At 63.5% G+C, this 56,521-nt stretch carries 56 protein-coding genes and 3 tRNA genes (2 of these 59 running past the window's edge); 27 read left to right on the top strand and 32 right to left on the bottom strand.

The window, feature by feature from the left end; translation table 11 throughout:
- Positions 1-450 carry the beginning of an HNH endonuclease gene (locus JOE60_RS02230; protein WP_239528934.1) on the bottom strand. The gene continues 840 nt to the left of window position 1, outside the view, so the window shows 450 of its 1,290 coding nt (coding positions 1-450); it begins with the start codon at positions 448-450; its stop codon lies beyond the left edge, outside the window.
- A 246-nt stretch (positions 451-696) separates the two neighbouring features.
- On the opposite strand from JOE60_RS02230, the gene JOE60_RS02225 reads away from it, so the two are divergent.
- Positions 697-1,350, top strand: a complete 654-nt coding sequence (locus tag JOE60_RS02225) for a TenA family protein (protein ID WP_167265326.1) — start codon at positions 697-699, stop codon at positions 1,348-1,350.
- A 19-nt stretch (positions 1,351-1,369) separates the two neighbouring features.
- Here JOE60_RS02225 and JOE60_RS02220 read toward each other — a convergent pair whose 3' ends face one another.
- From JOE60_RS02220 to JOE60_RS02175, 10 genes are all read right to left on the bottom strand, one after another.
- Positions 1,370-1,684, bottom strand: a complete 315-nt coding sequence (locus JOE60_RS02220; RefSeq protein WP_167265328.1) for a DUF4190 domain-containing protein — start codon at positions 1,682-1,684, stop codon at positions 1,370-1,372.
- 151 nt (positions 1,685-1,835) lie between these two features.
- Positions 1,836-2,609 (bottom strand): enoyl-CoA hydratase, encoded by a 774-nt coding sequence (locus tag JOE60_RS02215; protein ID WP_167265330.1) that lies wholly within the window; start codon positions 2,607-2,609, stop codon positions 1,836-1,838.
- A 39-nt stretch (positions 2,610-2,648) separates the two neighbouring features.
- Positions 2,649-3,569, bottom strand: a complete 921-nt coding sequence (gene mmsB / locus JOE60_RS02210; protein WP_167265332.1) for a 3-hydroxyisobutyrate dehydrogenase — start codon at positions 3,567-3,569, stop codon at positions 2,649-2,651.
- On the bottom strand, positions 3,566-4,657 hold the full coding sequence (locus JOE60_RS02205; protein WP_167265334.1) for an enoyl-CoA hydratase/isomerase family protein: 1,092 nt from the start codon (positions 4,655-4,657) through the stop codon (positions 3,566-3,568). Before JOE60_RS02205 ends, mmsB begins: the two co-directional genes overlap by 4 nt.
- Positions 4,657-6,156 (bottom strand): CoA-acylating methylmalonate-semialdehyde dehydrogenase, encoded by a 1,500-nt coding sequence (locus JOE60_RS02200; protein ID WP_167265336.1) that lies wholly within the window; start codon positions 6,154-6,156, stop codon positions 4,657-4,659. The genes JOE60_RS02205 and JOE60_RS02200 overlap by 1 nt, the downstream gene beginning before the upstream one ends.
- A 122-nt stretch (positions 6,157-6,278) precedes the next feature.
- Positions 6,279-6,851, bottom strand: a complete 573-nt coding sequence (locus tag JOE60_RS02195; protein WP_239528792.1) for a hypothetical protein — start codon at positions 6,849-6,851, stop codon at positions 6,279-6,281.
- 34 nt (positions 6,852-6,885) lie between these two features.
- Positions 6,886-8,277: an FAD-binding domain-containing protein gene (locus JOE60_RS02190; RefSeq protein ID WP_167265338.1), complete on the bottom strand. Its 1,392-nt coding sequence runs from the start codon at positions 8,275-8,277 to the stop codon at positions 6,886-6,888.
- Positions 8,278-8,370: 93 nt separating this feature from the next.
- A complete protein-coding gene (locus JOE60_RS02185; protein ID WP_167265340.1) occupies positions 8,371-8,718 on the bottom strand; it encodes a hypothetical protein in 348 nt (115 codons plus the stop codon).
- Positions 8,719-8,864: 146 nt separating this feature from the next.
- Entirely contained in the window at positions 8,865-10,277 is a 1,413-nt protein-coding gene (locus JOE60_RS02180; RefSeq protein ID WP_167265341.1) for a ferredoxin reductase, read from the bottom strand.
- Positions 10,274-11,578 carry an aromatic ring-hydroxylating oxygenase subunit alpha gene (locus tag JOE60_RS02175; protein ID WP_167265343.1) on the bottom strand — a complete coding sequence of 435 codons (1,305 nt, stop codon included), beginning with the start codon at positions 11,576-11,578 and terminating at the stop codon, positions 10,274-10,276. Before JOE60_RS02175 ends, JOE60_RS02180 begins: the two co-directional genes overlap by 4 nt.
- Positions 11,579-11,748: 170 nt before the next feature.
- Here JOE60_RS02175 and JOE60_RS02170 point away from each other — a divergent pair, with 170 nt between their 5' ends.
- Entirely contained in the window at positions 11,749-12,705 is a 957-nt protein-coding gene (locus JOE60_RS02170) for a LysR family transcriptional regulator (RefSeq protein ID WP_167265345.1), read from the top strand.
- A 40-nt stretch (positions 12,706-12,745) separates the two neighbouring features.
- On the opposite strand, the gene JOE60_RS02165 is transcribed toward JOE60_RS02170, so the two are convergent.
- Entirely contained in the window at positions 12,746-13,426 is a 681-nt protein-coding gene (locus JOE60_RS02165) for a GntR family transcriptional regulator (protein WP_167265738.1), read from the bottom strand.
- Positions 13,427-13,554: 128 nt separating this feature from the next.
- Here JOE60_RS02165 and purU point away from each other — a divergent pair, with 128 nt between their 5' ends.
- The 8 genes from purU (at position 13,555) to JOE60_RS02125 (ending at position 25,223) form a co-directional block, all read left to right on the top strand.
- Positions 13,555-14,475: a formyltetrahydrofolate deformylase gene (purU, locus tag JOE60_RS02160; protein WP_208381418.1), complete on the top strand. Its 921-nt coding sequence runs from the start codon at positions 13,555-13,557 to the stop codon at positions 14,473-14,475.
- 48 nt (positions 14,476-14,523) lie between these two features.
- Complete coding sequence (locus tag JOE60_RS02155; RefSeq protein ID WP_167265350.1) at positions 14,524-17,016, top strand: GcvT family protein; 2,493 nt, start codon at positions 14,524-14,526, stop codon at positions 17,014-17,016.
- A gap of 36 nt (positions 17,017-17,052) precedes the next feature.
- The gene (locus tag JOE60_RS02150) at positions 17,053-17,679 is read left to right on the top strand and encodes a cyclodeaminase/cyclohydrolase family protein (protein ID WP_167265352.1); all 627 of its coding nucleotides are present in this window, start codon (positions 17,053-17,055) and stop codon (positions 17,677-17,679) included.
- 5 nt (positions 17,680-17,684) lie between these two features.
- Positions 17,685-18,599 carry a bifunctional 5,10-methylenetetrahydrofolate dehydrogenase/5,10-methenyltetrahydrofolate cyclohydrolase gene (locus JOE60_RS02145; protein WP_338112558.1) on the top strand — a complete coding sequence of 305 codons (915 nt, stop codon included), beginning with the start codon at positions 17,685-17,687 and terminating at the stop codon, positions 18,597-18,599.
- Between the two features lie 10 nt (positions 18,600-18,609).
- Entirely contained in the window at positions 18,610-20,928 is a 2,319-nt protein-coding gene (locus JOE60_RS02140; protein WP_167265354.1) for an FdhF/YdeP family oxidoreductase, read from the top strand.
- A 45-nt stretch (positions 20,929-20,973) separates the two neighbouring features.
- Complete coding sequence (gene fdhA / locus JOE60_RS02135) at positions 20,974-22,191, top strand: formaldehyde dehydrogenase, glutathione-independent (protein WP_167265357.1); 1,218 nt, start codon at positions 20,974-20,976, stop codon at positions 22,189-22,191.
- A gap of 36 nt (positions 22,192-22,227) precedes the next feature.
- Positions 22,228-23,034 (top strand): IclR family transcriptional regulator, encoded by an 807-nt coding sequence (locus tag JOE60_RS02130; RefSeq protein ID WP_167265359.1) that lies wholly within the window; start codon positions 22,228-22,230, stop codon positions 23,032-23,034.
- Between the two features lie 272 nt (positions 23,035-23,306).
- Positions 23,307-25,223 (top strand): BCCT family transporter, encoded by a 1,917-nt coding sequence (locus JOE60_RS02125; protein ID WP_167265361.1) that lies wholly within the window; start codon positions 23,307-23,309, stop codon positions 25,221-25,223.
- 93 nt (positions 25,224-25,316) lie between these two features.
- On the opposite strand, the gene JOE60_RS02120 is transcribed toward JOE60_RS02125, so the two are convergent.
- Positions 25,317-26,009, bottom strand: a complete 693-nt coding sequence (locus tag JOE60_RS02120; protein WP_167265363.1) for a fasciclin domain-containing protein — start codon at positions 26,007-26,009, stop codon at positions 25,317-25,319.
- Between the two features lie 240 nt (positions 26,010-26,249).
- Here JOE60_RS02120 and JOE60_RS02115 point away from each other — a divergent pair, with 240 nt between their 5' ends.
- Positions 26,250-26,840, top strand: a complete 591-nt coding sequence (locus JOE60_RS02115; protein ID WP_167265365.1) for a GNAT family N-acetyltransferase — start codon at positions 26,250-26,252, stop codon at positions 26,838-26,840.
- A 10-nt stretch (positions 26,841-26,850) separates the two neighbouring features.
- On the opposite strand, the gene JOE60_RS02110 is transcribed toward JOE60_RS02115, so the two are convergent.
- Positions 26,851-27,642 carry an IclR family transcriptional regulator gene (locus JOE60_RS02110; RefSeq protein WP_239528791.1) on the bottom strand — a complete coding sequence of 264 codons (792 nt, stop codon included), beginning with the start codon at positions 27,640-27,642 and terminating at the stop codon, positions 26,851-26,853.
- A gap of 151 nt (positions 27,643-27,793) precedes the next feature.
- On the opposite strand from JOE60_RS02110, the gene JOE60_RS02105 reads away from it, so the two are divergent.
- Genes JOE60_RS02105 through JOE60_RS02095 form a run of 3 tightly spaced genes read left to right on the top strand, consistent with a single transcriptional unit; the run spans position 27,794 to position 30,446 of the window.
- The gene (locus JOE60_RS02105; RefSeq protein ID WP_167265367.1) at positions 27,794-28,504 is read left to right on the top strand and encodes a CoA transferase subunit A; all 711 of its coding nucleotides are present in this window, start codon (positions 27,794-27,796) and stop codon (positions 28,502-28,504) included.
- 32 nt (positions 28,505-28,536) lie between these two features.
- Positions 28,537-29,235: a CoA transferase subunit B gene (locus JOE60_RS02100; protein WP_167265375.1), complete on the top strand. Its 699-nt coding sequence runs from the start codon at positions 28,537-28,539 to the stop codon at positions 29,233-29,235.
- Positions 29,232-30,446: an acetyl-CoA acetyltransferase gene (locus tag JOE60_RS02095; RefSeq protein WP_167265377.1), complete on the top strand. Its 1,215-nt coding sequence runs from the start codon at positions 29,232-29,234 to the stop codon at positions 30,444-30,446. Before JOE60_RS02100 ends, JOE60_RS02095 begins: the two co-directional genes overlap by 4 nt.
- A 10-nt stretch (positions 30,447-30,456) precedes the next feature.
- Here the strand turns inward: JOE60_RS02095 and JOE60_RS02090 are convergent, their stop codons facing one another.
- Complete coding sequence (locus tag JOE60_RS02090) at positions 30,457-31,170, bottom strand: ankyrin repeat domain-containing protein (protein WP_167265379.1); 714 nt, start codon at positions 31,168-31,170, stop codon at positions 30,457-30,459.
- A 10-nt stretch (positions 31,171-31,180) separates the two neighbouring features.
- Entirely contained in the window at positions 31,181-31,753 is a 573-nt protein-coding gene (locus JOE60_RS02085; RefSeq protein ID WP_204814811.1) for a heme-binding protein, read from the bottom strand.
- 212 nt (positions 31,754-31,965) lie between these two features.
- Between JOE60_RS02085 and JOE60_RS02080 the strand changes: the two genes are divergently transcribed.
- From JOE60_RS02080 to JOE60_RS02060, 5 genes are all read left to right on the top strand, one after another.
- Positions 31,966-33,168: a sensor histidine kinase gene (locus tag JOE60_RS02080; RefSeq protein WP_167265381.1), complete on the top strand. Its 1,203-nt coding sequence runs from the start codon at positions 31,966-31,968 to the stop codon at positions 33,166-33,168.
- A complete protein-coding gene (locus JOE60_RS02075) occupies positions 33,165-33,791 on the top strand; it encodes a response regulator (RefSeq protein WP_167265383.1) in 627 nt (208 codons plus the stop codon). The genes JOE60_RS02080 and JOE60_RS02075 overlap by 4 nt, the downstream gene beginning before the upstream one ends.
- 26 nt (positions 33,792-33,817) lie before the next feature.
- Positions 33,818-34,384, top strand: coding sequence for an HdeD family acid-resistance protein (locus JOE60_RS02070; protein WP_167265385.1), 567 nt, complete (start codon positions 33,818-33,820; stop codon positions 34,382-34,384).
- A gap of 61 nt (positions 34,385-34,445) precedes the next feature.
- Entirely contained in the window at positions 34,446-35,252 is an 807-nt protein-coding gene (locus tag JOE60_RS02065; protein ID WP_167265387.1) for an exodeoxyribonuclease III, read from the top strand.
- A 21-nt stretch (positions 35,253-35,273) separates the two neighbouring features.
- The gene (locus JOE60_RS02060) at positions 35,274-36,158 is read left to right on the top strand and encodes a DUF8083 family protein (RefSeq protein WP_167265389.1); all 885 of its coding nucleotides are present in this window, start codon (positions 35,274-35,276) and stop codon (positions 36,156-36,158) included.
- Here the strand turns inward: JOE60_RS02060 and JOE60_RS02055 are convergent.
- From JOE60_RS02055 to JOE60_RS02040, 4 genes are all read right to left on the bottom strand, one after another.
- A complete protein-coding gene (locus tag JOE60_RS02055; protein WP_167265391.1) occupies positions 36,155-37,222 on the bottom strand; it encodes a LacI family DNA-binding transcriptional regulator in 1,068 nt (355 codons plus the stop codon). The two genes, JOE60_RS02060 and JOE60_RS02055, sit on opposite strands and share 4 nt — an antisense overlap.
- A 116-nt stretch (positions 37,223-37,338) precedes the next feature.
- Positions 37,339-38,304 (bottom strand): carbohydrate ABC transporter permease, encoded by a 966-nt coding sequence (locus JOE60_RS02050; RefSeq protein ID WP_167265393.1) that lies wholly within the window; start codon positions 38,302-38,304, stop codon positions 37,339-37,341.
- A complete protein-coding gene (locus tag JOE60_RS02045; protein WP_167265395.1) occupies positions 38,301-39,266 on the bottom strand; it encodes a carbohydrate ABC transporter permease in 966 nt (321 codons plus the stop codon). Before JOE60_RS02045 ends, JOE60_RS02050 begins: the two co-directional genes overlap by 4 nt.
- A gap of 98 nt (positions 39,267-39,364) precedes the next feature.
- Positions 39,365-40,708 (bottom strand): ABC transporter substrate-binding protein, encoded by a 1,344-nt coding sequence (locus tag JOE60_RS02040; protein ID WP_167265398.1) that lies wholly within the window; start codon positions 40,706-40,708, stop codon positions 39,365-39,367.
- 241 nt (positions 40,709-40,949) lie between these two features.
- Between JOE60_RS02040 and JOE60_RS02035 the strand changes: the two genes are divergently transcribed.
- On the top strand, positions 40,950-41,360 hold the full coding sequence (locus JOE60_RS02035; protein WP_208381420.1) for a helix-turn-helix domain-containing protein: 411 nt from the start codon (positions 40,950-40,952) through the stop codon (positions 41,358-41,360).
- On the opposite strand, the gene JOE60_RS02030 is transcribed toward JOE60_RS02035, so the two are convergent.
- The 7 genes from JOE60_RS02030 to JOE60_RS02000 form a co-directional block, all read right to left on the bottom strand.
- Positions 41,357-42,001: a DNA alkylation repair protein gene (locus JOE60_RS02030; RefSeq protein ID WP_167265746.1), complete on the bottom strand. Its 645-nt coding sequence runs from the start codon at positions 41,999-42,001 to the stop codon at positions 41,357-41,359. The genes JOE60_RS02035 and JOE60_RS02030 overlap by 4 nt on opposite strands.
- A 47-nt stretch (positions 42,002-42,048) precedes the next feature.
- Positions 42,049-42,660, bottom strand: coding sequence for a hypothetical protein (locus JOE60_RS02025; protein ID WP_167265402.1), 612 nt, complete (start codon positions 42,658-42,660; stop codon positions 42,049-42,051).
- Positions 42,657-43,301 (bottom strand): DUF6286 domain-containing protein, encoded by a 645-nt coding sequence (locus JOE60_RS02020; protein WP_167265404.1) that lies wholly within the window; start codon positions 43,299-43,301, stop codon positions 42,657-42,659. The genes JOE60_RS02025 and JOE60_RS02020 overlap by 4 nt, the downstream gene beginning before the upstream one ends.
- Positions 43,298-43,678, bottom strand: coding sequence for a hypothetical protein (locus JOE60_RS02015; protein ID WP_167265406.1), 381 nt, complete (start codon positions 43,676-43,678; stop codon positions 43,298-43,300). The genes JOE60_RS02020 and JOE60_RS02015 overlap by 4 nt, the downstream gene beginning before the upstream one ends.
- Positions 43,675-43,866 carry a hypothetical protein gene (locus JOE60_RS02010; RefSeq protein ID WP_167265408.1) on the bottom strand — a complete coding sequence of 64 codons (192 nt, stop codon included), beginning with the start codon at positions 43,864-43,866 and terminating at the stop codon, positions 43,675-43,677. The genes JOE60_RS02015 and JOE60_RS02010 overlap by 4 nt, the downstream gene beginning before the upstream one ends.
- A complete protein-coding gene (locus tag JOE60_RS02005; RefSeq protein WP_167265410.1) occupies positions 43,863-44,309 on the bottom strand; it encodes an Asp23/Gls24 family envelope stress response protein in 447 nt (148 codons plus the stop codon). The genes JOE60_RS02010 and JOE60_RS02005 overlap by 4 nt, the downstream gene beginning before the upstream one ends.
- A 79-nt stretch (positions 44,310-44,388) precedes the next feature.
- On the bottom strand, positions 44,389-44,886 hold the full coding sequence (locus JOE60_RS02000) for a hypothetical protein (protein ID WP_239528790.1): 498 nt from the start codon (positions 44,884-44,886) through the stop codon (positions 44,389-44,391).
- Between the two features lie 173 nt (positions 44,887-45,059).
- Between JOE60_RS02000 and JOE60_RS18450 the strand changes: the two genes are divergently transcribed.
- Both JOE60_RS18450 and JOE60_RS01990 read left to right on the top strand, forming a co-directional pair.
- On the top strand, positions 45,060-45,731 hold the full coding sequence (locus tag JOE60_RS18450) for a DUF6318 family protein (RefSeq protein WP_275588120.1): 672 nt from the start codon (positions 45,060-45,062) through the stop codon (positions 45,729-45,731).
- A 298-nt stretch (positions 45,732-46,029) separates the two neighbouring features.
- Entirely contained in the window at positions 46,030-46,695 is a 666-nt protein-coding gene (locus JOE60_RS01990) for a hypothetical protein (protein ID WP_239528789.1), read from the top strand.
- A gap of 68 nt (positions 46,696-46,763) precedes the next feature.
- Here the strand turns inward: JOE60_RS01990 and JOE60_RS01985 are convergent, their stop codons facing one another.
- The 4 genes from JOE60_RS01985 to JOE60_RS01970 all read right to left on the bottom strand — a co-directional run bounded on the left by JOE60_RS01985 (position 46,764) and on the right by JOE60_RS01970 (position 48,132).
- Positions 46,764-47,696 (bottom strand): DUF1444 domain-containing protein, encoded by a 933-nt coding sequence (locus tag JOE60_RS01985; RefSeq protein ID WP_167265414.1) that lies wholly within the window; start codon positions 47,694-47,696, stop codon positions 46,764-46,766.
- Positions 47,697-47,780: 84 nt separating this feature from the next.
- Positions 47,781-47,856 (bottom strand) — tRNA-Phe (locus tag JOE60_RS01980).
- A gap of 46 nt (positions 47,857-47,902) precedes the next feature.
- A tRNA-Asp gene (locus tag JOE60_RS01975) sits at positions 47,903-47,976 on the bottom strand.
- A gap of 83 nt (positions 47,977-48,059) precedes the next feature.
- Positions 48,060-48,132: transfer RNA gene (locus tag JOE60_RS01970), tRNA-Glu, on the bottom strand.
- Positions 48,133-48,375: 243 nt separating this feature from the next.
- Between JOE60_RS01970 and JOE60_RS01965 the strand changes: the two genes are divergently transcribed.
- On the top strand, positions 48,376-49,317 hold the full coding sequence (locus JOE60_RS01965) for a DMT family transporter (RefSeq protein ID WP_167265417.1): 942 nt from the start codon (positions 48,376-48,378) through the stop codon (positions 49,315-49,317).
- Positions 49,318-49,331: 14 nt separating this feature from the next.
- Here JOE60_RS01965 and JOE60_RS01960 read toward each other — a convergent pair whose 3' ends face one another.
- Positions 49,332-50,255 (bottom strand): carbohydrate kinase family protein, encoded by a 924-nt coding sequence (locus JOE60_RS01960; protein WP_167265419.1) that lies wholly within the window; start codon positions 50,253-50,255, stop codon positions 49,332-49,334.
- A gap of 88 nt (positions 50,256-50,343) precedes the next feature.
- Here JOE60_RS01960 and JOE60_RS01955 point away from each other — a divergent pair, with 88 nt between their 5' ends.
- From JOE60_RS01955 to JOE60_RS01940, 4 genes are all read left to right on the top strand, one after another.
- Positions 50,344-50,799, top strand: coding sequence for a metallopeptidase family protein (locus JOE60_RS01955; protein ID WP_167265421.1), 456 nt, complete (start codon positions 50,344-50,346; stop codon positions 50,797-50,799).
- A 10-nt stretch (positions 50,800-50,809) separates the two neighbouring features.
- The gene (locus tag JOE60_RS01950; RefSeq protein WP_167265423.1) at positions 50,810-51,730 is read left to right on the top strand and encodes a cation diffusion facilitator family transporter; all 921 of its coding nucleotides are present in this window, start codon (positions 50,810-50,812) and stop codon (positions 51,728-51,730) included.
- Between the two features lie 156 nt (positions 51,731-51,886).
- On the top strand, positions 51,887-52,180 hold the full coding sequence (locus JOE60_RS01945; protein ID WP_167265425.1) for a hypothetical protein: 294 nt from the start codon (positions 51,887-51,889) through the stop codon (positions 52,178-52,180).
- Positions 52,181-52,261: 81 nt separating this feature from the next.
- Positions 52,262-56,521: the 5' end (the start) of a non-ribosomal peptide synthetase gene (locus JOE60_RS01940; RefSeq protein WP_167265427.1), read on the top strand. Its footprint extends 6,300 nt past the window's final position; only the first 4,260 of its 10,560 coding nucleotides appear in the window; the start codon lies at positions 52,262-52,264; the stop codon falls past the right edge of the window.

Raw genomic sequence — 56,521 nt, 5'->3', positions numbered from 1 at the left:
ATCAAAGGTTCCGGCATCGGCGGCGAGCTCCTCATCCACCGCACACCGGTCCTCCGCGGATAAGCACGCCGTTTCCCTGACGAGCAGCGTGGCACGCCATTCATTCAAGTGCCCGTACTGTAGAGCAGCCAAAGTGCGCGGCATCTCCATCACAAGGGCCTTCGCAAAGCCAAGCAGCCGAGCCCCGCGGTTCGGGGATTCCCCCCGGGCCAACGCCACCTGGGCACCCACCCCCTGGCCACGCTCCGAGGCAGGAACGCCTGCCTCAGCCTGTTCAGCACGCTGGGAAAGATCAAAGGCCACAGCTACCCGCGCCTGCAAAGCGGAGATAGACGACTTCATCTCCTCCAGGACCCGCAACTGATTGATCAAATCGCTGCTAACGGTGCTGGCCGGAACGGTGGCGGGCTTCGGGGAATGGGTTACCCCGGGAGTGCGCCCAAGCGCCATTACTGCGCCCGACTGCCTCTCCACACTTCGCACCATGTCCTTACTCTGGCACCAGGCACCGACAAAATAAGGTCTGCGATCGCAACGGGAGTCCAGCGACTGCCGCCAAGTATGGGAGTCCCTGGGAGGGTGGTGCGGACTTCCGAGCCGGGCACGGTCTCCTGCGCGAGCACCAGAGCGTCATCCCCGGCCCGCTGGCACAGCACGCTGCTAGGCTCCGTAGCTGATACCTCAGGAGGAAACATCGTGGGCTTTGCCGAAGAACTCAAGAAAACCTGCGCCCAGGACTGGGACGCATCAGTCAATCATCCATTCGTGGACCAACTGCTGGACGGATCCCTGGGCGATGACCACCTGCGCGGCTACCTCGTGCAGGACTACCAGTTCTGCGATGCCTTCACAGCCCTCCTCGGCCAGGCCGTCGCGTCGGCTCCTTCATTGCCCTCTCGGTTGGTGTTCGCCGGGGTACTCGGGGCTTTCGCTTCTGACGAGAACACGTACTTCCAGGATTCCTTCGAGGAACTGGATGTGCCGGAAGCAGACAGAACAGCGCCCGCTCTGGGCACAGCCACGCGCGACTTCGATGCCCTCATGCGCAGTGCCTTGGCCACCCGTTCCTACCCGGAAGTCCTGGCAGTCCTGCTGGTTGCCGAGTGGCTGTACGGCGACTGGGCTGCCCGCGCCGGTGATCCTGACACTTGGCCGGCGCAGGCAAAGCATGCCGAGTGGATCCGCCTCCACAACAACCCCGGATACAACGCATGGGTGACATGGCTCCGCGACGAGTTTGACGCCGTCGAGCCCTCCTCGCCGCAGCAGCGGCAACGCGTGGCTGTGACGTTCGCCGAAGCCGTGCGGCTGGAACGCGCGTTCTTCGACGCGGCGCTTGTCCCGGCCTAGGACTTCTGGAGCCGTTGACCTACTGGGCGGCGGAGGTGAAGGCGAAGATCAACGCGGAGCCGAGGGACAGTACGCCGATTCCGTAGCCAACAGCAAGGGCTGCGAGGGCGAAACCGCGTCCCCGTTCACCGCGCTGCTGGATCTGGTTCAACGCGACATGACCTGCTCCCACCACGAAGATGGCGATGGCAGCCATGCCTGCGAAGAACAGGCCAACGATGGCCAGTACTGCCATCGCTGCGGCCACGATGGCGGTGCGGTTGACCGGCTGCACACGCGTATCGGTCTGCACAGGCGTATCGGTCTGCACAGTGTGAACGATCTCCGTTGACATGTTCTCTCCCCATTCGTCAGTGCCCCGAGTTTATCCACGCAGCACTCAAATCCAGGGCTGCCCCGCCTGTGGCGTCTGAAGTCGTTGTTGGCCCGCAATTCCGTGGTTGGCCAACAACGGAATAGCGGGTTGGCAATGGGTTTGGTGCGGGTTATTGGTGTTTGAACTGAGGCTCGCGCTTTTCCGTGAAGGCTGCCATTCCTTCCTTCTGGTCATCCGTGGCGAAGAGCGAGTGGAACACCCTGCGTTCAAAGACCACGCCCTGCGTAAGGCCCATCTCGAAGGCTGCGTTCACGGTTTCCTTGGCCACCATCGCGGCGGGCTTGGATTTGGAGGCGATGACTTCCGCGGCCTTGATGGCCTCATCAACCACCTCAGCGGCAGGAACCACACGGGACACCAGGCCGGAGCGTTCGGCTTCTTCGGCGTCCATGAACCGGCCGGTCAGGATCATGTCCATTGTCTTGGCTTTGCCCACGGCGCGGGTGAGCCGTTGCGAACCGCCCATTCCGGGAATCACTCCAAGGTTGATCTCGGGCTGGCCGAACTTTGCGTTGTCGCCGGCAATGATGATGTCGGCCATCATGGCCAGTTCGCAGCCGCCGCCCAATGCAAAACCGGACACTGCCGCGATCACGGGTATGCGCAGCCGGGTGAGGTCCTCCCAGTGCCGGAACCAGTCCGCTGCGTACATGTCCATGTAGGTGTTGGAGGACATCTCCTTGATGTCGGCGCCGGCTGCGAAGGCCTTCGCAGAGCCCGTGATGACCACGGCACCTACCCCAGGGTCACGGTCCATGTCCGTCACGGCAGCCACAAGCTCGTTCATCAAGGCGGTGTTCAACGCATTCAGGGCCGCCGGCCTGTTCAGTGTCACCACGCCCACGCGTCCCCGGCGCTCCACCATTATGTTCTGAAACGTCATGCTCTCCCTCTCGTCACAAGCTTCCAAGCCTTCAATCTGTCACACGGATTTGTCGCGGATATCAGTGATGATCCCGGAGAAGTCCCGCCCGGCGCCTTCTCCTGCGGCGAAAGCGTCGTAAATCCTCGATGCCAGCGGCCCCATTTCCGCCGCCACGCCGGTGCTTTCCAAGGCGTTCAGTGCCAGCCGAAGGTCCTTGGCCATCAGCGCTCCGGCGAAACCGGGCTGGTAGTCGCGGTTGGCGGGACTGGTGGGGACGGGACCTGGAACAGGACAGTTGGTGGTCAGAGCCCAGCACTGGCCGGAAGCGTTGGACGCAACATCGAACAATGCCTGGTGGGTGAGGCCAAGCTTTTCGCCCAGCACAAAGGCCTCCGCCACGGCAATCATGGAAACGCCCAGGATCATGTTGTTGCAGACTTTTGCGGCCTGCCCGGCGCCATGGTCTCCGCAGTGGACAATCCTTTTGCCCATGAGCTCCAGAATGGGCTTTACGGTCTGGAAGTCCTCCGGCAAAGCACCCACCATGAAGGTCAGGGTCCCGGCCTCGGCGCCCACGACACCGCCGGACACAGGTGCGTCGACGGAACGGTGCCCGGCATCCACGGCCAGCGCGGCAGCCTCACGGGCTTCGTCCACGTTGATGGTGGAGCAGTCCAGGAACAGCGTGTCCGGCTTCGCAGTGGAAAGCAATCCCGGTCCGTCCACGCCCCGATACGCGTCCAGGACGTGTTTGCCGCTGGGCAGCATGGTCAGCACAACCGATGCCCCGGTCACGGCTTCAGTCGGGCTGGCTGCCATGGGAATCCCGTGGGCAACAGCCGCCTCCACGGCCGCGGGCACGGGGTCATACCCGATCACCTGGTGCCCGGCCTTGAGGAGGTTTGCGGCCATGGGCCCGCCCATGTGCCCCAGCCCCAGGAAGGCGATCAGGCCGGTTGCTGCAGCGTTCTCTGTCATGGGGTCTCCTTCAACTGACTGGAATGGCTGGACGGGTTGGATACGCTGGACAGGCCCAGTTCGCGCTCGTCCAGCGAGGCAAAGTAGCCCTCGACGTCGGACTCATGGACGTCCGACAGGGTGGCCGGCTTCCACTGCGGGTTGCGGTCCTTGTCCACCACCTGCGCGCGGATTCCCTCGCGGAAATCGGGCCCGGCCAGGCATCGCAGGCCCACCCGGTATTCCTGGTCCAGCGCTTCTTCCAGGCTCATCCCCCGGACGCGTCGCAGGGATTCCAAGGTGACCTTGACCGACGTCGGCGACTTAGCCTCGATGGTGTCCGCCGCGGCTGCTGCCTCGTCACCCAAGGTGCGCAGGCTCCGGACGATTTCCTCCGCGTCATCGTGGGCGTAGGCGGCGTCAATCCACTGCCGCTGCGCCGCCAACGCCGAGCCCGGCGCCGCTTGGGCAAAACGTTCGACGGCGGCCTCCGCCGTCGAGCTTTCCAGCGCCTCCGCCAGCGCGGGGAGGCTTTCGGACGGCACGAAGTGGTCCGCGAGACCGAGGAACAGCGCGTCTGCACCGGACAGGTGGGCCCCTGTCAGGGCTGCGTGGATTCCTGCTTCCCCCGGTGAGCGGGACAGCAGCAGCGTGCCGCCGACGTCGGGCACAAAACCGATAGTGGTTTCCGGCATCCCGGTCCGGGTCCGTTCGGTGACCACCCGGACCGAACCATGCGCCGAAATACCCACCCCGCCGCCCAGGACCAAGCCATCCATGAAGGCCACATAGGGCTTGGGGTAGTGCGCGATCAGCGCGTTGAGCCGGTATTCGTCCGCCCAGAACTCCGCCGTTTCCGTTCCGCCGTGCAGCATGTCTTTGTAAATGGCCACGATGTCGCCACCGGCACACAGCCCGCGATCGCCCGCACCACGCACCACAACGGTGGCAACGGCGGGGTCGTCGGCCCAGTCCGTCAACTGGCTGAGCATCGCTTTGACCATCCCTGCGTTGAGTGCGTTGACTGCCTTGGGGCGGTTGAGCGTGACGATTCCCAGGTGGCCGCGGCGCTCGAACAGAACTTCTTCCTCTACCTCTTCAGCCCCCATTAGCTGCCTGCCGGCATCACGAAGCTTGCGCCCTGGCGAATGCCGGAAGGCCACCGGGACGTCACGGTCTTGGTCTTGGTGTAGAAGCGGAAGGCGTCGGCGCCGTGCTGGTTCAGGTCACCGAAGCCGGAGGCCTTCCAACCGCCGAACGTGTAGTAGGCGATCGGCACGGGAATGGGAACGTTGATTCCCACCATCCCGACTTCCACGCGGCTGGCGAAGTCGCGGGCGGAGTCGCCGTCGCGGGTGAAGATGGCGACGCCGTTGCCGAACTCATGCTCGCTGCAGAGCCTGAGCGCTTCGTCGTAGTCAGCCGCGCGCAGCACGCTGAGGACCGGGCCGAAGATCTCTTCCTTGTAGATCTTCATGTCCTTGGTGACGTTGTCGAACAGCGTGGGACCAACCCAGAATCCGCCGTCGTAGCCGTCCACGGTGAGTCCACGGCCATCGGTGACCAGGGTTGCGCCTTCTTCCACGCCGGACTGGATGTAGCCCTCGATCCTCTCCTTGGCAGAAGCGGCCACCACAGGACCGAAGTCCGAGTCCTTATCCAGGCTGTGTCCCACCTTGAGGTCCTTGATGCGCTCGGTCAGCTTGGCCACCAGCGCGTCTGCGGTTTCCTGGCCCACCGGAACGGCCACCGAGATCGCCATGCAGCGTTCGCCGGCGGAACCGTACCCCGCACCCATCAGGGCGTCGGCAGCCATGTCCAGATCGGCGTCGGGCATGATCACCATGTGGTTCTTGGCCCCGCCAAAACACTGCGCGCGTTTGCCGTGCGCTGCGGCGGTGGCGTAGATGTACTGGGCGATCGGCGTGGACCCCACAAAGCCAATGGCCTTGACCCGCGGATCTTCCAGCAGCGCGTCTACGGCTTCCTTGTCCCCGTTGATCACGTTGAACACGCCGTCCGGAACGCCGGCCTGGCTGTAGAGCTCCGCCAGGCGCAGCGGAACGGAGGGATCACGCTCGGAGGGCTTGAGGATGAACGCGTTGCCCGCCGCGAGTGCGGGTCCCGATTTCCAGAGCGGGATCATGGCCGGGAAGTTGAAAGGGGTGATGCCTGCGACCACGCCCAGCGGCTGGCGCAGGGAGTGGACATCGATCCCTTGGCCCGCGTTGTCCGAGAATTCGCCCTTGAGCAAATGCGGAGCACCGGCGGAGAACTCCACCACTTCAATCCCCCGCTGGATATCGCCTTTGGCGTCGGCGAAGGTCTTGCCGTGCTCGGAGGACAGGAGCGTGGCGAGCTCGTCCATGTTCTGGTTGACCAGGTCCACGAACTTGAGCAGGATGCGCCCCCGGCGTTGCGGGTTCATGGCTGCCCACTCGAGCTGGCCCTTCCCGGCATTTGCGACCGCGTCGCGAACCTCGTCCGCGCTGGCCAGGGGAAGCCGCGCCTGGACCTGGCCAGTGCAGGGATCGTAGACGTCACTGAACCGCCCGGACGTGCCGTCGATCCTCTGGCCGCCCACGTAATGGGAAAGCTCACGCACCATGGTGAAATGCTCCTTTGCATCGTGAATGACTGCCGTGCCGCCGGGGCTGGGCCCGAGCGGGGGAACACGTGACCAATTGTGATCCAGGTCATCTCTGACCCTGAATATACTCGGACTTCCTACTAAATTCCAGAGGAGGCGATTCCGGTGCCCGGCGCTCCCTCCACAACGTCCGTGCGGGCAGGCCACTGACCCGTGACCTTATGGAAATCAATGGCCCTCATCAACGGCGTCACGTCATATGACCGGATGTTCAGGCTGAGTTTCACACCCTCTGCCGACCTCACCGTGAGGAACGGCTGTCCCTTCATGGTCACCACGGAATACTGGACGATGTCGCTGTACTGGAGGACATGTTCTGCACCGAGCACGCTGCGGAAGGCCACCTCATGGGCCCTGGAGGCTATGTAGAAGTTGCGGTACATAAAGAGGAAAGCCAACCCGCCCAGGACGATGGCCACCGCAGCGATTCGGGCACCCAAGGGGGAACGATCGTAGGTGAACGAAACCAGGCTCATGAGAAGACCCACGCTCAGGAAGAGCCACCCCACAAAGGGAACAATTTTGGGCATGCGGACCCGCTCCGGGTACTCCTTGGACCTGTTGGGGTGTTTCCTGGCCCACCACGCAATGGCGGCGATGAACACCGCAGTAAACAGTGCCAGCAGGATTTTCAGAAGCAGTTCGGTGGACATCAGGCCAGCCTACAAGCGGCCCGCGAGCACCGCCCTAGTGGACTTCCCGCATACCCTTGTACGCCTCCAGCGCCTCGGCGCGGGTGGTCTTCAGGTCCACAATGCCTTCCGGGTAATCGGGCGTGCCGAACTCCGGAATCCAATGCGCAATGTACTTGCCCTGCGGATCAAACTTGGTCCGCTGCGACTCAGGGTTGAAGATCCTGAAGAACGGCGAGGCGTCAGCTCCCGAACCGGCGACCCACTGCCAGTTGGCCGGGTTGGACGCAGGGTCGGCATCCACCAGCGTGTCCCAGAACCATTGCTCGCCCAGCTGCCAGTGGATGCCCAGGTTCTTCACCAGGAAGCTCGCAGCAACCATCCTGACACGGTTGTGCATCCAGCCGGTCTTCCAGAGCTGCCGTTGGCCGGCGTCCACCATGGGGAATCCTGTGAGGCCCTTCTTCCACGCCTGGAATTCCTCCGGGGCCGACTCGTGGCCGGGGTGCTTTCCGTGGTCCCCGTTGCTGCCCGGCCAAGCCCAAGGGAAGCGATCGAACTCGGACCGAAGGTTGGCGGTGGCCAGGGTGGGGTTGTGGAAATACTGATGCCAGCAGAACTCGCGCCAGCCCAGCTCCGAAGCGAAAATCGAGGCACTCTCCGAGCGCCGGTTCTTCAGGGCGTGCCACACCTCGAAGGGGCTGAGCTCGCCCCACCGCAAATACGGCGAAAGGCAACTGCTCCCGTCCGTGTCAGGGCGGTTGCGGCCCTCGCTGTAGCTGGAGAGGCCATTGCCCACGAACTCCTCAAGGCGCTTGTGGCCACCCGCAGAGCCGGGAATCCACATGTCCGCCAGGCCACCGGCCCAGTCGGGCCGGGTGGGCAGGAGATGCCAGGAGTCCAGTTGGTCATAGGCAGGCAGGGTGCCGGAGTATCCGTGGCCAGCCTCCGGGACTGCCAGGGGTTCCCGGAAATCCTGGGCCGAGATGGTCCGCCAGAACGGAGTGAAGACCTTGTACTGGCCACCGGTTTTGGTGGTGACCTCCCACGGCTCATGAAGCAGCGACGCCTGGAAACTTGAGACGTGCAGGCCTGAATCGTTAGCCCACTGCTTGATACCGGCGTCGACCGTCCGCTCAGCCCCGCCGTACCGCCGGTTCCAGAACAGCGCGCCGGCGCCCACCGTGGAGGCGGTCTTCTGCACGACCTCCGCCGCAGGGCCGCGGCGGAGTATCAAAGGGATACCCAGCCCCTCAAGATCCTCGCGGAGCGCGGTCAGCGAATGATGCAGCCACCAGCGTGAAGCACCGCCGTGGGGGCGGATGCCCGGCGATTCCTCGTCCAGGACGTACAGGGCTACGGCTGCGCCGTCGTCGACGGCAGCCCGCAGCGCTGGATTGTCGGCGACCCTGAGGTCGTCGCGGAACCAAACGATGGATGGCTTCACATTGTCCTTTCAGCGGGCACCCGGAGACGGAAACAGCCCATGTCCCTTAAGAAATACTAGGGGCATGGGCTGTAAGTCCGCTGTCAGCGAAGGTCAGGCGATGGAAGCCACCGCATTCTCATGGTCGCCCAGGAGTACCGGGGCCGGAGCTGTGGCCGTCTCCGTCCACATGGGAACATTGTTCACCACGTAATCCCTGGCTGCCGCGCCCACCATGGTCATTCCAACGTAGACACGCTGGCCCGTGGGATCCTTTTCCGGCTTCAAGCCTTCCAGGGTCAATGCTGTTTTGAACGCTGAGTCAGGGATGGGAACCTTGCGGCCGAGGACGCACCAACTGATATACAGTCCGTAGAGAGTGTCGAAGTCCAAGCCCTTATCGGTGTCGTCTTCGAACACCACGGACTCACTGAGAAAAATACTGATCTGGGTGTCGGTCATTATTAAGGGGCCTCTTCTTAGAGAAGTAGGGGCCGCCGGGCTGCATCAGCGAATGTCCTAGTTCCTCACTATAGCCCTCATCCGCTTCAAGTGCTCACGGAGGAGGGTTAACTTTTGGTGGAGGGATGGGGCGGTCTTGCGCTGCGTCAGGCGTCAATCACCAGATCCGTCTGTGCCGTGGAGCAGCAAGGAAGGAACTTACCGGCCTCGATCTCCCGTGCGCGGATACCGCCCTGGTGGTTCATCTCGATCTCTCCGGAGACCTTGACCACCTTGCAGGAGCCACACATGCCCTCCTTGCAGTTGGCACCGATCCTGACCCCCGCCCGCTGGGCTACCCCCAGGATGTGCTCCGAAGGATCGATCCGGACGTTGATGCCGGTCCGCATGAAGGAGAGCGTGAGGCTGCCGGTGCCCACGGTGTCGAAGGTGGACGCATCAGGGGTCCCCGCAGCGGGAGCTGCGGCAGCGCCGACGTCGGACACCTCTGTTGGCGCTTCAGCGTCCGCGGCCTCCAAGGGCAGCCCGGAGGCTTCCAGGGTGCCGTCGGCATCGTAGCCGGGCTCGTAGAGACCAAACGCCGCAGGCTGGCTCTCGAAATAGTCCTCTGCGGAATCGGCGATTTCCTCCGCGATTTCTTCTGCGATGTCAGCGGCGAGCGCAAGCTCGGACTGGTATTCCAGAAGGGTTTGGCGGTCCCCGGTGAAGAACTCCATGTAGATGGACGTGTCGTCCACGCCCACGCTTTTCAGGAGCTCGGTGGCCCTGTTCAAGTAGCCTTCCGGTCCGCAGGCATAAACCTGCCGCCCATTGGCATCCGGCGCCACCTCCTCGAGCATTGCCGCTGTCAGGCGTCCGCTGAGGCCCTCCCAGCCATCGGGTTTGTTGCGGTCGCCCAGGGAGTAAAAGACCTTAATGCGCGAATCCACCGAGGCGATGTACGCCAATTCGCGGTGAAACGCGAAGCCGCCTGCCTCGGAGCCGTGATAGAGCACCACAACGTCAGCCTGTCCCGGCAAGGAGTGGATGGTGCGCACCATGGACATGATGGGGGTGATCCCGGCGCCGGCGGCCAGCAGAAGGTACCGGGCGCGCCTGTCCGCATCCGGCAGGTGGAACGCCCCTACCGGACCCAGCATTTCAAGGACAACGCCGGGCTTGATGTTCTGGTGCACCCACGGCGAGACCAATCCCGTGGGATCGCATTTGACCGTGATGTTGAAGGTCCAGGGTTCGGTGGGGGAACTGGACAGCGAGTAGCTGCGGTCCGCCGGATCCTGGTCCGGGCCATTGACCGGGAAGGCAACGTTGACGTACTGCCCGGCGCGGAATGCCAACGGAGCACCGTCGCAGCGACGGAACACGAAGGTCATCATGCCGCCCACCTCCGGGACGGTCTCCACGCATTCGGCCATGAACTCTTGAGGATGCCACGGGCCCAGGGCCCGGGCGGCCCGGGCAGGTGCCTCGCTGCTTCCCATCACACGGTTCCATGGCATTTCCAGCCCAAGGATTCGTTGCGGTTCCTGGACTGCCGTGCCAGGAAGGACTTCCATCATGCCAAGTGCTCCTGCACCCGCTGGACGTACCAGTTGATGAACGCTTCAACCTGGTATTCGCTCTTCATGTACGGGCCGGGCTCGTAGGCCGGGCTTCCGGCGCCCGTCTGGCAGAGCTCCACAAAGGCCTTGTCCTGGAGGTTGGTCTGCTTCCATGTGTAGGTGAGCTTGTCCAGGTCGTAATCCACGCCCTCCACCGCGTCGTCCGCAACCAGCCAGGTGGTGCGGACCAGCGTTTGGTGTTCGTTGATGGGGAAGACTCCAAACGTGATGACGTGGTCACTTTGGAAGTGGAACCAGCTGTTGGGCTGCAGGTGCATGGAGCAGCGGCCCAGCCGGAAGTCCCGCAAATCGCCCAGGAGTTTTTTGGAAAGCCGGCGGCCGTCCGGCGAGAAGGACTCCCCCTCGCCGTCCAGGGATTCGCGGGAAATGCGGATGCCGGCGATCCGGGTGTCCAGTTCTTCCACGACCTCGTAGGGAAGGCCGTAGCGGCGGCAGCGCTCTTCCAGGGAGGACTGGGCTTGCTTGTTGCGTTCCCAGACTTCCTCCAGATGGGTGGGGATCAGCCCTTCGGTGAGGCCCCAGGTGGGGAAGAGCGAGCAGGCGAGTTCCGGGTGGCCATCGCAGTGGTAGCACTCACGGTTGTTCTCCATGACCAGCTTCCAGTTGCCTTCTTCAACAATGTTCTGCTGGTAGGCAATCTTGGTTTTGGCGAGGTCGTGCGGCGCAAGGTAGGGCTCGAAGATCTTGGCTGTTTCATCAAAGTCGGCGGGCGGCTCGTCGGCGACGCACACGAAGATGAGGCCGGCAACAGTGCGGCTGTGGGCGCGCTTGAGGCCGAAACATCCCTTGTCGAACGTGGTCTCCCCCGGCGCCGAGGCGTGGATCAGGTCGCCGCTGGGAGCGTAAGTCCACGAGTGGTAGCCGCACACCAGGTTTCCTGTTGATCCCGTGGATTCCGTGAGTACGCGGGCACCACGGTGACGGCACACATTGTGGAGTACGTTGACCCCGCCGTCGTCGTTGCGCAAAACAATCAGGGAGTAGGGCCCGTAATTCACGGTGATGTAGTCGCCCGGCTCGGGAAGCTCGGCGATGCTTCCGGCGAAGATCCAGTGCTGGCCAAAGATGGCCTGCATGTCGACCCCAAAGACGGTGGGGTCCGTATAGAACGGCGCATCCAGGGAGTAACCCTTGCGCCTGAAGTCAAAGAGATCGTTGATCTCCGCCATCTGCTCTGCGGGGACAGATGATTTCAATTTTCCCCGTTGAGTGGGGGCGACGTTCACTGGAGCAGTCATGGGTTCCTCCCGGGAGGCTGGGGTAGGTGTGCATTCATTGGGGGATCGCCGGCGCATCATCGCACCCGGCGTGATCGAAGTCTTCGTAGTTCGAGATTAGGGATCCGCCCGCTGCAACAAAAGCGCAACATATTGGAGATAACCATGCACTTTCCCTGCATGATTGGATGATGATCGATCCACGGCTCATTACCCTCCGCGTATTCGCGCGCTGCGGCACTGTGGGGGCCACCGCCGAACTCACCGGATACTCGCCCTCCGCAGTCTCCGCGCAGTTGCGGGAACTCCAGCGCATGCTCGGAATGCAGCTGCTCACCAAGGACGGCCGCGGGGTTCGCCTCACCGCCACGGGACGCTTCCTGGTGGCCGGCTCGGACGCCTTGATCACCGAGTGGGAGACCTTGAAGGCCAACGCCATGGAAGCCGGGGACCAGGTTCAGTCGCGGTTTGGCCTGGGCGGGTTCTCGACGGCGGCAGCCCAGTTGCTGGCGCCCCTCGCCGCCGCTTTGCGCACCACGCGGCCCCAGCTGGAGGTGCAGGTGCTGGAGGCCAACCCGTCCCGGTGTTTCGATCTATTGGTGGCTGAGCGCATCGACCTTGCCGTGATTGTTGCCATGCAGTCGGATGCGCACGTTGAAGACGATCCCCGGTTCGAACAAACCGTCCTCCTGGACGATCCGCTGGACGTCATCATTCCCGGCGACCACCCGCTGGCTGCACGGGAATCGGTGACGCTGGAGGAACTGGCTTCGGAGCCGTGGATTACCGAAGCGGCCGGCTCCACCTACCATTCCCTGTTCACGGCAGCATTCACCGCGGTGGGCGTTACGCCCCGGATAGCGCATGAGGCCGTGGAGTGGGAGACCCAGATCGCCTTTGTGGGCGCGGGCCTGGGTGTTGGCCTGCTGCCACGCCTGGCGCCGCTGCACAATGCCGAGAATGTGGTCCGGCTCCGCCTCACCGGGAAGGGAAAACCTGCGCGCCGGATTGTGGCCGCCGCCAGGAGGGGCAGCATCTCATCCCCGCTGATCCAGGAATCCCTGGGCATCCTGCAGGCCAACGCGCAACGCATCCTGACCGCGCGGCCCAGCGACGACTTTCTGGAGAGAAGGGTCTGGGGTCCCTAGGCAACGCCTGGATTCCCTGGGGAGGATCCCGGGCAGTGACTTATGCGGCGAACAGCGCCTGGCGTACGGCCCGCTCAAAACCGGTCACGTGGTCCCGCGCCAATTCCGCAGCCTTCTCCTCGTCGCCGTCGATCACTGCCCGGAGAAGGTCCAGGTGCTCACGGACGTGGTGCTCCAGGTTGGGAAGACGGTCCAACACCAGGCACCAGATGCGCGTGGCCAGGTTGTCGTAGCGGATCAGGGTATCTTCCAGGTGGGGGTTGGCTGCGGCGGCGTAGATCCCCTGATGGACGCTGGCATCCAGGCGGAGGGTCTCCACCACCGTCGCCTTGCTGACGTCAAAGTCCTCGACGGCGGCCATCACCTCCCGAAGCTTCTGCCGCGTGGCGGGGGACGCCACGCGTGCAGCGCGGGCGGCCGCCAAGGGTTCCAACTGCGTCCGGATCTCGGAGATGAACGCCAGGTCCGTCACCTCCACCCTGGTGGCAAACGTCCCCCTGCGGGAGTAGGTGACAACAAGGCGGTCCAGCTCCAGCCGCTTCAGGGCTTCCCGCACCGGGGTCCGCCCAATGCCGAGTTCCCTGGCCAGCTGTTCGTCGTTCAGGAGGTCGCCGGGCTTGATATCCAGCATGAGGAGCCGGTCCCGCAGCCGCTCGTAGGCGGTATCAGCAAGGGATTTCCTGCCGGCATCCTCTACCTGCGCCAGAGTTTCAAACACCACGGTGACCACATCCTGCCCCACGTCCGGAAATCTATTGACCTCGTCTGGGGACCAGTATACGCTGATTCCCAATCCTAATATATCAGTCGATAACGTAGGAATATATCTAGGGAGGAAGCGTGACCCTCATGGCATCACACCCCACAACCACACTTCCCCGGCCGGACGGGCTCAATGAAGAGCAGGCCAGCCAGGAACAGCAGGACCGGAAGTTCGTGCTCACATTGTCGTGCGTCGAACGCGCCGGAATCGTCCAGGCCGTCACCACTTTCCTGTTCGATCGCGGCTTCAATATTGATGAGCACCAGCAGTTCGACGACGGCATCCGCCAGACCCTGCACCTCCGTACTGCGTTTTCCGGCTCCCCGGACTTCACGCCGGAGCGCCTCGAAGAAGAATTCAGCGCGATTGCTGAGCGCTTCGACATGAAGTTCAGCTTCCACGACCAAACCAAGAAGCGTGTCCTGGTGATGGTCTCCAAGTTCGGCCACTGCCTCAACGATCTTATTTTCCGTTGGCGCGGCGGGAGCCTTGGCGGGGACCTCGTGGCAGTGGCCTCGAACCACGAGACCCACCGTGCCATGGCCGAGGCCGCCGGACTTCCGTTCATCCACATCCCGGTAACGGCTGACACCAAAGCCCAGGCCGAGCAGAAGCTGCTGGACCTTGTGGAGGAGTACAACGTGGACCTGGTGGTCCTGGCCCGCTACATGCAGGTGCTCTCCGATGACCTGTGCAGGGCATTGGAAGGGCGGGCCATCAACATCCACCACTCGTTCCTGCCGGGATTCAAGGGCGCACGCCCCTACCACCAGGCCTACGACCGCGGCGTGAAGCTGGTGGGCGCCACTGCCCACTACGTCACCGCTGACCTGGACGAGGGGCCCATCATTGAGCAGGAAGTGATCCGCGTGGACCACAGCTACGGCCCCACTACGCTCTCCACTGTGGGCCAGGACGCCGAGGCCCTGGCGTTGTCCCGCGCCGTCAAGTGGCATTGCGAACACCGCGTACTGCTGGATCAGACCAGCACCGTGGTTTTCCGCTAAACCCCACCCCAGCAGACTCACACCCCACACTTCAGCAGGAGAACCCCCATGGCATCCACGCCTCGCATTGTCATCATCGGAGCTGGGATTGTTGGCACCAACCTCGCCGACGAACTGGTCACCCGCGGTTGGAACAACATCACCGTCCTTGACCAAGGACCCCTGAACATGCCGGGCGGTTCCACGTCCCATGCACCAGGACTGGTGTTCCAGACCAACCCCTCAAAGTCCATGGCCCTCTTTGCCAAGTACACGGTGGAGAAGCTCCTCTCGCTGACCGAGGATGGCCAGAGCTGCTTCAACCAGGTGGGTGGCCTGGAAGTTGCCACCACCGAAACCCGCTTGGCGGACCTGAAGCGCAAGCTGGGCTACGCGGCGGCATGGGGCATTGAAGGCAGGATCCTCTCCCGCGAGGAATGCAAGGAGCTCTACCCGCTCATCAACGAGGAAGACATTCTGGGCGGCCTGCACGTCCCCAGCGACGGCTTGGCCCTGGCTGCCCGCGCCGTCCAGCTCCTGATCAAGCGCACGGAAGCCGCCGGAGTCACCTACTTGGGCAACACCGCCGTCACCGGCATTGAGCAGGAGGACCGCCGCGTCACCGGAGTACAAACTCCCGACGGCGTGATCCCCGCGGACATCGTGGTTTCCTGCGCCGGCTTCTGGGGTGCCAGGATCGGCGAGATGATCGGCATGTCCGTGCCCCTCCTGCCGCTGGCACACCAGTACGTCAAAACCACCCCCGTCCCGGCGCAGAAGGGCAAGAACGAACAGCCGAACGGCGCTTCCCTGCCCATCCTGCGCCACCAGGACCAGGACCTCTACTACCGCGAGCACGGCGAGCGCTACGGCATCGGTTCCTACGCCCACCGCCCCATGCCCGTTGACCTGGACGAACTCGGCACGTATGCGCCGGAATCCATCAGTGAACACAACATGCCCTCACGCCTGGACTTCACCCTGGAAGATTTCCTTCCGGCCTGGGAAGCCACCAAGCAGATCCTGCCCGCCCTGCGCGAAAGCGAAATCGAGGACGGCTTCAACGGCATCTTCTCCTTCACCCCGGACGGCGGCTCGCTGGTAGGCGAGTCCAAGGAAGTGGATGGCTTCTTTGTTGCTGAGGCAGTGTGGGTGACCCACTCCGCCGGCATTGCCCGCGCCGTTGCCGAGCTCCTGACCACGGGCAAGTCCAGCATCGATCTTGGCGACTGCGACATCCACCGCTTCGAAGAAGTCCAGCTGAACCCGGAATACGTCAGCGAAACGTCCCAGCAGAACTTCGTGGAGATCTACGATGTGATGCACCCGCTCCAGCCCAAACTTTCCCCGCGCAACCTGCGCGTCAGCCCGTTCCACGCACGGCACAAGCAGCTGGGCGGCTACTTTCTGGAGGGCGGCGGCTGGGAGCGTCCGTACTGGTTCGAGGCCAACGCCGAGCTCCTCAAGGAGATGCCGGACGAGTGGCAGCCGCCGGCACGTGATGCCTGGTCCGGTATGTTCAGCTCGCCCATTGCGGCAGCTGAGGCATGGAAGACGCGTACTGCCGTGGCCATGTACGACATGACTCCCTTGAAGCGGCTGGAAGTTTCCGGCCCGGGGGCTTTGAAGCTCCTGCAGGAACTGACCACGGGCGATCTCGCCAAGAAGCCCGGAGCAGTGACCTACACCCTGCTCCTGGACCACTCCGGCGGCATCCGAAGCGACATTACTGTTGCCCGGTTGAGCGAGGACACCTTCCAGCTGGGTGCCAACGGCAACATGGATACCGCCTACTTCGAGCGGGCCGCCCGGCACCAGACGGCCAACGGAACGGCAGCCGACTGGGTCCAGGTCCGCGACACCACCGGCGGCACCTGCTGCATCGGCCTCTGGGGACCCCTGGCCCGCGACCTGATGGCCAACGCCAGCAGCGACGATTTCACCAACGATGGCCTGAAGTACTTCCGCTCCAAGAAGGTCACCATCGGCGGAGTCACGGTGACCGCCATGCGCTTGTCCTACGTGGGCGAGCTCGGCTGGGAGCTGTACACCAGCGCAGACAACGGCCAGCGGCTGTGGGACGCGCTGTGGAAGGCCGGCCAGCCGTACGGCGTCATCGCCGCCGGGCGGGCAGCGTTCAGCGCCCTTCGACTCGAAAAAGGCTACCGTTCGTGGGGCAGCGACATGACCACCGAACACGATCCTTTCGAATCCGGGCTTGGCTTCGCGGTGAAGATGGCCAAAGAGAACTTTGTTGGCAAAGCCGCCCTTGAAGGCAGGAGCGAGGAAAGCTCGTCACGCCGGCTCCGCTGCCTGACGGTCGACGACGGCAGGAGCCTTGTGCTGGGCAAGGAACCGGTGTTTTATAAGGACCAGGCCGTTGGTTACGTCACCAGCGCTGCCTACGGTTACACCGTCAAGAAGCCCATTGCCTACGCCTACCTCCCTGCCGCTGTTTCGCTTGGCGATTCGGTGGAAATTGAGTACTTCGGCCGCCGCATCCAAGCCACTGTTACTGAAGATCCCCTGTACGACCCCACCATGAGCAGGCTCCGCGGCTAGGCCGGGGACCGTGCGGAAGCCAGCGCAGGCATAGACATGATCAGTTCAGAGACAATCAGCGATTACCTTGCACGGCTTGCTGCCCGCCAGCCCACACCCGGTGGCGGCGCAGCGGCAGCACTTCACGCAGCCCAGGGCGCAGCCTTGGTAGCCATGGTGGCCCGGTACAGCACGGGAGCGGCCTATGAGCAGCATGCGGACCTCGTTGGCCACATCACCCTCGCCGCGGACCGGTTGGTTGCAGCGGCGCTGGAGTTGGCCGACGCCGATGAGCGCGCTTTCCAGGGCGTCATCGATTCCTACAAGCTGCCCTCCGGAACCGAGGAGCTCAAGGCTGCCCGTGCTGCGGGCATCCGTGATGCTTTGGTCCAGGCAGCGCAGACACCTGCCCAGCTGATCGGGCTGGCCGGGGAAGTTGTGGAGCTGGCCACGGAGCTCTTCGAGATCGCCAATCCCAACGTCATCAGCGACGTCGCGGCTGCCGCGGACGCTGCACGAGCGGCGGCCACCACGGCCCGGGTCAATATTGACATCAACGTTGTGGCGATCAAGGACGTTGAGGCCCGTGCCCGCCTGGCGGGACAGACCGACGGCCTGGGGGAGAAAGTGGTCTCCGGCGCGGATTCCCTGGCGGCCCGGGTCCGCGAAAGGATCCTGGCGTGAACGCTGTGAATGCTGTGGATCCTTCCAGGACGGACACTGCGGTGCTGTCAGGCAAAGAGTTGGCGTCGGTCATCAAGCAGCGCACCCTGGACCTGCTGGATGCCGGGAATCCGGACCGGAAAGGGCAGCGCACTGCCCTGGCCGTTGTGGTGGCCACGGGCGACGAGTCGACACTCTGGTATGTCGGTTCGATCGAACGTTCAGCAGAGCGCATAGGGATTGATTGCAGGATTATCGATCTTGGCCCGGATGCCACTGAAGAGGCGATTGCGGGCGTGCTCCGGGACCTTGGCTCGGATCCGTCCGTCAACGGCATCATTCTGCAGACCCCGCTCCCCTCCGGCGTGGCAGCCGAAAGGCTGGTGGGACTCATCGCTCCGGAGAAGGACATCGACGGCGCCAACCCGCTGAGCCTGGGCCGGCTGGCAGTGGGCCAGCCTGCCTTCGCGCCCGCCACAGCGCGGGCCGTGGTGGAACTGTTGGACCACTACACGGTTCCGGTGGCTGGAAAGGACGTTGCCGTCGTCGGACGCTCCGCCGTGGTGGGCAAGCCGCTGTCCCTGCTGCTGCTGGCCAAGGACGCAACGGTCACCATGTGCCACTCCAAGACAGGTGACCTGGCGCGCCATACCAAACCGGCCGACGTCGTGGTGGTGGCGGCAGGGCGGACCGGGCTGCTCAACGGCAGCCACGTCTCGTCCCATACGGTGGTGGTGGACGTCGGCACCAATGTCCTGCCCGACGGTTCCCTGGTGGGGGACGTGGACGAGGCAAGCGTCACCGGGGCGGCCGCTGGATTGTCGCCGGTTCCCGGCGGGGTTGGTTCGGTCACCACCGCGCTCCTGCTCCTGCACACCGTGGAAGCCGCCCGGCAGCAGTCCCGCAGCGGGTTGCTGGCCGCTTCCACTTCCCGGATCTGAAGGGTCTCCCATGCATTCCAAAGCTCCACGCGAGAACATCGACGAGTCAAAGCTCACCGTCAGCAAACCGAAGACCAAGGCGGTGGGTATCCCCGCTGTTGCCAACGCGTTGAAAATCTCACTGGAGCAGATGGGGCCGGTGCGCAGCGTCCAGACCCTGCTTGCGGTCAACCAGCTGGACGGCTTTGACTGCATGGGCTGTGCGTGGCCCGAACATGAGAAGCGCAACGCGGCGGAGTTCTGCGAAAACGGGGCCAAAGCCGTGGCGGAGGAAGCCACCCGGCGCAGGGTTACCCCCGAATTTTTCGCACACCACTCCGTGGCGGACCTCAAGACCCGTGACGATTACTGGCTGGGACAACAGGGCCGGCTGACCCACCCGATGTTCCTGGACGAGGGCGCCACCCACTACAAGCCCATTGCGTGGGACGACGCCTACGCCCTCATGGCCGACGAACTCCGGGGCCTGGACAACCCGGACCAGGCGGTGTTCTACACCTCCGGGCGCACGTCCAACGAAGCCGCCTTCGTGTATCAACTCCTGGTCCGCGGAATCGGCACCAACAACCTCCCCGACTGTTCCAACATGTGCCACGAATCCTCAGGCTCGGCGCTGGTGGAAACCATCGGCATCGGCAAAGGCTCCGTGAGCCTCACGGACCTGGAAACCGCCTCCCTGATTTTCGTAGCCGGCCAGAATCCGGGCACCAACCACCCCCGCATGCTCAGTGCCCTGGAAAAGGCGAAGAAGAACGGCGCCATCATTGTGTCCGTGAACCCGCTTCCCGAGGCCGGGCTGCTGCACTTTGAGAACCCGCAGCACGTTGCAGGCATGGTTTCCGGGATCCAGCTCACCGATGACTTCCTGCAGATCCGCGCCGGTGGGGACCAGGCGCTGTTCCAGGGACTCGGCAAGTACCTGGTGGAAGCCGAAGCCGCCGGCCGCAGGACCCCGGGCCTGGACACTGTGCTGGACCACGATTTCATTGGCCGGTACACGGTGGGAATCGACGACTACCTGCGCTCCCTGGAGGAAGTGGAGTGGGATGACATTGTGGAGGCCACCGGCCTGACACTGGAGCAGATCCACTCCACCGGAGAGCGGCTCCTGGCTTCCAACGCCACCGTGGTGTGCTGGGCCATGGGCCTCACGCAGCACAAGCATTCAGTCCCCACCCTCCGTGATGTGGTCAATGTCCTGCTGCTCCAGGGCAACATCGGCAAGCCCGGCGCCGGGGTGTGCCCCGTTCGCGGCCACTCAAACGTCCAGGGTGACCGGACCATGGGCATTTTCGAGAAGATGCCGGAATCCTTCCATGACCGCCTGGACCGGGAGTTCGGGTTCGCCTCCCCCAGGGAACACGGCTATGACACCGTTGCTGCCATCCGTGCCATGCGGGACGGGAAAGTCCGCTTCTTCATGGGGATGGGCGGCAACTTTGTCCGGGCCGCTCCCGACTCCGAAGTGACCGAAGACGCCTTGGCCAACACCGCCCTGACCGTCCAGATTTCCACCAAGCTGAACCACTCCCACCTGGCCACCGGCCGGCGCGCACTGATCCTGCCAACACTGGGCCGCACCGAAAAGGACACCCAGCGCACCGGAGACCAGCGGGTCACCGTGGAAGATTCCATGAGCGCCGTCCATGCCTCACGCGGACGCCTCAAGCCAGCCAGCGAACATCTCCACTCCGAAGTGGCGATTGTCTGCAACCTGGCGCACCGGCTCTTCACCGATGGGCATCTTCCGCTGCCCCAAACCCCCCAAGCTTCCTGGCTGTCCTTAAGGGACGACTACTCCCTGATCCGGAAACACATCGAGGCTGTCTTTGACGGATTTGAAGACTTTGAAGAGCGCATCAAACACCCGGGAGGCTTCGTGCTCCCCCACCCGCCACGCGATGCCCGGAAGTTCGACACCGTATCCGGCAAGGCGCACTTCACCGGCAATGAACTGGAGTACATCAAGGTTCCTCCGGGACGCCTGGTCCTGCAGACCCTCCGCTCCCACGATCAGTACAACACCACCATCTACGGCAAGGATGACCGGTACCGCGGCATCCACGGCGGCCGCAGGGTGGTCCTCATCAATGCCCAGGACATCACGGAACTGGGGTTCGCCGATGGGGAGATGGTCCACCTGGTCTCCGAGTTCCACGGAGTGGACCGCCGGGCCGAGGACTTCCGGATCGTCTCCTACTCAACCCCCAAGGGGTGCGCCGCTGCGTACTACCCGGAAACAAATGTCCTGGTGCCGCTGGACTCCGTGGCCGACACCAGCGGCACCCCTACCTCCAAGTCCGTGATCATCCGGCTGGAACGAGCCTGAATCCAGCCCCACATTTTCCGCACCACCAGCCCACAAAGGAGTGTCATGTCAGGAAACAAAGCAGTCGCCTACAAGGAACCCGGTGTCGTAGAAATCATTAACACCGAGTATCCGACCTTCGAGTTGAAGGATGGGCCGGGTGTGAACCCAGCCAACGTGGGCAGGAAAGTTCCCCATGGTGTCATCCTGAGGACGGTCACCACCAACATCTGCGGCTCTGACCAGCACATGGTCCGTGGCCGCACCACGGCACCGAAGGACCTGGTCCTTGGACACGAAATCACCGGCGAAGTGGTGGAGGTGGGACCCGACGTCGAGTTCATCAAGGTAGGCGACATCGTCTCCGTTCCCTTCAACATCTCCTGCGGACGCTGCCGGAACTGCAAGGAACAGAAGACCGGTATCTGCCTCAACGTCAACCCGGACCGCCCCGGAAGTGCCTACGGCTACGTGGACATGGGCGGTTGGGTGGGAGGGCAGGCCGAGTACGTCCTGGTCCCCTACGCAGACTGGAACCTGCTGCGCTTCCCGGATCGGGACCAGGCACTGGAAAAGATCATGGACCTGACCATGCTCTCGGACATCTTCCCCACAGGCTTCCACGGCGCAGTCACCGCCGGCGTGGGCGTGGGCTCCACCGTGTACGTTGCCGGAGCAGGCCCCGTGGGCATCGCCGCTGCCGTTGGCGCCCAACTGTTGGGGGCCGCCGTCGTGATTGTGGGCGACATGAACGAAGACCGCCTGGCCCAGGCGCGGTCCTTTGGCTGCGAAACCGTCAATGTATCCAAGGGTGATCCCAAGGACCAGATTGAGCAGATCCTGGGGGTTCCCGAAGTGGACTGCGGCGTTGACGCCGTGGGCTTCGAGGCCCGCGGCCACGGCAAGGACGCTTCCCACGAGGCACCGGCAACGGTTCTGAACTCCCTCATGGACATCACCGCCGCAGGTGGCGCGCTGGGCATTCCCGGCCTCTACGTCACCGGCGATCCGGGCGGAATCGATGAGGCAGCCAAGCACGGTTCCCTCTCGCTCTCGCTGGGAACCGGCTGGGCCAAGTCCCTGTCCTTCACCACAGGCCAGTGCCCGGTGATGAAGTACAACCGCCAGCTGATGATGGCCATCCTGCATGACAAGGTCCAGATCGCCAAGGCCGTCAACGCCCAGGCCATCCCGCTGGAAGACGCTCCCCGCGGCTACGCGGAGTTCGACGCCGGCGCCGCCACCAAGTTCGTCCTGAACCCCAATGGCTATGTGAAGTCGTAGACCGGGGCTGCGTGCGGCCCGTCTAGGATGAGGACCATGGCCGCACGCAGCACCCCGGACGGTGACAAGGAGCTGGACGCCCAGGCAGGTGGCGTCCAGTCGGTGGACCGCGCCCTCCAGATCCTGGAAATCATCGCCCGCAAAGGCGACGCCGGCGCCAGTGAAATCGCCGAGGAAATGGGCGTGCACAAGTCCACCGTATCCCGGCTGGTGGGCTCGCTGGTGCACCGCGAGCTGGTCAGGCAGGACAGCGAACGCGGCAAGTACCAGCTGGGCTTCGGCATCCTCCGGCTGGCCACCTCCATTCCGGGCCGGCTCAGCGTTGTTCGTGAAGCCCGCGAGGTCTTGGAATCGTTGGCCGCCGAGTACAAAGAGACGGTCAACCTTGCCGTGCTGCGCTCAAACTATGCGGTCAACGTGGACCAGGCCATGGGTCCCTCCACCCTGGCCACGTATGACTGGGTTGGCGGCTTGACTCCCTTGCATGCCACCTCCAGCGGCAAGGTTCTCCTGGCTGCACTGACCACTGACGAACGGACGCAGGTATTCCACGCTGTAGGCCTGCCCGCCCGCACCGCCACCACCGTCACCAACCGGACAAAGCTGGAACGGCAGCTGGAGGAGATCGCCAACCAGGGCTATGCAGTGGTTCGCGGGGAATTCGAGATCGGACTCACCGCCGTCGCCGTCCCTGTCTTCAACCACACCGGTGCCGTCATAGCGGCAGTCAGTATCTCGGGTCCGGCGTTCCGATTCTCGCCTGAAGAGCAACCCGGACTCATCGACGGTCTTCGCGAAGCGGGGCTGGCCATCAGCGCCAAGATGGGTTTCCGCGGGCTCTAGCGCGGCCGCGCCATGTGCAATAGCCGCCATGATATGAAACATATCTATCAAAGCCAATTGATATATCAAATTGCCTTCAAAGAGCCGAAAACCCTTGACTTTGGGTGTGACGGAGCGCACTCTGTTGCATACCGCGAACGTTGTTGATCCCTGCGGAACGCATGCCGGGATCGGGCCGCTGAATCCCCTCCGGTCGCGGTCAACCCTTCCGGCTCCCAACGCCGGTCCGCCAATAACGCAAGACCATGACTCGCCGAGCAAAGGACCCGCTCATGGCTACAAACAGCGATACCAGATCTGATTCACCCGACACTATTGAATCCGCAATCCTCGACGCTGAGGACGGAGGTGCAGAACCCCTTCCTGATTCAGCCGAATACGCGGAAATCCTGGAAGAACTGCGCCATGCCAAGACCGAGCAGGCTGTTTCAGCCCGCCGGAACCGCAAACTTACCCTCGACAAAGTCACCTTCGGAATCACGGGCGCCATCGCCGTCGCCTTCGTGGTCTGGGGCTTTGTGGGAAGGGACAGCCTGTCCGAGACTTCCAAGGGTGCCCTGAACTGGGTCATGGAATACACGGGCTGGCTGTTCATGGTCCTCGCATCACTGTTCGTGGTGTTCGTCCTCTGGCTTGCCCTGGGCAAGTTCGGCAACATTCCCTTGGGGAAGGACGGTGAAAAACCGGAATTCAGGACCGTCTCCTGGGTATCCATGATGTTCGCCGCGGGAATGGGCATCGGCCTCATGTTCTACGGTGTGGCCGAGCCGCTCTTCCACTACATCTCCCCGCCTCCCGGCACGGTGGATGGCCGCACCCCCGCAGCCGTCCAAACAGCCATGGCCACCTCGCTCTTCCACTGGACCCTGCACCCCTGGGCCATGTACGCAGTGGTGGGCATTGCCATGGCGTACGGCACGTACCGCTTGGGCCGGAAACAGCTCGTGTCGGCTGCCTTCACGTCCCTGTTCGGCATCCGGATGGTGGAGGGACCCGTAGGCAAGTTCATCAACATCCTCGCCATATTCGCCACCCTCTTCGGCACCGCCGCATCGCTGGGCCTGGGCGCACTGCAGATCGGCAGTGGCATGACCTCCAATGGCTGGCTTGGCGAAGTGGGCACCCCGGTGCTGGTTGTTATCGTGGCCATCCTGACGTTCTGCTTCGTGGCCTCCGCAGTCTCCGGCATCAGCAAGGGCATCCAGTGGCTCTCCAACATCAACATGGTCCTGGCCGTGGTGCTGGCCATCATCGTGTTCATCGCCGGCCCCACGCTCTTCATTCTCAACCTGTTCCCCTCGGCGATTGGTGACTACGCACGGGATCTTGCCGAGATGTCCTCCCGTACCGAAGCCGTGGGAGATGAAGCACTGCGCAGCTGGTTGACCAGCTGGACCATTTTCTACTGGGCCTGGTGGATTTCCTGGACGCCCTTCGTTGGGCTCTTCATTGCACGCATCAGCCGCGGCCGCACTATCCGCCAGTTCGTCACCGGCGTGCTGCTGGTACCCAGCATCGTCAGCGTGATCTGGTTCTGCATCTTTGGTGGAGCCGCGTTCAACGTGCAGCAGGAGGCGGACAAGGCCGGCACTCCCGGCCTGGTGACCATGGTCAACGGCGCACCATCCATCAACTTTGATGGCGCACTCTTCGATCTGGTCAAGAACCTGGGCATGCCGGAATGGCTCACTGCCGCCGTGATCGTGCTGGCAATGGTCCTGGTGGCGATCTTCTTTGTCACCGGAGCCGATGCCGCATCGATTGTGATGGGATCGCTGAGCTCCAATGGAGCGGAACATCCACGCCGCGGAGTCGTCATTTTCTGGGGTTGCCTCACCGGTGCAGTGGCTGCCGTCATGCTGCTGGCAGGTGGCGACGAACCATCCGAAGCCCTCTCCGGGCTCCAACGGGTCACGATCGTGGCGGCACTGCCGTTCATTATTGTGATGTTGCTGCTCTGCTTCGCCCTGGTGAAGGACCTGCGCCGCGATCCACTGACCCTGCGCCGCCGTCTTGCTACTTCAGTGGTGGAACGGGCCATAAGTTCCGGCATGGAACAGCACGGCAGCGTTCAGTTTGGCCTGGTCACCAAGCACGACTGCGTTGAAAAGTGCGCCGACGACGACTGCCCCGGTGGCACCCACACCGCCGGCATCCCCGCTGTTGACCGCCCAGCAAAAGACCACTGACCACCGCTTCATCCGTAGACACAGCAAAGCAGCCCCGGATCTGATCCGGGGCTGCTTTGTGGTTACTCCAGGTTATTGCGGGAGTTGCCGGGCTTACTTGGGCATCAGCACCGAGTCAACCAGGTACACCGTGGCGTTGGCGGTCTGGACGCCACCGCAGATGACGTTGGCGCCATTCACGGTGAGGGCGTCCTTGGTGCCTGCGACAGTCACTTCGCCACCCTGGACAGTCTTGTGGGTGCCTACGATCTTGTCCGGGGACAGCTGGCCGGGGACTACGTGGTAGGTGAGGATCTTGCTCAGCAGGGCATCATCGGTCTTGAGCGTTTCGATGGTGGCCGGGTCGATCTTTGCGAAGGCGTCATCAACCGGTGCGAACACCGTGAATTCGCTGCCGTTCAGGGTGGAGACCAGGTCAACCTTGGGGTTGAGCTTGCCCGAGACAGCGGCGGTGAGGGTCTTGAGCAGCGGGTTGTTGGAAGCAGCGGTTGCTACCGGGTCCTTGGCCATTCCTGAGACCGAACCGGCACCGTCCGGAACCTGTGCGGCGTAGCCGGCGCAGCCGGGGCCTACAAGGTTGGCGGCGGGATCCATGGCGGCGCTGCTCATGGGGGACGACGACGGCGACGGCGCCATGGACGACGGAGCGGCAGAGGAGCTCATGGGAGCCGGGGAGGACGAGGCCGGTGTGCTGGTAGTGCTGGAGCCACCACAGGCCGTGAGTCCCATAAGTGCGGCTGCAGTGAGGCCAACGAAGGCGAGGGCGGGGCGCTTTGTGGACAACATGTCATTCTCCTTGTTCTGCGGAACCTGGGCGTTGGTTCCATCGGTTGTGGGACACGGGCGGCCCGGCTTTGCTTGTGCTTCACTTGCGTCTGCGTCACCGGCTTGTTTGTGTCTCACCAGCTATTCGGCGGTTGGGATGGGATGGATGGGTGCGGATTGAAAAAAGTTTTTTAAATCTTTCCAATCCCCGTCCCGCCGCAGGTATCCAGCGTCCGGCGGCGGAGGTCTAGGATGGGCGGCATGGCTATCGAGGTTCGCCCGGCAACCGTGTTCGATGACGTCAGGACCATGGTTGGTCCCAAGCGTCCGGATGCCAACGTGTGCTGGTGCCTCAGCTACCGGATCCCGTCACAGCTGAATCTCAGTTTGCAGCGCGAAGCCCGCGGTGACTACGTGAAGAAGCTGGTCGCCGAGGATCCTCCCCCGGGCGTTCTGGCGTACGACGGCGACGAAGTAGTCGGGTGGGCAGCGGTCCACCCAAGAGCGGACACCGCCTTTGCCAGGAACCGGAAGATTCCTGCCGTTGACGACGCCGAGGTGTGGTCTGTCTGGTGCATCCGGGTCAAGCCGGGGCATCGCGGAAAGGGAATTTCCCATCAACTGCTCCGGGGTGCCATCGAGTTTGCCAAGGCCAACGGGGCCCCGGTGATCGAGGGCTACCCCGTGGACAACAAGGGCGGGAAGGTGGACCTGACCATGGCCTACGTTGGAACACGCCGGCTCTTCGAAAAGGCGGGTTTCAAGAAGGTAGCCCAGACAACCTCAGTGCTCAACGGTTTCCCGCGGGTCCTCATGCGCCTGGACCTGGACCCCGGTGTGGGCCGGGCCTGACCTGAATGGCCTAACGCACCTGCAATCCGGAAGTCATCCGGTGGGCTTCCTCCAACAGCAGCTTGCCCAGGAACTCTTGCCGCTCGGGCCGGAACCGGGGCTCGATTCCGGTCAATGACAAGGCCCACGCGGGCCTGCCCTGGGTATCAAACACCGCGGCACCCATTCCCCAGCTGCCCTCCAGGATCAGTCCCGGGTTGACGGAGTAGCCCGCCAACCGCGTCCGTTCCAGGTTGGATTTCACCACCTCCGCGGAGTGCCCTTCCGCGAAACTCCCGGAATGCGTGGGCCAGTCATTCAGCAGTTCCTCCTGCTCCTGTGGAGGCAGGAAGGCCATGATGGCGGTTCCTGCGGATGCCACGCCCAACGGGAACCGGACGCCCTCGTGCAGCACGAAGGACCGGACCGGAAACGAGCCTTCTTCCCTGAGCACGCACACGGTTTCGTTCCCGCGACGGATGGAGAAGAACGCGCTTTCCCCTGTTTCCGCGGCAAGCCTGCGCAGTGAGGGCCTGGCGATGTCCTCCATGGGGAAGCGGGCTGCTGCCACGGAACCCAGCAGGAAGATCTCCGGCCCCAACACCCATTTGCCGGTACTGGGCTGATGCTCCAACAAGCCCTCGGCGGCAAGGGAGCTCAGCAGCCGGTGGACGGTGGGACGTGTGAGGCCGGATTCACGGACCACGCCGGCCAGGGACATCCCCTCAGGCTTGCGGCCTACCAGCCGCAGCAGCTGCGCCACCCGGCCCACCACTTGGGCTCCCTGCACCGGCATCGACAACTCCCTCTGAAAAGTGTCCATAATGTGGATCTCTGGATGAGATCGGTCCACACCATGATGATATCCAGCCTTCATGCGTTGACCCACTCCCAGCCATTACCTAGGCTCAAACCAGGATCACCCAGCGTCCACAAAGTGGATGCCAATCCGTCAGCTCAAGGAGGAGTTCCCCATGTCCAAGATGCAACCGGACGCCGCACAAGCGCTTCACGGCCTCATGGCAGATGGCCTGACCATCGCCGTCGGGGGCTTTGGCCTCAGTGGGATCCCCGCAGACCTGATCGATGCCGTCCGGGAGTCCGGGGCCAAGGACCTCACCATCGTTTCCAACAACATGGGAGTCGATGGGAAGGGGTTGGGTGTCCTGATCGAGGCCGGCCAGGTCCGGAAGGTCATCGCTTCCTACGTGGGCGAGAACAAGCTGTTCGCCGAGCAGTACCTGGCAGGGCAACTTGAGGTCGAGTTCACGCCGCAGGGAACGCTGGCGGAGCGGCTCCGGGCGGGCGGCGCCGGCATCCCGGCGTTCTACACGCGTACCGGCGTGGGCACCCTGGTGGCCGAAGGCAAGCCGCTGGAAGAGTTCGACGGCGTCACGTACGTCCGCGAGCGCGCCATCACCGCCGACGTCGCGCTGGTTCATGCACACACCGCAGACACCGACGGCAACCTGACCTACCGGTTTACGGCACGGAACTTCAACCCCGTAGTGGCTACTGCCGGTGCAGTGACCATAGCGGAGGCCGAGGTGATTGTGGAGCCCGGAATGCTGGACCCCAACCACGTGGTCACCCCTGGTGTTTACGTGCAGCGGCTGGTGCAGGCAAGCGGCAGGGTCAAGGACATTGAACAACGTACTGTCCGGCAGCGTCCGGTATCGGTCTGAAGCAGCTACGGCCTGAAGCAAAGGAGCACACCATGGCATGGACACGTGACCAGATGGCGGCGATCGCTGCCGAGGAACTGAACGACGGCGATTACGTCAACCTGGGAATCGGCATTCCCACGTTGGTGGCCAACAACCTGCCCCACGGCGTGCGGGTTGTCCTGCAGAGTGAGAACGGGCTGTTGGGCATGGGCCCGTTTCCCTACGAAGGCGACGAAGACGCAGACCTGATCAACGCTGGCAAGCAGACGGTCACCATCAACGAAGGTGGCAGCATTTTTGATTCCGCAACGTCCTTCGGCATGATCCGCGGCGGACACGTCAAGGTAGCCATCCTGGGCGCCATGCAGGTCTCCGGCGCTGGCGACCTGGCCAACTGGACCATCCCGGGCAAAATGGTCAAGGGCATGGGCGGTGCCATGGATCTGGTTGCCGGCACCCCACGCGTTGTGGTCCTCACAGAGCACAACGCCAAGGACGGCACCGCGAAGATCGTGGCCGAATGCACCCTCCCCCTGACCGGGCAGCGGTGCGTGGACCGCATCATCACGGACCTCGCTGTTTTTGACATCGTTCCCGACGGATCGAACGACGCCGGGATTCGCCTGTTGCTCACCCGGCTGGCCCCCGGCGTCACTGTAGAAGAAATCAGGGAGAAAACCGACGCCGAATTCACGGTGGCGCTTGAGGACAGCGCGGCCAGCGAAGCACTTGAAGGAGCGCAGGCATGAGCTTGAAGGAACACTTCGGCAAGGACATCCTGCTGACGGGCTGGGGACACAGCAAGTTCGGCAAGCTCACGGATGACACCCTGGAGACGCTGATCGTGCAGGTGGCCGGCGAGGCCATCAGCAACTCCGGGTTGGACCCGCGGGATATTGACGAGATCTACCTGGGTCAGTTCAACTCCGGGATGCAGCCGCTGGGCTTCACGTCTTCGCTGGCACTGCAGCTGTCACCTGAACTGGCAAACGTCCCGTCCACGCGCACCGAGAACGCCTGCGCATCCGGTTCGGCCGCCTTCCAGCAGGGCGTCAAGGCTGTCCTCGCCGGGACTGCGCGGAACGTGCTGGTGATCGGTGCGGAAAAGATGACCGACGCCGGCGCCAACGTCGTGGGCGCAGCGCTTCTGGGCGCGTCCTACGAGATGGCCGGCAAATCATCCACCACGGGCTTCACCGGCCTGTTCGCTGAGGTGGCCAAGCACTACGGAAAACGTTACGGGGCTTCCCTTGCCGGCTCCGGATTCGAAGCGGGACTCGGAGACGTACTGGGTTCCATTGCCGCCAAGAATCACCACAACGGCATGGACAACCCCTACGCCCAGATGCACCGCGACTTTGGGGAGGAGTTCTGCCGAACCATTTCCGAGAAGAACCCCATGGTTGCCGATCCCTTGCGCCGCACAGACTGTTCGCCGGTCTCGGACGGGGCGGCCGCCGTCGTCATCTCCACCGAGGCTGCCAGGGGCGCGACGGCAGCCGTCCGCCTGGCGGGGTTCGGCCACGCCAACGACTTCTTCCCGGCGGAGAAGCGCGACCCCACCGAGTTCGCTGCCACGCGCGCTTCGTGGGAACGCGCGTTCACCATGGCCGGAGTGGGCGTCGGGGATCTGGACTTCGCCGAGGTCCACGACTGCTTCACCATCGCCGAGCTGATCATGTACGAGGCCATGGGCCTGACACCCCGCGGCGAAGGTTCCCGCGCCATTAAGGAGGGGTGGGTCTACAAGGACGGAAAGTTGCCCGTCAACGTCTCTGGCGGGCTCAAGGCCAAAGGCCACCCCGTGGGCGCCACCGGCGTATCGCAGCACGTCATCGCTGCCATGCAACTCAGTGGCACCGCCGGGGACATGCAGCTGCCCAACGCCCGCCGCGGAGCTGTGCAGAACATGGGCGGCGTGGGCATAGCCAACTACGTCAGCGTCCTCGAAGCCCTCTGACCCAACTGGGTCAGAGGTTGCGGATCAGCGCCGCGATCTCCGTGAAACCGAGCCGCTCTGCATTCTGCAGGGCGGTCCGGCCTTGCGGGTCACGGATGTCCGGGTTGGCGCCCGCAGCCAGGAGTTGGCGCACCACATCCTGCTGCTTGGGGCCGCCGTTGTTGAGCAGGATCGCTTCCTGCATGGCGGTCCATCCCAGGTTGTTGACATGGTCCACCGGCACACCGGCGGCAATCAGGATCCGGACAGTATCCGTGTGGCCATGCTCGCTGGCGGGGATCAGCGCAGTGCCGCCGTAGCGGTTGGTGCTGCGGACATCAGCGCCAGCCTCCAGTGTCAGGTGCAGGACCTCGTTGAAGCCTTCGGCTCCGGAATACAGGAATGCGGAGTCCTGGATTTCGTCCTTGGCGTTCACATTCCCTCCCGCTGTGATGAGCTCACGGACCCGCCCGGGTTGGTTCGCTTTGGCGGCGAGAATAAGGAGTCGATCCGTTTCCAGTTGGGCCTCCGGGGATAGTGGCGGCGGTACGTCAGCGGACGACGACGGCGCGGAGGTCACCGGGGTCGGCTTGCCGGAGGTGGGTGCCGGGTTGGCTGTGCCCGCCTCAGCCGGCACCGAAGCCTGTGTGGCAGCCGGGCTGGTAGGTGGGGACGCCGCCGTCGAGCATCCCGCCAGAAGTCCCACCACCAGCAAGCCGATTCCTGCCGTCTGTGCCCTCTTCATGCTGCTGAGGTTACTTCGCCGCGGCCAGGGAATCGGCGCCGGCCGTTGCGCATGCCTCGTCCAGGGCGCCATCAGGCGCGCCACCTACGCCGATTCCTGCCACCGACACGCCGTTAACTTTCAGCGGCACTCCCCCGGACAGGAAAAGGGTGCCGGGAAGATCAGCAATGGATGGGCCGTTGCCGTTGATGCGCTTGGCGAGTTCGCTGGTGGGCGCACCGAAGGCCGCTGCGGTGTACGCCTTTTGCTTGGCGGCCTCGATGGTGTGCTCTGCCGCGTTGTCGCCGCGGAGCAGTGCCTGCACGGTGCCGAACCGGTCCACCAGGGCCACAGTGACAAACGGCAGCTTGTCGGCCTGGCACTTGGCCAAGGCAGCGGTGACCGCCTTGCTGGAGGCACCGACGGTGATCCGGTTCTGCGCCACCACATTCTCGGGGGCCGGCTGGACGTCGGCCGGAGTTTTCGCATCCACGGCGATGGGGGCCGCAGCGGGAGCCACGGCGTTGGCCACGGCCGTCGCTCCGCCAGTGAGCGCCAAAGCTCCGGCAGCGGCGAGGGCAATCATCTTGTTGGACTTCTTCACGGGACATCTCCTGCGTCATCGGTGGGGAACTGTTCTCAGCCCCGGTACACCTCCATGTTTCCCGGGCAGGGCAGGGCGGGGCATCGGCCGGGCGCCGCGGGGAGCCTCAGCCTTTTCGTCGGCCGTATCAGCCAAAAGGTGGAGAGACCCGGCGGCCTGCGGGACCTAGCATGGAAAGGACGCCACCCACGGACTGAATCCCGGAGCCACACATGCCCACCGCCCCCGCACGGCCCACGGCCACTGTCCGGATCGACCATGTGGTGCACGTGGGATTCGCGGTCCTGATGGTCTCCTCCGCGGTCCGCTACGTGATGCGGCATTCCCCGGCGGACAACCTGTGGACGGTGGCACTGGCCGCCGCGGTCTGCGCGCTGTACGCGGTGACCGCAGTTCTGGCCCGGGCATCCCGGCGGCCCGGCAGCATTCATCCATGGATGCTTGCCTTGGTGGCTGCGTGGGCGGTGCTGGTGATCGTGGCCCCCAGCTTCGCCTGGTGCTCCTTCGCCATCTTCTTCCTGGCACGCACGGCCTTCCGCGGCTGGGTTGGGTACCTGGCGGGAAGCACGACGGCGGCCGCCACCGCGGTGGGACTCTTCCGGATGAGCGGCTGGACGGATGTATCCATGCTGCTGGGCCCGCTGGCGGCCGGTGCCCTGCTGATGGTGATGTACCAGAAGATCGAGCGGGACGCCGAGGTTCAGCGCGGGTTGTTGCACGATGTTACCCAGGCTCAGGAGCAACTTGCCGCCGTGGAACGTGCTGCCGGAACCGCCGCCGAACGCGAGCGCGTCTCCCGGGAAATCCACGACACAGTCACCCAGGGGCTGGCCAGCAGCCTGCTCCTGCTCGAAGCCGCCCAACGGTCCTGGCCGGCCGGGGCCGCGCACCGTGATGTCCAACAGGCCACCGGGCTGTTGCGCAGGAACCTCGCCGATACCCGGAGCCTGGTCCACGAGCTCTCCTCCCCCGGGCTGGAATCCGGCCCCTTGCCGGAAGCCCTGGAGCAGGCAGCCCGGCAATACGTGGATTCGATCAGGATCCAGGTGACGGGTGACGTTCAGCCGCTCCCTCCGGAAGTGCGGCACACCCTGCTCCGTGTGACCCAAAGCGCCGCCGCCAACATCGCCCTCCATGCCCAGGCCAACCACGCCAGCGTCACCCTCAGCTACCTCCCGGAGGCGGTCACCCTGGACGTGTTCGACGACGGCCGCGGCTTTGATCCCGGAACGGTACCTCCGCCGTCGGCCGCAGGAGGGTACGGTATCCGGGCCATGCGGCAACGGGTGGAACAGCTAGGTGGAACGTTGTGGGTGGAGAGCGCGCCGGGTGACGGGACCATCATCGCAGCCCAAATCCCCACCGGGGTTGCAGCCCACGAAGCTGCTGGACCTGCCATCAAGGAGAATCAATGACCACCATTTCCGTCCTGTTGGTGGACGACCACACGGTTGTCCGGAGTGGATTGAAGGCGCTGCTGGGCACCCAACCGGACATCGCCGTCGTCGGGGAAGCATCCTCAGGCGAGGAAGCGCTGGCAGTTGTCCGGCAGCTGGAGCCGGCCGTGGTGCTGATGGATCTGGCCATGGGCGCCGGAATGGACGGGATTGAGGCCATCAAACAACTGCGTCAATGGAAGCCGCGGCAAGCTGTCATTGTGTTCACCACCTACGACTCGGACGCCGATATTGTCCGGGCCGTGGATGCCGGCGCCATGGGCTACTTGTTGAAGGACGCGGCCCCGGAGGAGATTTTCGCGGCCGTCCGAGGGGCTGTGGAGGGCAGGAGCGTCATGAGCGCACCCGTTGCCTCGAGGCTTTTCCAGCAGCTGCGCAATCCTGACGACATCCTCACGCCCAGGGAGGCCGAGCTGTTGAGCCTGCTGACGGAAGGCCTGTCCAACCGGGACCTGGGCAAGCGCTTGTTCATCTCCGAAGCCACCGTCAAAACGCATCTGGCCCACATTTACGCGAAACTGGGCGTGGAAACACGTGCCGCCGCCATAGCAACAGCCATCCGGCGTGAGGGGATGCGGTAAGCGGCGGCGGTGGCTACGCTGACCCTATGGTGGACACAGCGGATCGCAGAATGTTCAAAACCCCCGGCACTGCGTTGCTGGTGCGGGGCGTCCTGGCAATCGTCTTTGGCCTGCTCATCCTGGCTTTGCCCAGCGCCACTGTCTTCGTGGTGGTGGTGATGTTCGGCGTCTTCGCGGTGGTGGACGGCATTACCAGCGTGGCGCACTATTTCTACGATCCCGCCGGCCGCTCACAGTGGATTGTGGCAGGGGGCTTCATCTCCATTGCGGCCGGCATCCTGGCAATCGCGTGGCCGGGGATCACAGCAGCTGCGATCGGCGTCCTCATCGGTTTGTGGGCCCTGGTCCTGGGGATTTCGCAGATCGTCCTGGCACTGGCCGCCCGCAATTTTGTCCGCAGCTGGGGTGTCTGGTTGCTGATCGGGCTGGTCACAACGGTGTTCGGGATTGCGGTGCTGGTAAACCCCGGTCTGGGCTTCCTGGGCCTTGTCACCATGTTGGCCTGCTTCGCCATGGTGACCGGGGTGTTGCTGATTGCCTCGGGGATCGGCTTGCGGCGGCTGGCCCACGCACAACCGTTGTACGGACGCTGAGAACCCACAGGCCTGCCGGCCAGGGGGTGCGCCGGGCGCCAAGTTCGGTAAGTTAGTGGCTGTGAAGATAGCTACTTGGAACGTGAACTCCCTCCGTGCCCGCGCCGACCGGGTGGAAGCCTGGCTCGAGCGCAGCGACTGCGATGTCCTGGCCATCCAGGAAACCAAATGCAAGGATGAGAACTTTCCGTGGGAGCTCTTTGAGCGCATGGGCTACGAGGTCGCCCACTTCGGCGTCAACCAGTGGAACGGTGTGGCCATTGCCTCCCGCGTTGGCCTGGAAGATGTGGAGCGTACATTCCCGGACCAGCCCGCCTTCGGCAAAGCCGGGAAGGATCCCGCCCAGGAAGCCCGCGCCATCGCCGCAACGTGCGGGGGTGTGCGCGTCTGGAGCCTCTACGTTCCCAACGGCCGCTCCCTGGACGACGAGCACATGCCGTACAAGATCAAATGGCTGGAGGTCCTCCGGGGCCACGCCGCCCAGTGGGTCGCCTCCGACCCGGAGGCCCAGATCGCACTGATGGGCGACTGGAACATCGCTCCTTTTGACGACGATGTCTGGGATATCGATCTCTTCCGCGACAACAACCTCACCCACGTCAGCGAACCGGAACGCGCAGCCTTCCATGCCTTCGAATCGGCGGGCTTCACCGACGTCGCACGGGCTTACACCCCCGGCCCCGGCGTCTACACCTACTGGGACTACACGCAGCTCCGGTTCCCCAAGAAGGAAGGCATGCGCATCGATTTCTGCCTGGCTTCCCCGTCGTTGGCCGCACGCGTCACCGGTGCCTCCATCGACCGCGAGGAACGCAAGGGCAAAGGTGCCTCGGACCACGCACCAGTGATCGTGGAGCTCTCAGACTAACCACCGACGAAAGGGCAGGACATGACCGGAAACCTGTACCGGGGCCAGGCAGGGCTGCCCTTCTCATCATCGTTGCGCGTTTACGAACCCTTGGAAGCCTTCCCGCCGGAACAGCAGCGCCAACTCACGGCGGACGGCAGCGACGCAAGCACCAGGGCCGCCGTCGAGAATGCCGAGCTCCAAGCCTCGCTGGGCCGCATCACGCGGCCCGGCGGGGACCCTTTCCCCACCGGCCGCACGGACCTGGTCCGTATCACCCGGGTTCCGGCGGGCCGCCACGCTGTGCCTGATAAAGACGGGGACGACGCCGGGCGCTTGCTGTACTGCCCCAGCCAACTGGTGGTTCGGGCCGGCTTGGCGGCCAACGCACTGATGGAGGGCGTGCACAGTCCCTTGGCCGATCTCCTCATTCCGGTAACGCAGAGGGACAAGCACCAATTGCGGATAGACCGCATCAACGCGGGCAAGGACACCAAGCGCGTGCACACCCGGGCGTCCACCTGGGGCATCCCATTCAGCTGGTTCTCGCTCTTTGCCGAGTCGGACCGCAAAGATGTGGTGGAGGCCGAGGGGCGGATCCAGACCGTACGTGTGTGGACGCCGGTATCGGAAGCCCTGGAGCGGGCCCGCTTCGCGGTGGCCCACCTGGCCCTGGCTGCGCCGGACCTGGACATGCTGGATGATTTGACCCAGCTCACGGAATGGCTGGAGTTGTTCCACGCCCAGTCCATGGTGGAGCTGGACTACGGCGCCGTGGCGGACAAGGTGTATCCGGACGATTCGCCCTTGGATGTGAGGCTCGGAATTGAGTGCCTGGCCGAGGGCGACATGACCGGAGCAGCGGCGGCCTACAGGCGGCTTGCTTCACGCTGGATTCCCATCAGGCAGTTGGCCAGGGCTTCCTAGCGGTTTTTGGCAGTTGTTCCGGGCGGGGCCGTGGTTTCACGGAGGATGAGCTGGTGCGGTGCAACCTCGGAGTGAACGGCGCCCGGGTTGCCATCGAGCTCGTCCAACAGCATCTTGGTGGCCAGTTCCGCTTGGTTGTCGGGCCGTTGTCCAACGGTGGTGAGGCCCAAAGCTGCGGAGAAATCGTGATCGTCGATCCCGATCACGGAGAGATCCTCCGGAACACGCACCCCATTCCGGCCCGCTTCGAAAATGACGCCCATGGCCATCTCGTCCGATGAGCAGAAGATGGCCGTTGGTTTCCGGCCGGGAATGCTCCACAACCGATTGAACGCCTGCTGGCCGCTCAGAACAGTGAAGTCCCCCCATTGGTCCCATTCCGGGCGGACCTGGAGTCCGGCGTCGGTCATGACTTCCTGGAAGGCGCGGATGCGGACACGGGGAACATCGAAGTTCAAATCTGTCTCGTCATCCCCGTGGAGCAGGGCGATGTCCGTGTGTCCCAAGTCCAGCAGGTGCCGCACGGCGGTGGACGCTGCGTCGTAATCGTTAATGCCAATGTAGGCACAATCTTCAACATGCCCGCCAACAACAACCAGTGGGATATCCAGCTTGTGGAGGTGTTCCAGCTCTTCCTCTGTGAGGGACATACACAGCACCAGGAGGGCGTCGATCTGTTTGTAGACCATGGTGGAACTGAAGAGCCGCTCACGGTTGCTGCCGTGGCCGCCCAGATTGAAAAGCGAAAGATTGTATTTGCGGGAATGGAGCTCCCTGTCCGCGCCTTCGATCGCCTTGGAGAAGAACCAGCGGCTCACAAAGGGGGCAAGCACTCCGATGGTCCGGGTACGACCCGTCGCCAGGCCGGAGGCCGAAGAAGACGCCACATAGCCCAGGGAGCCGGCCACTTCCAGGATCTTTTCCCTTGTTGCAGGAGACACGCGGGGCAGGCCCCGGACGGCGCGGGAAACAGTTGCCGTGGAGACACCTGCTGCCGCAGCAACGTCCTCAATGCTGACGCCGGTATGGCCGCCGCGTTGGGACCTACCCGTTGTGGGTGACACAGGCTCCCCCTCTCCGGCCGCCATTGTTCCGAATACACCTTAACTACGAACAGTTCCGCGCCGATCACTCCGGTTACGTGGCGACGTAACGCGCCACGCAACCGGAGCTGCGGAGATCATCCCTTGAGGCCACCTGACAGGAGGCCACGGACGAAGTACCGCTGCAGGCCAAAGAACACCAGCAACGGAATGATGATGGACACGAACGCCGCAGCCGGGTTCAGGTAGTCCCTGGCACCACGGGTACCTGAGATTTCCGCCAACCGCTGGGTAATCGGGGCCACGTCCGCTGTACCGCCGGAGAACACCAGTGCCACCAGCAGATCGTTCCAGACCCACAGGAACTGGAAGATGGCCAGCGACGCCAGGGCCGGGACGGACAACGGCAGGATGATCCGCCAGAAAATGGTGCTGTGCCCGGCGCCGTCCACACGAGCTGCCTCAATCACTTCACCGGGAATTTCGGAGATGAAGTTGTGAAGGAGGAAGATGCCCAGCGGGAGGCCGAACATGGTGTGGGCTATCCACAGTTGAGCGTAGGAACCTGCGGGAAGGTGCAGGGTCTGCGTGAAGAACTGCAGGAGCGGGATCAGTGCCATTTGGAGCGGAATGATCTGCAGGGCAAAGACGAAAATGAAGAGAGCGTCACGGCCCTTGAACTTGCCCCAGGCGAACACGTAGGCAGCCATGGATGCCAGCACCAGGACAAAGATGGTGACGGGAATGACGATCGCGATCGAGTTGACGAAGTACTGGGACAGGTTGGCTGACTGGGAGCCGGCCGGGGTGAGGACGTCCGCGTAGTTCTTGAGCGTGAAGTCCCAGTCAGTAAACGCGTTCCACCAACCGTTGGAGCGCGGGCCCACCTGCTTGGGAGCGGGACGGAACGAGGTAACGAAGAGGCCGAACGTCGGGACAGACCATACGACGGCGATGATGATCGCTGCCGCTGTTGCCCACTTGGAAGTGAGCTTGGTCTTGACGCGCCGCATGATCGGCTGGGCGTCCTCCGTGGGATCGGATCCAGGACGCTGCCGTGGTGCGGCCTTTGCGGCCTCTTTCGGGGCTGGCGTGGCTGTCAATGGATCTCCCTTTGCTTACGAAGGACTCGAGCGTTGTACACAACAATCGGCAGGACCATCAGGAACAGGACCAATGCCAGCGCAGCACCGCGGCCGGGCTCCCCGGCACGGAACGCCTGCGTGTACATTTCATTGGCAACCACTGACGTGTCGTAGTTGCCGGCCGTCATGGTGCGGACAATGTCGAAGACCTTCAGCGTGGCGATGGTGATGGTTGTCAGGACCACCACCAGGGCTCCGCGGATGCCCGGAACAGTGACGTTGCGGAACTGCTGCCAGGCGTTGGCGCCGTCCAGGCGTGCTGCCTCGATGAGCTCAACCGGTACGCCCTTGATGGCCGCGGAGAGGATCACCATGGCAAAACCGGTCTGGATCCAGACCATCACGATGATCAGGAAGATCGTGTTTTCCGGGGCGTCCAGCAGGAACTGCTTGGGGTCCAGCCCCAGGGCGTCGCGGAAGAAGTTGATGACGCCTGTCTGCTCGATGTTGGGACCGCGGTAATCGTAAACAAGCTTCCAGATGATGCCTGCACCAACGAAGGAGATGGCCATTGGCATGAACACCAAGGACTTCAGAACCTTCTCACCGCGGGCTTTGTCGATGAATACCGCGTATGCCAAACCAAAACTTGTTGAAAGCAGTGGGACCAGAACGGTCCAGATAACGGTGTTGCGCAGCGTGGTCAGAGCTTCGGGCTGCGTGAACATCCACACGAAGTTGTCGAATCCGTTGCCGTTGCCGCTGGCGTCCGTGAAGGCCAGCATTGATGTGCGCACCGCGGGATACACCAGCCCCACGAGCATCAGGATGCCGGCCGGGGCAAGGAAGCCGGCCACGGTGACCTTGTCCTTGACCGATTTCGGTGCCCTGTCCACCACCAACATGATGATGCCGATAACGGCCGCGAAGATCGCGAGCGCTATCACTACTTGAAGGAGTTTTCCTCCGATAAAGTCCATACCCAACCTCCGGGGCGTGAGTGAATCACTGAGTTCCGGGAAAAGCGCTGCCTCCCCAGCCCCTTCAAGCGGGCAGGGGGAGGCAGCGCTTTTTGACGCTAGCTCTTAGGCCAGCTGGCCTCGATGCTGTCAGTTACCTGCTGGGCGGAGCTGCCGTTGATCCAGGAAACAATGCCCTTCCAGAACGAGTTGGAACCAACTGCGCTGGGCATCAGGTCCGAGCCGTCAAAGCGGAAGACCGTGTTGGGGTCCTGAAGGAGCTTGATGGACTGCTTGTCCAGTGCGGACTGGGCGTTGTTCGGGTCAAGGCCCTTGTTGGCGCTGATGGCGCCACCGAGCTTGACGCGGTTGTTGGCGAAGTCAGCACTTGCCATGAACGCCAGGTATGCCTGGACCTCGGGGGTGTCCTTGTAAGCACCCACGGTCTCGCCGCCACCGGTGATGGCGGTGCCCTTGGACTCATCAACCGGAGGAGTCATGAAGGCCCAAACATCGCCGTCTTCAGCAACGTTGGTGCCGGCAGGCCAGTTGGAGGCCTGGAAGGATGCCTGGTGGTGCATGGCGCACTGGCCGTCAAGTACCGGCTGACCGGCCTGGGCGAACGCGGTGCTCAGGATGGAGCGGGGATCACCGAAGCCACCGTTGACGTAGTCCGCGTTGAGGAGGATGTCGCCAACCTTGTTGAAGCTCTGGACGATCTTGGGGTCGTTGAACGGGATCTTGTGGTTGACCCACTGATCATAGACCTCGGGGCCGTGCTCGCGGAGGATGGCATCTTCAATCCAGTCCGTGCCCGGCCAGCCCGTGGCCTCGCCGGATTCGAATCCGGCACACCAGGGCTTCATGGTCTTGTCATCGGCGATCTTCTTGGTGAGATCCATCATCTGGTCCCAGGTCTTGGGAATCTCCCAGCCCTTGTCCTTGAAGGTCTTGGGCGAGTACCAGACGTAACCCTTGACGTTGGCCAGCATGGGAGCGCCGTAGTAGGTGCCGTCCACCGTGCCGTACTTCTTCCAGTCAGGGGACCAGTTCTTGTCCACCAGATCGGAGACAGTCTTCGGTGCCGGCTTGAGGTAGCCTGCACGTGCCTGCGTGGCCAGAAGGCCCGGCTGCGGGAAGATCGCTACGTCCGGGGCGGTACCGGACTGTGCGCGGACGCCAATCTGGGTTTCGAATTCCTTGCTGCCCTCGTACTTGATGGTGATCCCGGTGCACTGTTCAAACTGCTTCCAGGATTCCTCGAGGTTGGTGGCCTCGGTGTCCACAATCGTGGAGTACACGGAGACCGTCTTGCCGTCATGCTTGCCGTAGGTGTCGTAGGCGGAGCAGTCGCTGGATCCGGCGTTGGATCCACCGCCACCGTTGTCTCCGCTACAGGCCGACATGGTAAGTGCCAGGACACCGGCCGTGGCGACCGGTAGCAGGTACTTGGTTTTCTTCATGCTAAAGACTCCTCGCTGAGTACGTGTGATGCGGCGGCGCAATTGATGTGGTGACGCTCACACTAGCCATGATGCAAGCAAATATGCAAGCGCTTACACGCACCGTAATCACAACGATACAAAGCAGGCTGACTAATGTACCCCGCGGGAATTCCCGCCCCCGCGACAGCCCCACCGGTGGGCCGCTTTGCGGATGTTTGGCAAGGCGCGGATTTGATTGCCCACTCTTACCTATGGAAAAATGGAGCTCGTGGATGAACTTGAAGCACTGCAAACCATCGGCCGATTGATCAAGGAAGAGCGTCTGGCCCAAGGCTTGAGCCAAGTCCAGCTCGCCAAGCAAGCGGGAACCGCCATCAAGACAGTCCGCACGCTGGAATCAGGCACTCGCCGCACTCAGGAAATCAACCAGCGCAAACTTGAGCACGCCCTTGGCTGGCGTCCGGGTTCGGTTTCCGAAGTGCTGAAGGGGAAATCCACGTTCGCGCCGGACATGATCACGCCAGACGACATGAGGTCCCCGGAAGAGTCCCGGCAGGGACCACCACGGATCGCGGTGCCGATTGCACCCATTGCCCGCGCTTCGCATCTCTCCGACGAAGAGCTCCTGGCAGAACTCACCTACCGGATGATGCACCGCAACAGGGGCTAGCTTCCGGACTTACGCCGCACCATTTCGTTGATCCAGATTGGCGCGAAGGGTGAGGTGCAGTTGGGCGGCGTGGGGTAATCCTTGAGGACGCCCAACCGTTCTCCGATGGAGAGCGCCCGTGCGCGGTACTCGGAAAACTCGATCCCTATCTGCGCCAAGCACTGGTTCATGGCCCATTGGAGCCTGTCCGGGGCGCACTGCATGTCCCGCTCGATGAGGTCCAGGAGGTGGTCCAGGTCCAAGCCCTCCTGGTCCTTGACCACGCGATCGGACGTCAGCGCCCAGCCGGCGCTTGCCACCACAGGGTCCCGGTCCGGGAACCACGTCCTACGAAGTTCCTCACAGTGCGGGCTCTTCTTCACGACGTAGTTCACCAGCCAATCGTGAACCTTGGGAATTACAGCCTCCCGCAGCATGCCATCCAGCTCGTCCTTGGTGAAGGCCTTGGGCTTGCAGATCAGCAACGACAACAATCGCGCCGCAGTATCGCGGGTTCTCCAAAGCTCTGCGGCCAGGTCCTGCCGAGTTTTCAGCCGCTTGGCCACGGCCCTTAGTTTGCTGAGGTTGACCCCGTGATCGTCGCCATGGCGCTGGTTGATTTCCCGCGCCCGCGGATCTTCCAAAGCTGCAAGCTCAGCCATGATCCCGGCAGCTTCGGCGCTGAGCGTGCGGGTGGTGTCCGGGGTACTCACCGGACGCGCTCGGCCCTGGTGAACCTGGACCTGGCCCCGGACACCATGTGAACCAGCACCGGCGTCTTCTGCCCCACCACAAGATCCATGGCCTCCACCAATTGGGAGACTTCCGCGGCAAGAAGGTGCGGGGCCACGCCCTGCCTGGGTTGGATCCGAACCCGCAGCCCGGGCTTTCCCTTGTACTCCAAGGTGGTTACCGACGAGCCCGCCAGATCGCTCCTTCCGGCCAGTGCGGCCTTCAGGGCCTGCTCCGCAACACCGCCACCAATCCGTACTTGGCCGTCCACGTCGCTGTCATCATCACCGGCCACCAGGAAATTGGCTTTCCCCTTGCCCTGTTGAGACACCCACGCGATCATGGCAACGATGATGGCCACCAGCACCACCCCGGCCACAATCCAGAGCCAACTCTCCTCCCGGCCAGGAAAGCGGGTCTGGCGGAAGGCTTCCTCTGTGCGGGCCCATACATCAGCAGACCAGCCGTGCCACCAGGCAGCAACGGCGGGAACAGTGGCCAACAGGACCAGCAGTACACCCACGGCAAGGAGCTTCACGCCGATGATGAACAACAGCACACGGTTGAGACCCCGGGGAGTTCCGTTCACGCTCCGACCACCCCCGACGACGCAAGATTGACCCGCACAGCGGGCATGGGCACAGGAGCCATCTCCTCCAATTCAGCCTCAACAGCGGCCCGGACAGCGTCCGCGCTGACCCGGCTGCCCGACGTCGGACGCACATTCACAAGAACCTGTTGACGGGACACAACAACCATGACCTGTTCGGGAGTGACGTTGGCTGCGGTCCGTGCGCGCCTGGCCAGGGCGGAGGCGAGGACCTCGTCATCAACAACCACAGCGGTGCGGCGGTCCCGCAGCAAATGCCGGGCACGCCGGCCGGGCAACAAAGCATGAAGAATAAAGAACAGGCCAACCATGGCCACCACTGCCCCACTGGCCCCCAGCAACAACGGTGTTATCCCTTTGGGGAGGGCAATGATACGATCCGCAGCCGTGCTGGGATCCACCAACCATGGCGGCTGGCCCACAGCACGGACGCCGGCTTCCAGCAGGGCATAGCCACAGAGGACGATCACCAAGATGGCGGCGATCGTGGCCGCACCTGCCCTGGACGAGTGCGTTTCCCTGCGCACGATCCTGCGCATGTGCGGGTCCTCCCCCGCCACGGGACTGGCACCTGCGTTGGGGTCGCCGGTTCCGGGACGTGTTACCTGATCCTGCGTCATTGAACGCGCCCTCCCTCGGACACATGGGCCCCGCTGATTCTGATGTCCACCCTGCTGATCCGGGATCCGCTGAGCCGTGTCACTGTTTCCAGCACCGTGGCTTTAGCCGATACGGCCCGGTCCCAGATCGATCCGCCGAAGCCTTGGACCCTCGTCGGATCGCGGAGCACCTCGGTCAAGGCGGGAATGCTGATGGGTGCCACGATGGACAAAGCCAGCAGGCCGTCGTCGTCCGTCCAGTCAGCCCGGACAACGCCGGCATCGATCCCCAACGCCTCGGCCGCCGCGGCGCGGGCCAGCGAAGTCAGCGCCTGGGTGCTGATCCGGTTGTGGCCGGCCAGGCTGGTGGTGGAATCCACAGCCTCAGCCACGCTCATGACGAGGAGCGCCGGCCGGTGATGGCATCCAGCACGCTGCGCAGATCCAGCTTGCCTTCAGCCGCACGGCCCAGCAGGGCGCCGATGCCCATGAAAAGGAACGAAATCAGGAAGCCCCAGAGCCCAAAGGTCAGGGACATGAACGCCACGAAAGCGCCCATCGCTATTCCGGTTACGGTCATGCTCACTGGAGTGCCTCCCTTTCGACTGCCACAGCCCTGCCGCCGGCAGCCTTCACCGGCGGGGCAATGTAAACATCCGTGATTTCGATGTTGACCTCGATCACTTGGAGCCCCACCAGCTCTTCAACCGCGCGGAACACGGCGGCCCGCACCTGGTTGGCGATGCCGTGCAAGGGGTGACCGTAGAGGGCCACAAGGGTGATGTCCACAGCCACTTGGGTCTCGCCCACCTCGGCTCGGACACCGGCTGCGTGGTCCGAGCTACCCACGGCGTCACGGATCGCACCAAGTGCGCGGGAGGGGCCGGAACCCAAGGAATAGACTCCCGGAACTGCGCGGGCGGCAATGCCGGCCACCTTCGCCACAGCGGTCTCCGAGATGATGGTCCGGCCGGTCCCGGGGATCTCTCCTCCGGGCACGGGATCAAGCTGCACGTTCTGGTCCTCCATGAGCACTCCCCTTCTCTTGATACCCACCCTAGCGTCTAGCTGCAACGCTTTGGAGACAAGGAAGAGCGCGGGTCCGTGGCTAGGAACAGTTCTTGTCAGTCCAGGCCTGGATCGGCTTCATGAGCTCCTCGAATTGGCCGTCCCCGTACTTGCTGAAGTCCGAGCCCGCCGATTCCGTGAAGGTCCGGAGCTTCTCGAAAGGCGGCTTCAATTCTTCGGGCACTTTGCCCTGCATCTGCGAGAGCTGCTGCTTGGCCTTGTCGATGTCCTCCGACTTCCCACCGGCCATTGCCGCCAGCGGAAGGATGGTCACGCTGAGCATGGTGGCGCTGACGGAAACGCAGGCCTCGGAGACCGACGTGAACTCGCCGTACACGCCCCCGGTCCCGGATGAGGCCGCGGGGCTGGCACTTGCCTCGGAGCTGGCGCCGACTTCCGCATCAGGAGCCACCGTGGCGGCCGGCGTTGGTTGAGCAGTCGGCGCCGGAGCGGAGCAGGCGCTCACGCTCAGGGCCGTGATGGCGAGCATGGTGCCCAGAAGGCGCCGAGGCGTGGTTTTAAGCGAGCTGTTGACCATGTTTCCCCCATGGGTTTGCGTGCTGTGACGGGCTGGCGAGGACAGACTACCCCCTGGCCCAAGCGCTGACCATAGACGGGTTATCCACAAGCGGCATTTTCGGGCTGGGATGCAGTCGCCGGGCCACCCTAGACTGGCCGACACACCGCCAAACAGCTGCTGGGGAGCCTGTCATGCCACGCCATTCATATGCCACTTTTTTGTCCGCCCGGCCATGGGGCGTGACGGCGTCCCTTGCCCTTGCCACCGTCCTTGTTGCCGGCTGTCAGGTCACCTCCGGAGTTGGCAGCCCCGTGCCAAAAACAAGCTCGACGACGGCGTCCCCCGCCGTGAGTGCCAGCGCTTCCGCGCCCGCCACTAGCCCTTCTCCTGCCGGGGAGTACCGGCCCGCTGATGCCCACGGGAAAGCCCAAAACGTGCCGGTCCCCGTGATGCCGGAGCTGGCAAAGGAGAACTCGAAGGCGGGGCTGGAGGCATTTATCGGGTACTGGTACGCGGCCCAGAACTACGCCATGGAAACAGGCGACCTCTCTACCTGGTCGCCGTTGACTACTAACCCCTGCATGACATGCAAACGCATTGAGAAAGGAATCCGTGACAGTCACATTTCCGGACGGTGGCCAGCGGGAGGAAAAATCACTATCCCAACGGTCGAACTGTTGTGGGTGGACGGATCACTTCAACAACAGGGGAAAGTGCAGGTAATCCAAGAGGCAGTCGAGTACTTCAACGCAGATGGCTCAACGGGCCGTCCTTCGGAAGGCGCCACAAACTCCGCTTTCGCCTTGTTCGCGAATTACTCGTCCACGGGATGGCAGGTGTACGAGCTTGGCCTCATCAATTAGAACCAGGGCCCTGTTATTGGGTGCTATTTGGATCTTGGCGGTCCTCTTGGTCAACGCCTTGCCCTCGGTATGGGCAGGAACTGCGTGGGCGGAAGCAGATTCATGGGCCGGAGTGAACAACCAACGTGACGCCCTGGATGTGTCCAGCCGGTTCAGCATTAACCCTGGGACAGGACAGCTCACACCCTCCACCCGCGGATCCGCCGCTACCTCGGAGTCTGAGGATCCTAACCAGTACATGGCTGATATTCATTGCCGGTCGGGCGGATCAGACACGCCCGACAAAGGGTGCCTCACAATGGACTGCCCCGCCACTTCGGCGGGCGGCCAGGCCGGGACTCCGGTGATTTGGAAAGAAGCACCCAAATCCATCACCAATCCCACCTGGACAGACTGGACCCCCGTCAGCGGACCCACGTGCCTTTACGACACCAAACCCGAGAATGTCCTGGCGGATATCGCCGCGCGGATCCTGAACGATTTCCAGCAACTACCCATCAACCCGGGCACCATGCAAGCCCAACCATTCCCCCACACCCTCAAAGACGGACCCACCAACTTCTACACCACCACCGGCCAACAAACCTTCGACCTGACCATCCTCGGCCAAACAGTCCACCTCACAGCCACCCCCACCAACCACACCTACAACTACGGGGACGGCACCACCCTGGGACCAACACCAGCCACCGGATACCCCATCGCCCAACCCCAATGGCTGACCACCGAAACACCAACCAGCCACACCTACGCAGAAACCGCCAATTACCAAGCAGCAGTAACCACCACCTACACCGGAACCTACTCCGTCAACAACGGCCCACCCCTACCCATCAACGGCACATTGGACCTCACCACACCACCCACCACCATCCACGTCTGGAAAACACAACGAGCCCTCGTCGCAGACACCTGCCAAGAAAACCCCAACTCCTGGGGCTGCCCCGGCACGCCCACGGGCTAGGCGCAGCGCCTGAACTTGGGACACCTCGCTGGAAAGCATGGGGAACAACAGCGGCCCGGCTCAGGGTCTCAGTCGCGGGGCAGGGTGGCTTCCAGGACAGCTTCGAAGGCCGGACTCACGTGAATGGCGATCCCGCCGTCTTCCTTCACCTCAGTGAGCTGCTCGTAGCCCGAGCCGTTCCACCAGTACACATGGGGGCTGACGGGGCCTGGTGCGTCGCTGTACCCCATGGCAGTGAACCTGACCATGCCGTTGATAACGCTGAAGAGATTGTCGTTGCCGATCACGTGCCACACCACCTGGTGCCGGTTGGGGACGCTCATCAGGAATCCATGGCCATCCCGCGTCTGCCGTCCCGTCAGCTCGGCTGCCAGGCCCGGCAACAGCAGCGCCTTGCTGGCGGTATAAACAGAGTTACCCAGCAGTGCCCAGAAAACACCTCCGCCGGGTGCCTCGAGGGTCTCCAGTTGCTCATTGTCCAGAGCGCGGAGATTGGCCAGCCCCTGCTCCCGAAGGGCCTGCCAGCCACCGAACCTGGCGGCGTTCTCCCTGTTGAACACCGCGACTGTTTCCGGAAGGTCCAAGGCCAACATCTCCACCACACCCGGCACAAACTCACTGTGTGGGTACGCATCCAATCCGGGGATGGCAGCTTCATCGTACAAGCGGGCATACAGCCGGCCAGCTACATCAGCTGAAGTGAGGTCTTCGAAAGGATCCGGCGCCTCGAAACTGGCCAAGACCTTCTGGACATGTTCCCTGATAATTCCCCGCCACTTTCCCTCGGGCTGGGCGTGGCAGTTGGCCGCAACGTTCCAGAAACCGTAGCCACGCCCGTCCGCATCGATGGCGTGGTCGGGATTAATCTGGACCTCATAGCCCAGTTCCGCAAACACCTCGCGGGCAAGTGCGCGGAATTCGTTGGCTTTAGAGGCGGTGAAGAACGTCAGGTCCTCATCTGCGGGCTCTGCGACCGAAGATTTCTTCTTGAACAATCCCATGCAAATCACCCTATAACCCGGGCCCACGCAAAGTGTTTTGTTAAAAGAGAAAAGCACCAGTTCCGCAGAACTGATGCTTCCCAGTGGTGGCTCCGACCGGCGTCGATCCGGTGACCTTTCGATTTTCAGTCGAACGCTCTACCAACTGAGCTACAGAGCCTAGGTGACATGTCACCTTGAGAACCGAATTTCTTCGGCGCTCAGAGCGACCCTGACGGGACTTGAACCCGCGACCTCCGCCGTGACAGGGCGGCGCGCTAACCAACTGCGCTACAGGGCCTTGCTGTGCGGTATCTCTACCGCGTTTTTTTCAAGGCTTCTAGCTTACCAGACTTTTTTCATCCGGTTTACCACTTCCTTGCGTACCCCCAACGGGATTCGAACCCGTGCCGCCGCCGTGAAAGGGCGGTGTCCTAGGCCGCTAGACGATGGGGGCCTGAACTCAATTCGGTTTTTGCAAGGAAAAACAACGCTTTACGCGTTCTTTCCGTGTCTCGCTCGTCCGAACTGGACTCTAAAACTTTAGAGCATAGATAGCGATATTCCCAAATCGAGCGTGCTGCCTCTTCCACGCGCCGCTGTGGGCGCGGACAGGCAGCACGGACTTTTGGCAGGATCTTGCCCTGACGCGTCCGAAAACCGCCAGCCGCCCACGCCTTGCCGCGGATAGATTTGCTACATGACAACCACCACCCCGGCCGAACCCGGCCAGCCTTCCCCGGATATGCCCCCGCGCACCACCCCCGCGCCCGCGGCAGCCATCAGCAAGCTCGGCATCGCAGCTGTGATCGTCACCGTCGTCCTGTGGGCGTCCGCGTTCGTGGGCATCCGCGCAGTCGGCCCCAGCTTCTCCCCCGGTTCCTTGACGCTGGGACGGTTGGCGGTTGCCGCCGTCGTTCTTGGAGCGGTGGTGCTTCCTACCCTCAAAATCTGGCCACGCGGCCGGGAATGGTTTCCGATTGTGGCCTACGGCGTGATGTGGTTCGGCGGCTACAACGTGGCCCTGAACGCTGCCGAGCACATGCTGGATGCCGGAACCAGCGCCATGCTGATCAACGTGTCCCCCATCCTCATCGCGATCCTGGCCGGAGTGGTCCTGAAGGAGGGTTTCCCGCGCTGGCTGTTGATCGGCAGCGGGGTGGCGTTCTGCGGCGTGGCGATGATCGCCCTGGGTTCAGGGCAGCGTTCGACGGCGGACGTGGCCGGCGTGCTGTTATGCCTGCTGGCGGCGGTACTCGCCTCCGTGAGCGCGATCCTCCAGAAGCCGGTTCTGCGAAAGTTCACTGCGGGGCAGGCAACCTGGTTCGGCATCATGGTGGGCGCGGTGTGCTGCCTGCCGTGGACCGGCCAACTGGTGGCCGAGGTCCAGGCTGCTCCCCTGCCCGCAACGCTGGGCCTGGTGTATCTGGGGATCTTCCCCACGGCCATCGCCTTCACCACGTGGGCGTACGCGTTGTCCCTTATCTCCGCAGGGAGGCTGGCGGCCACCACCTACCTCGTCCCGGGCACCACCATTCTGATTTCCTGGGCGGTCCTGCAGGAAGTGCCCACCATCTGGGGGCTGCTGGGCGGAGTGATCTGCTTGATCGGCGTCGGGCTCACCCGACGGAAGGGCCGTTAGCGGGCGTCTCCGCCTTAGCGGGCCATTTCCGTGAGGAGCTCCCGGTGCGTGGGCGGGTTGGCGCCAGGCCTGCCAACGGTGATGGCCGCAGCCATGGAGGCGATGCTGCCGATCCGTTCCAGCACCGTGGGAGCCAATCCATCGCTGCCACGCAGCAACAGACCCATGATGAGCGCGGACATGTAGGAGTCACCGGCACCGATGGTGTCAGCCACAGTGGACGGAACCGCGGAAAGGTTCAGCTGGATATGTGGTGTGGCCATCAGTGACCCCTTCGCACCCTGGGTCAAAACTGCCAAACCGGTGCCCAGCGCCAGCAGATGGCTGGCAATGTCCTCCAAGGATTTGCCCGGGTACAACCACTGGGCGTCCGAGCCACTCATCCGGACCACGTCGGTCAGCGGAACCATCTCTTCGAACAGCGTCAGTGCCTGATGATGGCTGCCCAACAAATCGGGGCGGATGTTGGGATCGTACGTGACCATGCACCCACCCTGCGCCTGCTCCAGCAAGCTGCGGACAATACCGGCACCCGGCTCGAGGAAGGTTGCGATTGATCCCGTGTGCAGGATCCGCGGCGCGTAGGGCAGGACGATCGGGGCCAAGGCCCAGTCAATCTCAAACGTGTACGACGCCGAACCATCCGCGGCAATCCGTGCGGTGGCTGTGGCTGTCTTCTGCAAGGACTTGGAACCGGGCAACAGCACGACGCCGGCACTCTCAAGGTGCGCTGCAATGGCATCGCCGCGTTGGTCACGGCCAATGGCGGTCAACAGGCCTGCATTAACATCCAGCCGCCCCAACCCGTATGCGACGTTGGCCGGTGAACCGCCGGGGTATTCGGCCTGGCCATCGGCCGATTGAACGATGTCAATGAGGGCCTCACCCACCACAACAACATCCAACTGTTCGGGCGCGGGTGAAGAGGTGACAGTCATGCGGTTCCTGAGTCTCTGGATGAAGGATTGGTTTCAGTATCCCGCATCCCCCGCCACGAATGCCTCTTGCGGCGACTAAAGTCGAAGCATGCCCGCGAACCTTCCTCCCGGCCTTCCGATTGTTCCCGAAGGAGATTTGCCGTCGTCCAGGCTCTCCGACCACACTCCGGGCGGGCCCTTCAGGATGTCCGCCGAGGACTTCGAGGCAGCTGTCAGTGATGCGCTGCAGCTGATCCCGCCCAAGGCCGCAGGCGCCATGGACAACGTGGCGGTCTTTATTGAAGACGACTACGTGCCCAAACCAGGGGAAGACCCGGACACTGTCCTCCTGGGACTTTACGAAGGTGTCCCCCTGACCGAGCGCGACTCGTGGTGGGAAGCAGGATCATTGCCGGACAGGATCACCATCTTCCGCCAGCCCATCCTGGACATCTGCAGCACCCGGCAGGAAGTCATCGACGAAGTAGCGATCACCGTGGTGCACGAGATTGCCCACCACTTCGGCATAGATGACGACCGCTTGCATGAGCTCGGCTGGGGATAGCCTTATACCCATGGGGCACGACCACAACCACTCGCACGGAGTCACAGCAACCGGAAAGCACCGGAAGCGGCTCATAGCTGTCCTGGCCATCACCTTGGGCGTGGTGGGCATCCAGGTGGTGGGCGCCGTCGTGTCCGGTTCCCTGGCCTTGCTTGCCGACGCCGGGCACATGCTGTCCGACGCCGCAGGCGTCTTCATTGCCCTCATGGCTGCATGGATAGCCACCCGGCCGGCCAGCGATCAGCGCACTTACGGATACCAGCGGGCCGAAGTCCTGGCTGCATTGGCCAATGCCCTGATCCTCATTGTGATCGCGGTGGTGATCATGATCGAGGCCATCCGCCGATTCGGTCAGACCACGGAGATCCACACGGACGTGATGCTGTGGGCGGCCATACTGGGTGCGGTAGCCAACCTGGTCTCCTTGCTGATCCTGCAGGGAGCACAGAAGGAGAGCCTCAACGTCCGCGGCGCCTACCTTGAGGTCCTGGGCGATCTTCTGGGCTCCATCGCGGTGATTGTGGCCGCGATCGTGATCATGACCACCGGCTTTGACGCCGCAGACCCCATCGCCTCGGTGCTGATCGCCCTGATGATCATCCCCCGGGCCTGGCACCTCCTGCGGGACGTGGTGGACGTGCTGCTGGAAGCCACCCCCAAGGGCGTGGACGTGAACATGATCCGCGAACACATCATCTCCGTTGAGGGCGTGGTGGAAGCCCACGACATCCACATCTGGACCATCACCTCCGGTGTTCCCGTGTTTTCCGCGCATGTGGTGGTGGAGGATGACGTCCTGAACGCCCGGGGCGCAGACCTCATCCTTGACCAGCTCGGCTCCTGCCTGGGACGGCACTTCGACACGGACCACTGCACCTTCCAGTTGGAACCCGTCAGCCACTCCGAACACGAATCCCACCAGCACGCCTAGGCCCTGATGTCCCGGGGCGGAACCAGCCTGCGGGGCTCCGGTGTCCGGCCCCGGCCAGAGACGATCCCCATCCACGCGACCTGCAGCTCCGAATAACTGATGGCGCGTCACCCCGTGACGCGCGGACAACGTCAGCTATGTACTGGAGAAGATCCCGTGAACAAGCCCACCAAGAACGCCGCACGTTTCGCAGTCGGAACCGTCCTTGCAGCCTCCGCCTTCACCCTTGCTTCCCTCCCCGCACAAGCAGCAACAACAGCACCTGCAGCCACTGCCGCTGCTCCCGCCAGCACCAGCGCCCTGAACGGCGGGATCCTTAACGGCCTGCTGGGTGGCGGCATCCTCAGCGGCGGCATTCTGAACGGCGGCCTCATCAACGGTCCGCTCATCAATGGACCCCTGATTGATGGAGATGTGCTGGGCCCCCTTCAGCTCGGCCAGTTCCAGTAACCCCACCTTCACGACGCGGCAGTCCTGATTCCCAGGGCTGCCGCTGCTTTTCCACGCCTCCCCCCACTGCAGAGAAGGATCATGAACTTCCCTATCCCCGCCTCCCCTGACCAGCCCGGCACTCCGGCGCACCAGGCACCAGCCCGGATGGGTTTATCTGCCGCGCAGCGGGGCATCTGGTACGCGCAGAAGTTGGCGCACAGCAGCCCCATGTACCAGATCGGGCAATTCATCGAAATCTCCGGGCCCTTGGATGTTTCCCGCCTGGAAGCAGCCGTGGCCCGGGCAGTTTCAGAGACTCCGGCGCTGAACCTGGCGTTCGGCGAGGACGACGACGGCCCGTTCCAGTACGCCAAGCCCATGGATGCGAAGGTGCAGTTCACCGACCTCAGCGGGTGCGGCGGCGAATCAGCGCGTGAACAAACTGCACGCGATCTGATGGACACGGATATGGCGCAGGCCCGCAGCGTGGAAGACGGCGGGCTGCTCCACACGGAGGTCATCCGGCTCTCCGAGGACCGTCATTTCTTCTACCAGCGCGTCCACCACCTGCTCCTGGATGGGTACTCCGCGGTGCTGGTACTTCGACGCGTCGCCGCAGTTTACGAGTCCATGGGCACCGCCAATGACGCCGGCGGGAACGCCAGCCTCGATTTTGCCGCGCTGGACGAACTGATCGCGGACGATCACAGCTATCAGGACTCCGCAGCGGCCGCAGCCGACGCTGCCTACTGGACTGCTGAACTGGACGGACAAGCCACTCCGGCCGGGCTCGCGGGCCGCCCTTCCGGGACGGCAGAGGCTCTGCTGCGGTCAACCCAAACGCTTGCACCATCCGCAGTGGACGCGCTCCTGTCAGCTTCCGGGAGTGCGCCTGCATTGATCCTGACGGCAGTGTCCCTGTACCTGCACCGGATGACCGGCGAGCAGCACGTGTCCTTGGCCCTCCCCGTGACGGCCCGCCGCGGAAAGCTGGCCAAGTCCACAGCGTCCATGCTGTCCAACATTGTCCCCATCCGGCTGGACATCAACCCCGGAGCCACCGTCCAGGACATGGTGGCCACCACGGGCGGCAAGCTGCGTGGAGCCCTGATCCATCAAAGGACCCGCTACGAGTCCATGACCGGACAGGGCAGCTACCTGGGACCATCGGTGAATATCCTTCCGGTTCTGGACGACATCGCTTTCGGTGAAGCCACCGGCACCATGCACATCCTGTCCACCGGCCCCATTGACGACCTGTCCGTCATTGTCCATGGCCTCGGGAACAACGCCTCCGACGGCGTCACTGTGCAGTTCGCCGCCAACGCGGGCCTCTACACCCAAGCAGACCTGGACAAGCACCTGACGCGCTTTGTCCGGCTTCTTGGCGAGCTTTTGGCCAACCCGGAAAATCCGACGGCGGCACTGTCACTGACGTCGACGTCGGAGGAACGCTCCCTGCTGGCCGAGGGCGACGCAGAGTCGATGGACCTGCCGGGCCACACGGTTGTGGAAGAGTTCCAGGCCGCGGCCTCGGCCTCACCTGGGAGAACTGCCGTAGTGGCTGCTGACGGACGCCTGAGCTTTGCCGAACTGGAACAGCGCTCCAACCAACTGTCCCGCTTTCTCCGCGAGCGCGGCGCCAAGCCCGGGAGCACGGTGGCCGTCAGGTTGGACCGCAGCGTCCTGCTGCCCGTTGCTATCCTGGCCATCCTGAAGGCGGGCGCCGCCTATGTTCCCCTGGATCCGGACTACCCGGCGGGCCGGGTAGAGGGCATGCTGGTGGATGCCGCGCCGGTTCTTCTGCTGACAGAGACTTCGTTGAGTGACCAGGGACGCCCCCGCACCAGTGTGCCCGTGACTGTACTGGATTCCAGCGTGGTGTCGGCAGAGCTGGACAGCAAGGACCCGGCCCCGCCGGCGCCCGTAGCCGGCCAGCATGATCTTGCGTACGTGATCTTCACTTCCGGCTCCACAGGCCGCCCCAAAGGCGTGGGTGTGGAACACCTGGCCCTGCTGAACCTGCTGACCTCGCATCGGGACAGGATTTTTGATCCTGCCGCATCGCGGCTGGGCCGCAGCCTCCGGGTGGCCCACACCGCGGGATTGTCGTTCGATGCGTCCTGGGATCCCATCCTGTGGCTCCTCGCTGGGCATGAGCTGCACATGGTGGACAACCAGACACGGCGCGATCCCGAGGCCCTGAGCTTGTTCCTGGCCAGGGAGCGAATCGATTCGATTGAAACCACGCCGTCATTTGCCAAGGCGCTGCTGGCCGGCGGCCTTTTCGACCAGGACTCCCACCCCTCCGTGGTGGCTCTGGGTGGCGAAGCCGTGGACCCGGCAACATGGCGTGAGTTGGCCGCCCATGAGGGCGTGGTGGCCTACAACTTCTACGGTCCCACTGAAACCACTGTGGACTCGCTGACCGCTGTGATGGAACCCGGCACGGACGTCACCTTGGGTGGATCGGTGGCCAACAGCCGGCACTACATCCTGGACTCGGGCCTCAACCCTGTCCCCACCAATGCCATCGGGGAGCTGTACGTCGCCGGTCCCAACCTCGCACGCGGCTACCTTGACCAGCCTGGGCTCAGCGCAGGTAAATTCGTGGCCGATCCCTTCGCGCTGGACGGCACACGCATGTACCGCACAGGGGACGTGGTGCGCCGCCTGGACGATGGGACCCTGCAATTCCTTGGCCGGATGGACCAGCAGGTGAAGATCCGGGGGTTCCGGATTGAACTGGCGGAAATCGAAGAGGTCCTCCGCGGCATGGAAGGGGTGGCCCAAGCCGCGGTGACGGTGACCAAGAACAAAGCCGGCTACGACCAGCTGCTCGCCTACGTCACCGCCTCCCACCCGGAACAGGAATCCGGGGGCAGCACAGCCCTGGACTCCGCAGCCATCCGTAAAGAGGCCCGCAGGGCGCTGCCGGACTACATGGTGCCCGCAGCGGTGATCGCCATCGACTCCATACCCCTGACAGCAAACGGCAAGCTGGACACCCGCGCCCTGCCAACGCCGGAACCCGAGGCCGCAACCAGTGCGCCGCGCACACCGGCCGAGCGTGTGGTGGCTGATGCTTTCCGCGAAATCCTGGGCCTGGAATCCGTTGGACTTGAGGACGATTTCTTTGAGCTGGGCGGCCACTCCCTGCTGGCCACACGCCTCGCCGCGTACCTGCGCGACGCCACAGGTTCAGCTCCTGCCCTGCGCACCATCTTCGAAGAGCCCACGGTGGCGGGACTCGCCGCGGCGTTGGACAGCGACGGAACAGGCGCTCCTGTGCTGAGTGCGACGGAGCGGCCGGACACCATCCCGCTGTCCTTTGCCCAACGCAGGCTGTGGTTCCTGAACCGTCTGGATCACCAGTCGGGTGCTTACAACATTCCCATTGTGCTGACGTTGAAGGGCCGTTTGGAGGTGGGTGCCCTGGAGGGTGCGCTCACGGATATTGTGGACCGCCACGAGACGCTTCGCACCATTTTCCCGTGGTCCAACGGTGAACCGCGCCAGGAGATCCTGCCGCCGGGAGCCATGCCCGCCAAACTTCTGGCCGTGCAGTGCGATGAGGAGAACCTGGACCGGGCCTTGCAGGCAGAAACCCAGCGCGGCTTCGACATCACCGGGGAACTCCCGGTCCGTACGGTCCTGTTCCAACTGGCGCCGGACCACCACGTCCTGGCCATCACGTTGCACCATGTGGCCGCGGACGGATGGTCCCTGGCTCCGCTGGCGCGTGATCTCTCCGAGGCCTACACTGCCCGGCTGAACGGAACGGAAGCTCCCTCCAACGAGCTGCCTGTCCAGTACGCCGACTACACCTTGTGGCAGCGCGAAGCCCTGGGACAGGAAGAGGATCCGTCCAGCCCCATTTCACGGCAATTGGAATTCTGGGCCCGCGAGCTCAAGGGATCTCCGGAGGAACTCCAGCTGCCCTACGACTTCCCGCGCGGAACCCGCGAAGGCGACCTCCCGGCGTCGTCGATTCCCTTGGAACTGGACGCCCGCACCACGGCGGGCCTGAACGCTCTGGCGAGGAAGCAGAATGCGAGCCTCTTCATGGTGCTCCAGGCCGCGCTTGCTGCGCTGCTGACAAAGTCGGGCGCTGGAGAGGACATCCCGCTGGGCACGCCGGTGGCAGGCCGCACCGACACGCAACTCAACGAACTGGTGGGCTTCTTCGTCAATACCCTGGTGCTGCGGACCAACACGTCCGGCAACCCCACCGCATCCGAGCTGGTGGAAAGCGTCCGGTACACCAACCTGCACGCCTACGGAAACCAGGACGCCCCTTTCGAGCGCGTCGTGGAAGAACTCAACCCCACGCGATCGCGCAACCGCCATCCCCTGTTC

Origin of the sequence: Paenarthrobacter ilicis (genome assembly GCF_016907545.1) — a bacterium.
Lineage (GTDB): Bacteria > Actinomycetota > Actinomycetes > Actinomycetales > Micrococcaceae > Arthrobacter > Arthrobacter ilicis.
The sequence above is the reverse complement of the archived record's forward strand: the minus strand, read 5'-3'. Positions and strand labels throughout refer to the sequence as shown.

Coding starts and splice junctions, on each gene's coding strand:
- JOE60_RS02115 (WP_167265365.1), top strand. CDS start 26,250: ATGGCTATCGAGGTTCGCCCGGCAACCGTGTTCGATGACGTCAGGACC.
- JOE60_RS02105 (WP_167265367.1), top strand. CDS start 27,794: ATGTCCAAGATGCAACCGGACGCCGCACAAGCGCTTCACGGCCTCATG.
- JOE60_RS02205 (WP_167265334.1), bottom strand. CDS start 4,657: ATGGGGGCTGAAGAGGTAGAGGAAGAAGTTCTGTTCGAGCGCCGCGGC.
- JOE60_RS02170 (WP_167265345.1), top strand. CDS start 11,749: ATGATCGATCCACGGCTCATTACCCTCCGCGTATTCGCGCGCTGCGGC.
- JOE60_RS02015 (WP_167265406.1), bottom strand. CDS start 43,678: ATGAGCGTGGCTGAGGCTGTGGATTCCACCACCAGCCTGGCCGGCCAC.
- JOE60_RS02180 (WP_167265341.1), bottom strand. CDS start 10,277: ATGATGGAAGTCCTTCCTGGCACGGCAGTCCAGGAACCGCAACGAATC.
- JOE60_RS01985 (WP_167265414.1), bottom strand. CDS start 47,696: ATGGGATTGTTCAAGAAGAAATCTTCGGTCGCAGAGCCCGCAGATGAG.
- JOE60_RS02100 (WP_167265375.1), top strand. CDS start 28,537: ATGGCATGGACACGTGACCAGATGGCGGCGATCGCTGCCGAGGAACTG.
- JOE60_RS02060 (WP_167265389.1), top strand. CDS start 35,274: ATGACCGGAAACCTGTACCGGGGCCAGGCAGGGCTGCCCTTCTCATCA.
- JOE60_RS18450 (WP_275588120.1), top strand. CDS start 45,060: ATGCCACGCCATTCATATGCCACTTTTTTGTCCGCCCGGCCATGGGGC.
- JOE60_RS02035 (WP_208381420.1), top strand. CDS start 40,950: ATGGAGCTCGTGGATGAACTTGAAGCACTGCAAACCATCGGCCGATTG.
- JOE60_RS02185 (WP_167265340.1), bottom strand. CDS start 8,718: ATGACCGACACCCAGATCAGTATTTTTCTCAGTGAGTCCGTGGTGTTC.
- JOE60_RS02120 (WP_167265363.1), bottom strand. CDS start 26,009: ATGTTGTCCACAAAGCGCCCCGCCCTCGCCTTCGTTGGCCTCACTGCA.
- JOE60_RS02040 (WP_167265398.1), bottom strand. CDS start 40,708: ATGAAGAAAACCAAGTACCTGCTACCGGTCGCCACGGCCGGTGTCCTG.
- purU (WP_208381418.1), top strand. CDS start 13,555: ATGGCATCACACCCCACAACCACACTTCCCCGGCCGGACGGGCTCAAT.
- JOE60_RS02150 (WP_167265352.1), top strand. CDS start 17,053: ATGATCAGTTCAGAGACAATCAGCGATTACCTTGCACGGCTTGCTGCC.
- JOE60_RS02045 (WP_167265395.1), bottom strand. CDS start 39,266: ATGGACTTTATCGGAGGAAAACTCCTTCAAGTAGTGATAGCGCTCGCG.
- JOE60_RS02075 (WP_167265383.1), top strand. CDS start 33,165: ATGACCACCATTTCCGTCCTGTTGGTGGACGACCACACGGTTGTCCGG.
- JOE60_RS02000 (WP_239528790.1), bottom strand. CDS start 44,886: ATGGTCAACAGCTCGCTTAAAACCACGCCTCGGCGCCTTCTGGGCACC.
- JOE60_RS02020 (WP_167265404.1), bottom strand. CDS start 43,301: ATGACGCAGGATCAGGTAACACGTCCCGGAACCGGCGACCCCAACGCA.
- JOE60_RS02155 (WP_167265350.1), top strand. CDS start 14,524: ATGGCATCCACGCCTCGCATTGTCATCATCGGAGCTGGGATTGTTGGC.
- JOE60_RS02215 (WP_167265330.1), bottom strand. CDS start 2,609: ATGACGTTTCAGAACATAATGGTGGAGCGCCGGGGACGCGTGGGCGTG.
- JOE60_RS02130 (WP_167265359.1), top strand. CDS start 22,228: ATGGCCGCACGCAGCACCCCGGACGGTGACAAGGAGCTGGACGCCCAG.
- JOE60_RS02030 (WP_167265746.1), bottom strand. CDS start 42,001: ATGGCTGAGCTTGCAGCTTTGGAAGATCCGCGGGCGCGGGAAATCAAC.
- JOE60_RS02140 (WP_167265354.1), top strand. CDS start 18,610: ATGCATTCCAAAGCTCCACGCGAGAACATCGACGAGTCAAAGCTCACC.
- JOE60_RS01955 (WP_167265421.1), top strand. CDS start 50,344: ATGCCCGCGAACCTTCCTCCCGGCCTTCCGATTGTTCCCGAAGGAGAT.
- JOE60_RS02200 (WP_167265336.1), bottom strand. CDS start 6,156: ATGGTGCGTGAGCTTTCCCATTACGTGGGCGGCCAGAGGATCGACGGC.
- JOE60_RS02005 (WP_167265410.1), bottom strand. CDS start 44,309: ATGGAGGACCAGAACGTGCAGCTTGATCCCGTGCCCGGAGGAGAGATC.
- JOE60_RS02095 (WP_167265377.1), top strand. CDS start 29,232: ATGAGCTTGAAGGAACACTTCGGCAAGGACATCCTGCTGACGGGCTGG.
- JOE60_RS02220 (WP_167265328.1), bottom strand. CDS start 1,684: ATGTCAACGGAGATCGTTCACACTGTGCAGACCGATACGCCTGTGCAG.
- JOE60_RS01950 (WP_167265423.1), top strand. CDS start 50,810: ATGGGGCACGACCACAACCACTCGCACGGAGTCACAGCAACCGGAAAG.
- JOE60_RS02195 (WP_239528792.1), bottom strand. CDS start 6,851: ATGTCCACCGAACTGCTTCTGAAAATCCTGCTGGCACTGTTTACTGCG.
- JOE60_RS02125 (WP_167265361.1), top strand. CDS start 23,307: ATGGCTACAAACAGCGATACCAGATCTGATTCACCCGACACTATTGAA.
- JOE60_RS02090 (WP_167265379.1), bottom strand. CDS start 31,170: ATGAAGAGGGCACAGACGGCAGGAATCGGCTTGCTGGTGGTGGGACTT.
- JOE60_RS02110 (WP_239528791.1), bottom strand. CDS start 27,642: ATGGACACTTTTCAGAGGGAGTTGTCGATGCCGGTGCAGGGAGCCCAA.
- mmsB (WP_167265332.1), bottom strand. CDS start 3,569: ATGACAGAGAACGCTGCAGCAACCGGCCTGATCGCCTTCCTGGGGCTG.
- JOE60_RS02175 (WP_167265343.1), bottom strand. CDS start 11,578: ATGACTGCTCCAGTGAACGTCGCCCCCACTCAACGGGGAAAATTGAAA.
- fdhA (WP_167265357.1), top strand. CDS start 20,974: ATGTCAGGAAACAAAGCAGTCGCCTACAAGGAACCCGGTGTCGTAGAA.
- JOE60_RS02080 (WP_167265381.1), top strand. CDS start 31,966: ATGCCCACCGCCCCCGCACGGCCCACGGCCACTGTCCGGATCGACCAT.
- JOE60_RS01965 (WP_167265417.1), top strand. CDS start 48,376: ATGACAACCACCACCCCGGCCGAACCCGGCCAGCCTTCCCCGGATATG.
- JOE60_RS01960 (WP_167265419.1), bottom strand. CDS start 50,255: ATGACTGTCACCTCTTCACCCGCGCCCGAACAGTTGGATGTTGTTGTG.
- JOE60_RS02070 (WP_167265385.1), top strand. CDS start 33,818: ATGGTGGACACAGCGGATCGCAGAATGTTCAAAACCCCCGGCACTGCG.
- JOE60_RS01990 (WP_239528789.1), top strand. CDS start 46,030: ATGGACTGCCCCGCCACTTCGGCGGGCGGCCAGGCCGGGACTCCGGTG.